The organism is Nonomuraea sp. AD125B (genome assembly GCF_041402765.1).
Lineage (GTDB): Bacteria > Actinomycetota > Actinomycetes > Streptosporangiales > Streptosporangiaceae > Nonomuraea > Nonomuraea bangladeshensis.
Map to the genome: position 1 here is coordinate 827,640 of NZ_JBGLOU010000001.1, position 54,947 is coordinate 882,586.

Sequence of the window (54,947 nt, forward strand, 5' to 3'; positions counted from 1 at the left end):
CGACGCGCACGCCATCGCCGAAGCTCGCGGGCGAAGTGGTTGGGCTCGGCCGACACTGTCATGAACCCATTCATACTGGACGGCGTCCGTCGCGCGATTCCCTGCAAGGAATCGCGCCACCGCACTCGCCCGGCACAGACTGCCGGTCATGAGCAACCCCATCGAGATCAAGGAATGGGCCGGCCGCTACGTCGCCCAGTGGAACGAACCCGACCCGGACCGGCGTGCCGCCCTCATCCGGGAGCTGTGGGCGCCCGACGGCGTCCAGGTGCTGGTCGACCCACCGCAGGCGATCCGAGAGGAGGCGGCGAGCCTGGCATTCCCGGTGCCGCCGCTGGAGGCGCGCGGTCACGACGGCCTGGACGCCAGGGTCCGGCGGGCCTACGAGATGTTCGTCGCACCGGGGGAGCATGTCTTCAAGGCAGACGGTGAGCCGTTCGCACTGCTGCCTGACCTGATCGCCGTGCGCTGGTCGATGGTGTCGACCAGCACCGGCGAGACCGTCGGCGGCGGCCTGGACCTCCTGGCCCTGAACGACGACGGCCGCATCCGCACCGACCACCAGTTCATCGGCACACCAAGCTGACAGCGCCGCCGCCACACCGCGTCAGCCGAGACGAGAAGGCACGACGGCACCGCCCGCCTGCCTCGGCGCCTAGGCAAGCCGGTTGGCGGCGACACCACCCCCACCCCAGGACAACACCACACGCCAGCCCCCTGGCCCGTACCGCGCTCCTGTACCAGGGCGGCGGCGGGCACTTGCCTCGAAGCGGTGCTGAGCCGCTTGCCAAGCCTGCGCCACCCATGTGCCGTGCATCTGCGCCATCACAGAAACAAAAACAACAGCAACTTAATTAAGTTCCTTATATACTCCTCCGGTGCCGCCCAAACCGCAGCCCGGCGAGCTCGATGTCGCCCACCTGACCTCCGTGCTGGAGGAGTTCACCCGGATGTTCATCCGCCTGCCCGCCGTGCAGCGGCTGAGCTTCACCACGCTGTCAGTGCTCCACACACTGGCCGGACAGGGCCCCAAACGTCTCACCGAGCTGGCCGCGAGTGAGCAGGTCACCCAGTCCGCGATCACCCAGATGGTCGCCAAACTGGAACGCGACGGCCTGGTGGAGCGGCGGCCGGACCCGTCGGACCGCCGCGCCGTGCTTGTCGACGTCACCGCGGCCGGCGCCGCGATCGTGCACGGGCGGCGCGCCGACCGCAGGGCGCATCTCGCCGAGCTCACCGGCGAGCTCACCCCCGCCGAGCGGGCGACGATCGCGGCCGCCTTGCCCGCCCTGGCCCGCATGAGCGAGGTGAACCGGCGGCTCGCCGGCGAAGCCGACGCCCCGGACAGGAGGAAATGACCATGCCCACCACAGAGCCCACCGCGCAGGGGAACCGCCCGTTTCCCCTGGAACCGACGCCGATCCACGTGCCCGACGACGTCCTGGACGACCTGCGCCGCCGCTTGGAGCTCACCCGCTGGCCCGCCGACGCCGGCAACGAGGATTGGTACTACGGCGTCAACGCCGACTACCTGCGTGAACTCGTCGACTACTGGCGTAAGGGCTACGGCTGGCGCAAGACCGAGGCGGCGATCAACGCCTATGAGCACTACAAGGTAAACGTCGACGGCGTGCCCGTGCACTTCATGCGCCGCCCGGGCGTGGGCCCCAGCCCGACGCCGCTGATCCTGACCCACGGCTGGCCCTGGACGTTCTGGCACTGGTCCAAGGTCGTGGACCCGCTCGCCGACCCGGGCGCCCACGGCGGCGACCCGGCCGAGGCGTTCGACGTGATCGTGCCCTCCTTCCCAGGGTTCGGATTCTCCAGCCCGCTGCCCGGCCGCCCGGACATGAACTTCTGGAAGGTCGCCGACGTCTGGCACACCCTCATGACCGACGTCCTCGGCCACGACCGTTACGCCGCCGCCGGCTGCGACGTCGGCGCGCTGGTGTGCGGGCAGCTCGGCCACAAGTACGCCGCCGAGCTGTACGGCATCCACATCGGCTCGGGCCAGATGCTGACGATGTTCAACGGCGACCGGGCCTGGGACCTCAGCGGTGGCCGGCCCATCCCCGAAGGCCTGCCGGCCGACGTCCATGCCCAGGTCGTGGCGCTGGACAGGCGTTTCGCCGTGCACCTGGCCGCGCACGTGCTGGCCCCGAGCACGTTGGCGTACGGGCTGTCGGACTCGCCCGCCGGGCTGCTCGCCTGGATTCTCGAACGCTGGATCAAGTGGAGCGACAACGGCGGTGACGTCGAGACCGTCTTCACCAAGGACGACCTCCTCACCCACGCCATGATCTACTGGGTCACGAACTCGATCGGCACGTCCATCCGCACGTACGCCAACAACAACCGTTACCCGTGGACCCCGTCCCACGAACGGTGGCCGCCCGTGGAGGCGCCGACCGGCATCACGTTCGTCGGCTACGAGAACCCGCCCGGCGTCACCACCGACCAGCGCGTCCAGCACTTCCTCGACAGCGGCCGGGCCGCCTGGTACAACCACGTCAACCTCACCGTCCATGATCACGGCGGCCACTTCATCCCCTGGGAGATTCCGGGGGAGTGGGTGGACGACCTGCGCCGGACCTTCCGGGGCCGCCGCTGACCACACAGTTCTTTCTTGTGCCGCAAATCGCATGATCCCCCCATGCCTCTGCGGCCATGGACCGTCTCCACACCCGCCTGAGCCTCCCCTGTCCTTCGGGAACGGTGCCCGGCTTGCCGTTCCTCGGCTCTTACGACCCGGCTTGGGCTTCCTCCGCCCAGATCCGAGGCTCAGGTGGCCGGGTCCGTTCATAGGCGTGGAACGCGCCCCAGCAGACGCACAACGCCAGCGCGAACACCGGTAACCAGGCCAGCCTGGCCAGCACCCAGGACGGTTCGCCGGGCACGGTGTGCAGGCCGTGCAGAGGGCGGCCGGCGAGCAGCCCGAGTGTGGTGACCGCGATCATCGCCGTCTGGTGCCAGAGAAAGATCGTCATCGCGGACAGGTTCGCCAGTGCCACGAACGCCCACACGGTGGGCCGCACCAGCAGTCGCCGCAGCGGATCGCGAAGGAGGAGCGCGGCTCCGCACTGGGCCAGCCCGAACGCGACCGCCGCGAGCGTGGGCGGGGACTGGTTCGAGATCGGGGCACCCGGCACGCCCACCATGGAAGCCGGATAACCGGCCCACACGATCAGCACGGCCGCGACGGCCGCGCCGCCGGCCAGTAACGCCCATCCGGTCGTCCGCTCGTTCAGCAGGTCACGGGCCCAGGTTGCCCCCAAGCAGTACGGCACCAGCCACCCCGCCGCCAGGTTCACCCATCCCACCCACTCGGGCCCGCCCCACCCGAACCGCACCAGGTCGACGAGAGCGACCACGGCGAGCGGCCACGCCGGATGCAACTGGGCGACCAGCGGTGTCAACGCCGTCAGCCCTGCGTACACCAGCAGGAACCACAGCGGGGACCACACCAGCTTGGCCAGCGCCTGCACACTCTTGAAGTCGGCACCCGAGGCGAGCATCACCAAGGCCACCAGGGTCCACACCACCGCCACGGCCGCGACCGGCCGCAGCAGCCGTGCCGCACGCGCCCGCAGCCACCGCCCGTAGCCGACACCGCGAGCGTGCGCGGAGGCGTGGCTCCTGGCGGTCATCTGGCCGCCCACCAGGAAGAAGAGCGCCATGGTCTGCAGGACCCACGACACCGGGGCGAGGTACGGCATGTCACGCAGCGGGCTGGCGACCCGAACGCTGCCGCTCTCGACGACCAGCGCGCTCACCAGCCAGTGGCCGAGCACCACACCGCCGATGGCCAGGGCGCGCAGGGCATCCACGCTGCGGTCACGCCCGGCCGGCGTCGTCTCCTCGACCTTCCGCACGAGATCACGCACGCCCGGCCACCTCCAGCGGCATCGGCGCGTGCCCGCCCCCGCTCGGCGGCATCCCTGTGTGCCCGCCCCCGCTCGGCGACAGGCGTACATGCCCGCCCCCGTGCCCCATCGGCGACATGCGCGCGTGTCCGCCCAGGTCCTGTCCCGCGCCCTGCCCCACGCCCTGTCCCGCGTCCGAACGCGCCTGCGGTGTGACATGGGCGTCCGATTCCGTGATCGGTCCCTGATTCCTCGTGCTGCTGGCGAGCAGTTTCGTGGCCGCGTCCGCTGGTCGTGCCGCGGCTTCGTCCGGTGCTCGCAGGAGTGGCTCTGGTGTTGTGAGGGGCGGTCTCTGGTCTGTTCGAACGGCTGCGGTGTCTGGTCGGGAGCGGCCGGGGTCGGCCTGGAGAGGATCCCGGCCTGTGATGATCCGCACGATGTTGTGCAGGGACAGGGAGCCGTCCGTCAGGTAGCCGCTGTGGCCGCCATCGCCCGCCGCGAAGACGTGCGCGCCGAAATCGGGGGAGACCGGGTCGGTGCCCAGGCCGAGGGTGACGAAGGGGAGGTGCAGACGGGTGTGCGGCACCAGGCTGATCCAGTCGCTGCTGGTGCGCCCCGCCCAGACCGCCGCAGAGGTCCGGAGCTCGCGGACGTTGTCCGCGCCGACGCCTGGGCTGCCGGTCAGGATGATGCGGGCGACGTCCAGTCCAGGTGCGGCGCGTGCGCACACCACTCCGCCGTACGAGTGGCACAGCAGTGACAAGCTGCCGCCGCCCTTGGTATCCGTCAGCCGTCGGACGAAGCCGTGCAGTTCGGCGGCACCCTTGTCCGCCAGGTCGGACGTGAGCGTGTCCAGACTGATCGTCGCGGGCGTCCGATAACCGAGCCAGGCGACGACGGCGTGCCCCTCGCCGAGCGCTTGGTGCAGGCGGAGCGCGCCGCCGCGCAGCAGCCCGTACTTGTCGAGATTGGTGTCGGCGCCGGGAACCAGGACGGCGACGTGCTCCGCCGTCGCCAGGTCGCCGAAGACCTCCACGACGCGCCCGCCGTCACGGCCGTCAAAGGACAGGAACCTGCGGCCGGGATCGGCCATGACTCGCAGCGCCGCGGCCCGCCGCAGGTCTCCATGACGGATGGCCGCGTCGGCGGCGGCCAGGACATCGCTCCGGCTGGTGGCGTATCTGTCTGCCAGGGCCTGTGCGGTCAGCTCTGACAGAGGGGTCGCGCTCGCGGGGACGGGCGCGGGCACCGCCGCTGGGTGCGCCGTGCCGATCACCGGCGCCGCCACCGATGCGGCGACGGACAGGGACAGCAGGGCACGGCGTAGCCGGAGAAGGTTCGACTGGATCACGCGTTCGAGAGTGCCGTGACGGGCCGCCGCGCCGCATCGGACCGTCGTCTGTTCTTTTCGCGGCTCAGGCAGACCACGGTTGTACGACCTGGGTCCGATGCGCGAGCAGGCCGTTCACGCATACGATCCGGGCATGCACGCTGCGTATCGGGGGATGGACGCGCCCCGCCCACGTGAGGTTCAGTCCTGGCCCTCGACGTCGTCCAGCAGGTCGAGCACGCGCCACAGGGCCGGATTGGCCGATCCGCGGTTCCAGATGGCATGGAGTTCCACCGGGTGCCCGCCGCTGTCGTTCTCGACCGTGAGCTCGTCGCCTTCGTCCCCGGTCATCGGATTGCCGCTGCGGCTTGCGGAAGTGGGGTTGCCGCCGCCGTGGACGAGGTCCCTGAACACCACGCCCTCGATGCCGAGGGAGCGTGCGCTTGCGGGCACGAGTGCCACGCCCCGCCCCGCGGCCACGAGCAGCACCGCGGTGAGGATCTGGTGCACCTGCTGCTCGTCCCTGGGTCGCACCGTGGACAGGAAACGGACGGTGAGCTCGTGGAAGTAGCGCGACTGTACGGGGTGATAGCTGACCATGGGCAGGCCGGCGAAGTCTTCGGGCGCGAGCGGCCTGTCGAGCGCGGCCAGCGCGTGGCCGGTGGGCACCGCCGCGCACAGCGGCTCGCGGAAGATCACTCGCGAATCGATTCCGGCCAGGTCGGACGTCGACCGGGCACGATTCACGTCGGTCAGCGGGCGGGCCGACGCCAGGTCAGACACCGGGCGAGCCGGATTCATAGGGGGACGGGCCAGATCCAGCGGGGAGGGGGAGTCGGCAACGGTCGGGGCGGGCGATGGGCGGGCTGGATCGGACGGTGGCTGGGCCAAGTCCAGGCGGGACGTTGGGTGGGGTGAGTCGACCGGCGGGCGGAACGGGCCAACACCGGACGGTGGGCGGGACGGGTCCAAGGGTGGGCGGGCCGAGCCAACGCCGGAGGCTGGGTGGGACGGGTCGATGAGTGGGCGGGATGGCCTGACGCTGGACGATGGGCGGGGCAGGTCGAAGGGTGGGCGGGCCAGGCCCAGGTCGAGTTCGCCGCGCAGGATGCCGTCCATCTGCCTGGCGGTCACCTGCTCGTGCAGGATGACGTCGACCTCCGGCAGACGCTCGGCGAGCAGGCGCAGGAGTCGGCCCAGCACGCTGATCGCCGAGACGGCGGTGAAGCCGAGCCGCAGCGTGCCGCTGGCGCCGCCGGCGATTCGGCGGGCGCGGTCGCCGGCGGTATCGACCAGCGTGAGCATCTGACGGGCGTCCTCCAGGAAGCCGCGCCCGGCCTCGGTGAGGATCACCCGCCGGTTGTCGCGTTCGAGGAGGGTCACGCCGATCGCGCGTTCGAGCTTCTGGATGTGGCGGCTCAGCGGCGGCTGCGTCATGCGGAGGCGTTCGGCGGCGCGGCCGAAGTGCAGCTCCTCCGCGACCGCCACGAACGCCCGGATCTGGTCAAGTGTCAGCATCGTCCGGCCTCAGCGTTCTGCTCGGAGTTCGGCGGCGACGGCCCGCTCGCGCAGTTGCGCCGCTTCCGCCCGAGCCGCCTCCAGCTCCGCCCGCAGTTCCTCGATCCGCGCCCGTTCCATGCGCAACTCGATCCGCGTACGGTCGAGCTCCTTGGCGACCGCTTCCGCCCGCGCCTTCTCCTCGGCCGCCGCTGCCTTGGCCGCCTGGACGGAGGCAAGGTCCCGGCCCGCCTCGGTGGCCGCCCGCTCGGCCATCAGGGCCCGTTCCAGGGCTCTTTCCCGTTCCTGTGCTGCGGCTTCCTCTCGTGCGCGGGCTGCGATCAGCTCGCGCTCGGCCCGCTCCTGCTTCTGGAGGGCGGCTTTCGCTTCCTTGCGCGCCTGTTCCTTGTCCGCCCGGTCGCGTCCGGCTTCCTTGCGGACGCGCTCGATCTCGGCTCTCGCCTCCTCCTGGGCGCGGGTCACCTCCGCGCGCGCCTCCTCGGCCCGCCGCTCGGCCAGCTCGGCCTGCCGTGCCGCCTCCTCGGCCCGCCGCTCGGCGAGCTTTGCCCGCCGCCCCGCCTCCTCTGCGGTCTGCAGCGCCTGCCGTTCGGTGCTGGCCGCCTCGCGCAGCGCGGCGAGCGCCTGCTCCCTGGCCCGTTCGGCGTCGTTGAGCGCGGTCTCCTTCTCGCTCTCCGCCTCCTCAAGGCGGACGCGCATCTCGGCCGTCTGCCGACGGGCGTGCTCGGTCGCCTCCCTCGCCAGCCGTACCTGCTCGAACGCCTGCTCACGTTCTGTACGTGCGATCGCCACCCGTGCGTGTGCCTCGGCCTGCACCGCGCTGAGTTTCGCCTCCACGCCGGCGGGGCTGAGCTCCTCGGCCAACGCCCGCGCCAGGGGCTCGATCGCCGCCGCCAGGCCGCTCTCCATCCGGTCGTACAGCTGCTCGGCCCTGGCCAGGGCGCCCTCCAGGCCAGGAGTCGCCCGGCGCAGCTCCCGGTCCCGCTTGGCCGCCGCCTGGCAGTTCTTCTCCGGACAGTAGGACTTGGGGCGTCCCCGGCCTCGACGTTGCTCGATCGGTGCTCCGCAGTGCTTGCAAGGTGTCACGACAGCTGTCTCCGAAGCCACACGCAGACCCTAGCATTTTTATTTTCCAGAAATTTAAATTCGAAAAAGGGGAGGATGGCGTGGCGGGACGGGACGGGACGGGATGACGTCGTGCTGGTGCGGCTCCGTTCAAGCTTGGGTGGCTGATGCCGACGGGGCTCGGCTGTTTGAGCAGCGTTTCTTGGGCCGCCGAGAGGGGCATCGGGTTCCCGGCCCGAGCGAAGGGCGTCGCTCCAGCTCCAGCTCCAGCTCAAGAGGCCGCGACACGGTTGAGCAGGTCACTGTTGCCCATGTCGATCTGCTGCCCGGCCAGGGTGTCGGTTGTCGGTGAGGTAGGCAGGCACGACCGGCAGGTTCGTGTTGTGGGGGTGGTGGCTGCTGTCGCTCGTCGTCTTACAGGTTGTGTCCGACTGTGACTGCTAAGTCTCCTGTAGCAGACAGCCAACGGCTTGCCGGTGTTCATAGCGCGGCTGCGAGCGTGCGAGACGGTGCTCACTGGCGAGGGCTGCGCCGGCCTGAAGCGGCGCGGAAGGCTGGGTGGGGCGCTGGGCGGGGCGAGCTGATGTTGCGCCGGCCTGCGGCCCAGCGGGATGAGTAGCCCGCCCCGCTTCTTCGCGGCGTCCGGCGTACCAGGAGGCCGCGACGAGGCGATCGCGGAGCCGGGCCGCTTGTCACGCCGAAGGTCGGCTCGCTTCACGTGGTGCTGTAACGGGCTGCCGGGGCCTGCCTGGGCCGGGTGATCTGGATCTGGATCTGGAGGGGTGGGAGCTGGCGTTGGTGGGCAGCAGATGCCGCTCGCGCGTCGGCGGACGGCTCCAGGAGCGGCGTGTCTGCCTGAGGCTTCTTCCTTGATGTCGCCGGACTCGCTGGGGAGTGAGTCAAGGTGAGGTGTTCGCGGGTGGCTTGGTGAGAGGCCGAGGAAGGGCGGGGCGGTCGTCGCATCGGTCGGCTGGTTGACGGGGTCGCCGTCGAGAGCGACCTCGTCGGCAGGGTCATCGGTGGGGTCGTCGGCAGCGACCTCGTCGGTGGGGTCGCTGTCGACGGAGGAGGGCGACGGTCTGGGCCGGCGGTGGGGGTCGGCCCTGGGTCAGGTCAGGTCGTGTCGATCGCGGAGGATTTTGACGCCGTCGCCCGTGAGTTCGTCGCAGTACGCCGTGCGCCCGGTCATCGCCATGATGAGGGCCAGCGTGCTGCCGGACACCAGCGGCCCGGAGCCGGTGGTGAAAGGGCCGTCGTCGGCGACGAGCCGCAGGCCGGCGATGCGTTTCTTGGCGGGGAGGACGAGGTCGGAGCCCTGGTAGTACTCGGCTGTGCGGGTGAGGGTTTCGATGGGGTAGTCGTGGCGGATGCCCAGCGGCCGCCGGATGTCCTCGGCGTGCACGATCGTTTCGCCCAGCATCGCCACGACCGGGAGAGGCGGTTTGGTGGTGCTCGTGATGACGCGCCGGAACCTGTCGTGCGTCTCGGCGGCGTTCGCGCCCAACTGTTCGGCCAGCCGCATGGCGACCTGCTTGTCGAAGTCGAACCGGTAGCGGATCACGCCCGCCATCCATCGCACGCTGTTGAGGCTCGCCCCCGCGATGAGGTGCGCCAGCACCTCGCGCACGGTCAGCCCGGCGCACAGCGACGGCGTGGCCCACTGCTCGTCGGTCAACTCCGCGAGGTCGGCGGCCAGGGCGGCACGCTCGGCGTGCACCAGGGGCCAGAGGTCGGCCGCGCGGCTGTTCCTGGCATTCGGCTGCGGATTCGGCGTGCCGGACGGCTTCTCGTGGTTGGTCACAACTGTCCTTGCGTGGAGTCGATAAGGGTATTCGAAGGTGAAGACTCCCGGAGTGGGGTGAAATCGTCGCTCCGCAGTGAAGCCAGTTGTCGGCAGGCGTTCCGGGGCTTCCCGAGATGTATGCGTTTCGCATAGAGTTCGAAGGATGGAATCGGTACTCGAGGCGACCATCAACGAGTGGCACGCGAGCGTGAACGACGCCGACCTGCGGCGTTCCGCGCAAGTGGTCGGCGACCCCATCGTCGTCCTGGGTCCGAAGGGCGCCGGGCCGATCACGCCGGGACAGTTCGCGGAATGGGTGGAGCGTTCGGGCATCACCCTGCGCCCGAGGTCGTGGCATCCCGTCAGCGAGCGGCTCATGGTCGTGGAGGAGGACGCCACCTGGCCGGGCAGCGGGACCGCGACCCGCGTGGCGACGGTGTTCCGGGTGGCGGACGGGAAGGTGACGGCCGCGCTGCGGCTGCCGGACCTCCGGCAGGCGCTGGAGCTGGCCTACATCTGCCGCGAGATGGCGGCCACCGAATGAGCGACCCGGGGCCGGGGCAGGTTCTGTTCGCGTTCGTACGGTACTGGTCACGCAGGCCCCAGACCGGCGATCCCGAGGTGGCCGAGCAGGGGCGGCTCGTGCTCGTCGCCGAGGCCGTCCACGCGCTGACCGGGCGCGGGGTCCCGGCCACGGTCAACGCGGTCGCCCACGAGATCGGCATCGACCAGAGCGGCGCGTCGCGGCTGGTCAGGAGCGCGAGAGAGGCCGGCTACCTGACCATGGAGGCCTCGGACACCGACGGCCGCCAGCGCAGGGCCGCGCTCACCCCGTCCGGTTTGGCCCTGCTGGATCACGCCCACGACTGGCAGGAGCAGGTCTTCGACCGGCTGACCGAGGGCTGGAGCGAACGACGCCGCCGCGACTTCCGGCAGGCTATGACGGAGCTGATGGAGCGCTCCTGCGTCCTGGACGAGTGACCCCCGCCGCTCAGGGCGGGCATTCCGGCCGCGTCCTGCGTACGGAGAACTCCAGGCGCAGCGACCCGTCGGCGGGCAGGGCTATCGCGCGCGCCCACGGATCGCTCGCCCAGCAGGCGGGCAGGAGAAAATACCGCTGGTTGGAGTGGATCAGCAGGCGCAGGCCGGTGTAGCGGTAGCGGTACATGGCCTCGGGGTCCGGCAGCGCCGTCTCCTTGATCCCCGGGCCCTCCAGGTGCAGCCGCCTGGCCGCGTACACCACCGTGCTGGGCATCCCCGCGGAGTCCACCCGGTACTGCAGGGCGGCCTCGGCGCCCCGCCGCTGCGCGTACAGGGTGACCGCCCACAGCAGCAGGACCAGCAGGAGCGCCGCGCAGGCCGTGCGGCGGACGAGCTGGTCGGCGGGGGAGCTCGCCGGCCGCGGACGGATCCGCCGGCGCAGGGAGTCGCCGTAGACGAGGGCGAACACGCCCAGCCCCAGGCAGAAGGGCACGACGTAGAACCGCGTTCTCCACCAGCCGGCCAGGGCCACGATCCCCACCGCGACGCTCACGACCCCGAGCACGGCCATGACCGTGATCACCCGCGTCGTCGCCGTACGGTGCCTGTCCGCCGACCGGACCAGCCACCGGTGCGCCGTGGGCGCGATCAGAGCCAGCACCAGGAGCAGGATCAGCGGCTCTGTCGCCGGCGCGACGCTGCGCAGCACGTATTCCTGGAACGACAGGCCCAGCATGCTCTGCTCGATGCCGAGACCGGCGTACATGGTGTTGGCGCGGACGGCCCCGACGTACATCATGACGGCCGCGACGAAAGTGGTGGGCGTCACGACGTGGGCGAGGACGCTCCAGACGCGGCTGAGGTCCTGGGCCGGCCCGATGTCGTCACCTTCGGAGGCGTCTTCGGGCGGCGCTCCGGTCACGACTCGTCCGGCGCCGGGCCGTGGTCGGTGTCCGGCTGTGTGGGGCCGCCGTCGCCGGGAGGCTGGACCGGTTCCTCGGGGGACGGCGCGGAGGGACCTCCCGTGCCGGGCTCGGGCCCGTTCGAGGAGGACGACGACGAGGGGGCGGAGGACGGCGACGAGGACGACGACCGCGTGCCGGTGGGCGGCAGCGTCGCACAGTCCGGGAGGGTGGCGGGATCGGCGGCCACCGAGCACGCGTCCCTGAGGAATTCCGGCGGCAGCCCGCCGAGGCGTTCGAGGGCGGCGCGGGCCCGCAGGGCGGTGGCGCGGTCGCCCTCGGCGGTGGCGGCCACCAGCAGTGTGTGGTTGAGCATCCGCAGGCCAGGCCGGAGCATCTGGGGGTGCAGGTCGGAGCTCTGCTGCTCCGCCTGAAGGGCGTCGTGGTACGCCTCGCCCATCAGTCCCTGGTTCGCCTTGGCCGCCGCCCCGCAGACCTTGGCGATCGCCTTCGTCTCGGGTGAGCTGTCGCCGGAGGACGCCGCGCGGCCCATCCTCTCCGCCGTGCCCGCGAAGTCGCGGCTCTGACCCATCCGCTGGCAGTCGAGCCCTACCTGGACGGTCGCTTCTGGGAGATCGCCGCTGTCCTCCTCGGGGACGAGCTCCTCGTCGGGGGTGATGACCGGCCGGGCCCGCAGCGGGGCGCCAGGTCCGGCCTCTCCCGCGCCGCCCGCCCCGGACCCGCCGTCGCCGCAGCCGCCCGTCAGCGCCAGCGCGGCCGCGAACGCCGCCACCGCGGCAGGCAAGGTCCTCCGCACCGTTTCCTCCGATGGCTCGCCGGTGTCAGAACCAGCTCGTACCTCGCGGGAGCGGGCGCCACTCCGGGCAGGGTGCACCGATCACCGTACGCTGCCGATTTCTTGCCGCCGGGCGTCGCCCGGCTCGACCAGGCGGGTGAGCAGGTCGATCAGGTGCTCGCGGTCGGCCGGGGGCAGCGGGGCGAGGAACTCCTCCTGGGCGGCGGCGATCAGCCGGTCGAGCTCGACGAGCTGCCCGCGGCCGGCCGGGGTGATGGTGATGATGTTGCGCCGCCGGTCCTCGGGGTCGGGCGCGCGCTCGAGGCAGTCCCGTCCGGCGAGGTCGTTGACGACCGCGACCATGTCGCTGCGGTCGATGCCGGTACGGCGGACGAGACCGGCCTGACTGGCCGGGCCGTACTCCTCCAGCGTGGCGAGCAGCGCGTAGTGGTAGCGCCGCACGCCGGCCTGGGCGAGCGCCCGGTCCACGATCCGGTTGGCCGTCAGCGCCGCCTGGTTCGCCAGCCTGCTCGGCAGGCCGCGCAGCCGCCGTGGCGGCGCTTCCTCGGGGATGTTCACGGGCGCCAATCTAGCAATCGTTGGACAGACCCACGATTATCTGCGATCGTTGGTCCAACCAATGTTGGACCTACCAACAGATTGACGAGGGATCAACGACATGACCGACACCGCCGAACGCCGCGACCCCGGGTGCGTGAACCTGGGCGCGCGCGTCCGTGGCCGCACGCTCTATCCGGGCGACGAGGGCTTCGAGGAGACCTGTTCGGGCTGGCTGCTGACGGTCGAGCACCGGCCCGCGGTGGTCGTGGAGGCCGCCGACGCGGGCGACGTGGCCGCCGCCGTACGGTTCGCCGCCGACACCGGACGCCCGGTCGCCGTCCAGTCGACCGGCCACGGCGTGTCCGTCCCCGCGGACGGCGCCGTCTTCATCGCCACCGGGCGGCTGCGCGAGCTGTCGGTGGACCCGGACGCGGGAACCGCGCGGATCGGCGCCGGCCTGCGCTGGGGCGAGGTGCTCGCCGCGACGGCCGAGCACGGCCTGGTGCCGCTCTGCGGCTCCTCCGAGCAGGTCGGCGTGATGGGATACCTGACCGGCGGCGGGCTCCCGCTGGCCTGCCGCACGTACGGCTTCGCCGCCGGCCACGTCCGCTCGCTCGACGTCGTCACCGCCGACGGCCGGCTCCGCACCGTCTCGCCGGCGCGCGAACCCGACCTGTTCTGGGCGGTACGCGGCGGCAAGAGCAACTTCGGCGTCGTGGTCGCCGCCGAGATCGAGCTGCTGCCGCTGCGCACCGTCTACGGCGGCGGGCTCCGCTACCCGGTCGAGGACGCCGGGCGGGCCGCCCACGTGCTCCGCTCCTACCTGGCGTGGGCCAAGGAGCAGCCGGAGGAGATGTCGTCCTCGGTGACGCTGATGCGCTTCCCCGACGCGCCGCAGGTGCCCGCGGAGTTCCGCGGCCGTTCGCTCGTCCTGGTGCGGGTGGTCTGCACGGGGGACGAGGGGCGGGCGGAGCGGCTGGTGGAGCCCCTGCGCGCGCTCGGGCCCGACGAGGACACCTGCCGCGCGATGCCGTACCAGGAGATCACCGGCATCTACCAGGACCCCAGGAACCCGGTCATGGCGCACCTGCGCAGCGCTCTGACGGACGAGCTGGACGAGGAGGCCGTGGCGGAGCTGGTGTCGTTCATCGACCCGGCGGCGCCCGGCGGGCCGTTCCCCGGCATCGAGCTGCGCCACCTGGGCGGGGCGCTCGACCGGCCGCCCGCCCGGCCGCACGCGGTCAGCACCCAGGGCGCGGCCTTCCATCTGTGGCTGCGGATGCCCGCCCCGCCCGAGCGGGCCGACGAGGTACGCAGGACCGCCGACGAGGTGCTGCGCCGGCTGCGGCGATGGGACACCGGCGCCCAGCTCCCGGGGTTCCAGTTCGACCACGACGCCGACCCCGCCCGGGTCGGACGTGCCTACACCGAGGAGACCTACCGGCGGCTGGCCGCGCTGAAGGCGGCCTACGACCCGGACCACCTCTTCCGGATCAACCACACCATCGCGCCGCGGACCGCCGAGGGGATTGCGTGACGCCCACGGGGTAGCTGCCGTCCCGTGGAGGCAGTTGCCCGTACCGACGCCAAGGAGCAGCCCATGCGACAGCCGTGGACCTCACTCACGAGGTCAGGACTGGCCGCGGCCTTCGGCACGGCGGCCCGCCTCCGGCGCGGGAGGCCGCTCCACACGTCCGGCCTCGTCCTCGACGCCCACCTGCGCCTGCACGGGGCGCCGGAGCCGTGGGGGGTGCCCTTCCTCGACCGGCGGATGGACCTTCCGGGCATCGCCCGGCTGTCCCGCTCGGTCGGCGTGCCGCCGCCGCTTCCCGACATCCTCGGCCTCGCGCTCCGCTGGGAGCAGGACGACACCACCGCCGACCTGCTGCTGGCCACCACCGGGCGCACCGCGCTCGGCAGGCGGCTGCTGCGGCCCGCGACCCGGTGGACGGGGCTCTACGGCTCCCTGTTCCCGTACCAGGCGGGGGAGCGGCGGGTGCTGCTGGGCGCGTTGCTGCACACACCGGTACGGCTGCCCGCCACGCTCGACGCGCTCGCCCAGGTCGTCGAGCACGGCCCGCTCACCGTGGCGCTCCTCGCCGCCGCCCCGTCGGGGCCGTGGCGGCCGTTCGGGCAGGTGCGCCTGTCCGCGCCGGCCCTTGAGGACGCGGAATATCCGACGCGCTTCAACCCGATCCGCCACCCGATCGCGGGGCTGCCCCCGGCGAGCTGGCTCAACGACGTCCGCGACGCCGCCTACGCCTCCGCGCAGCAGGTGCCCGACCTGCCGGAGAAGTCCCGCGACCTCAGCGGCGTCGCCTAGCGCCTCTCCTGACCGGCATCAAGCCTGTACAGCGTTCCTTATGATCCCTTAACATCTGGGATCCTAAAGTGCTAGCAGGCTAGATAAATGGAGAAGCCGGTGATCGAGTTCCACTTGGACGCCAGGTCGGGTGTCTCGCCGTACCTGCAGCTGGTCCAGCAAGTACGGCACGCGCTGCGCCTGGGCGTGCTGCGCGAGGGCGACCAGATGCCGACCGTCAAGGAGGTCGTGGCGCACCTGGCCATCAACGCGAACACCGTCCTGAAGGCCTACCGGGAACTCGAGCACGAGGGCCTGGTGGCGGCCCGGCCGGGGGTGGGGACGTTCGTGACGGCGACCCTCGCCGACGCCTCGCTGGCCGCGCACGGCCCGCTCCGGCAGGAGCTGCGGCGCTGGCTGGACAAGGCCCGCCGCGCCGGCCTCGACGACGAGAGCATCGAGGCCCTCTTCATGACCACCTTTCGGACCACCGCACAGGAGGACATAGCGTGAACGCCGTCCTGGAGGCCCACGGACTGGGCAGGAGATACGGCAGACGCTGGGCGCTGCGCGAGTGCACCCTCGACCTCCCGGCGGGCCGCGTCGTGGGGCTGGTGGGTCCCAACGGGGCCGGCAAGACGACCCTGCTGAAGCTGGCCAGCGGCCAGCTGGAGCCGACGGCGGGCACGATCACCGTGCTGGGCGGCCGTCCCGCCGGCGGCCCGCCGCAGCTCGCCAGGGTCGGGTTCGTCGCCCAGGACACCCCCGTCTACGCCGGGCTGAGCGTCGCCGACCACCTGCGATTAGGCGAGCGGCTCAACCTCCGCTGGGACGCCGCCCTGGCCCGCGACCGGATCACGGGGCTCGGCCTCGACCCCGCCCAGCGGGCGGGCAGACTTTCGGGCGGCCAGCGCGCCCAGCTCGCCCTCACCCTGGGCCTGGCCAAACGGCCCGAGCTGCTGATCCTGGACGAGCCGGTCGCCTCGCTCGACCCGCTGGCCCGCCGCGAGTTCCTGCAGGGGCTGATGGAGGCCACGGCCGAGCACGAGTTCAGCGTGCTGCTCTCCTCCCACCTGGTCTCCGACCTGGAACGGGTGTGCGACTTCCTCATCGTGCTCGTCGACTCCCGCGTCCAGGTCGCCGGGGAGGTCGACCGGTTGCTGGCGACCCACTACCGGCTCACCGGCGCGCGCCGCGACCCCGACCGGTTGCCTGCCGACCAGCACGTGGTCAGCGCGCGTCACACCGCCAGGCAGAGCACGTACGTGGTCCGCACCGACGGCCCCATCCACGACCCCTCCTGGACGGTCACCCGGCTCGGCCTGGAGGACCTCGTCCTCGCGTACATGGACAAGACCACCGTGGACCGGCGGGTCGCCCTGGAGGTGCGGCGATGATCTGGCTGACCTGGCGCCAGTTCCGCGGTTCGGCCGCGACGACGGCCGCCCTGCTCGTCCTGCTCGCCGTCGTCCTGGCCCTGACCGGCCCCGGCCTGGCCTCCGACTACTCGGCCGGGATCGCGGCCTGCGCCCAGGACGGCACCTGCGACCGCTTCTACGACCGTTTCTTCGGCGGGCACGAGACCGCGTTCGTGGCCCTGACCCTCGTCGTGCTGCTCCTGCCCGCCCTCGCCGGGCTCTTCTGGGGAGCGCCGCTGATCACCCGCGAGCTGGAGGCGGGCACGCACCTGATGGTGTGGAACCAGGGCATCACCCGCAGCCGCTGGCTGGCGGTCAAGCTCGGGCTCATGGGCCTGACCGCCGTGACCTTCGCCGGCCTGTGCGGCCTCATGGTGACCTGGTGGTCCGACCCGCTGGACAAGTCGGCCGCCGAGAACCTGGCCCTGATGGCTCCGCTGGTGTTCGGCGCGCGCGGCATCGCCCCGATGGGGTACGCGGCCTTCACCTTCGTCCTCGGCGTGACCGCCGGCATGCTGGTACGCCGCACGCTGCCCGCCATGGCCGTCACCCTGGCCGTCTTCGCCGCGTTCCAGATCGCCATGCCGCTGCTGGTCCGGCCCCACCTGATGCCCCCGATCACCTCGACCTTCGAGCTCGGCCCGACGAACGTGGACAACCTCGGCATCAGCCGGGACCAAGGCGGAGAAGTGCGGATCCAGCTGAAGTCGGCCGTCCCCGGCCACGCGGGCGCCTGGGTCCTGTCCGCCGACCTGGTCGACGCGTCCGGGCGTACGGTCGGCGCCGGCGGCGAAGGCGCCGCCAAGGTCTCCACCACGTCGGGCCCCTGCGCGCCGTCGGCGGCCGGCGGGGACGGCTGCATCGCCGAGATCAACCGGCTCGGCTACCGGCAGCAGGCCACCTACCAGCCCCTTGAGCGGTTCTGGCCCTTCCAGTGGATCGAGACCGGGATCTACGCCCTGCTCACCCTCGGCCTGTCGTGGCTCTGCTTCTGGTGGATCCGCAGGCGCCTGTCATGACCGCCGTCAGGATCACGGCCGCCGCGCTCGCCCTCGCGGCGACGGCGGCCTGCACGGCTCCGGCGCCGCCGCGCGCCCAGGTGAGCACGGCCGGCACGGTCTGCGCGGCCCCCCGGAGCGCCCCCGCCCCGGAGACGGCCACCACGATCGACGTCATCGAGCAGGCCTACTACTGCATCCTCGGCAACTACTACGGCGGCCCCACGCTGGACGCCCGCCCGCTGCTGAGCGCCGGGTTCGCCGCCCTGACCCAGGAGCTCAACCGCGCCGGCCGCGACCTGCCCGAGGCGGGCATGCCGGCGTTGACCGGCGACCGCGAGAGCGACTGGACCGCCTTCGAGGCCGCCTACCGCAGAGTCACCGACCAGGTGCCCGGCCTGCGCGACAGGCTGGCCGTCGTCACCCTCGAAGCCATGGTGGCCGCCCTCGGCGACAACCACGCCCGCTGGACGCACGACGTCGAGCGGCCGCCCGACGCCTACGACGGCGACGGCTACGGCCTCGGTCTCCTGGCGAACGTCAACGGCCCGCAGGTGGACGGCAACCCCGGCGTCGCCCTGCCCCCGCTGTTCGTCACCGCCGTGCAGGGCGGGGCGGCGCGGGCGGCCGGGCTGCGTCCGGGCGACATCATCGAATCCGTCGACGGCTCGGCGCCCTTCATCGACGGCAAGGCCACGCCCGCGATCGCCGCCCTCTATCCGGCGTACCCGGAGGCGCGCCCGGTCCGGCTGCGGCTCCTGCGGCAGAGCACCGGCCGCCGCTGGAGCGTGACGCTCGAACCCGGCCTCTACCAGCAGGACCTGGCCGCCCTGCAAGTGGTGCGGTCGAAGCTGCTCGACGACGACATCGCCTACGTACGGCTGCGCGGCTTCGCCCCCGACTCCGCCGACCGCGTCTTCAGGGCCGTCGCCCGATTGCGCGCCGGCCGGACCCTGTCCGGCGTCGTGCTGGACGTACGCGGCAACGGTGGCGGCAGCCCCGCGGAGGCGACCCGGCTGGTGAGCGCGTTCGGCCACGGCAAGGTCACCGCCTACCAGTGCGCCGCGGACGCCACGTGCGCGACCACGCGGACCGACGACACCGTCGAACTGCTCGGCCTGCCGCTGGTGGTGCTCACCGACCGCGGCTGCGCCTCGGCGTGCGAGCACTTCAGCTCCGCGGTCAAGGACCTGCGCCTCGGCCGGCTGGTCGGCACCAGGACGGCCGGGGTGATCTCGGGGCCGGCGGAGCCGTACCTGCTGGCGGACAACACCCTCCTGAGCTTCCCCGCCAGGCACCACCTGGGCCCGGACCGCGAGGTGATCGACCGGATCGGCGTGCCGCCCGACCACCACGTGCCCCTGACCCCGCAGGACGCGGCCGCCGGGCGCGACCCCGCGCTCGCCAAGGCCCTGACCCTGCTGCACGAGTGAACGGACCTCCCGATGAGACAGATCCTCGCAGCCGCCGCGGGACTGGTCGTCCTGGCCGCGTCCGCCTGCTCCGCGCCCACGCCGCCCCGGTCCGCCGTCCCGTCGGCCACGCCGGCCGGCCCCGCCACCCTGCCCGCCCCCACCGGCGCCCACCGGGTCGGCACCACCGCCCTGTACCTGAAGGACGCCTCCCGCCCCGACCCCTGGAACCTCGACGCCGACGCCAGGGAGCTCAAGGTCACGCTGTGGTACCCGACCGAGCAGCGGGACGGGCGGCGGGCGGCGTACATGACGCCGAAGGAGTCGGAGCTCACCCTGCGCGGGCTGGGCGTCGCGGGCGTGCCTGACGACACGCTCAGCAGGACGCGCACCAACGCCGTCGCGGACGCCGCACCCACGGGCGGGAAACGGCCGCTCGTGGTGCTCTCCCCGGGCTTCACCAAGCCGATGAGCACGCTCACCTCCCTGGCCGAGGACCTGGCCAGCCGCGGGTACGTCGTGGCCGGCATCGACCACACCTACGAGAGCCACGCCACCACCCTCCCCGGCGGGCGGGTCGCGGAATGCCTCGCCTGCGACAGCGACAGCGACCCGGGCTTCGGCGCGGGGCTGGTCGCGGTACGGGCGGCCGACGTCTCCTTCGTGCTCGACCAGTTGCCGGCGAAATGGGATGGCGCCGACCGGATCGACCGGTCCCGGGTCGCCATGGTCGGGCAGTCGATCGGCGGGGCCGGCGCCCTGGCGACCATGGTGAAGGACTCCCGCGTACGCGCCGGGATCGACATGGACGGCACCACCTACGCCCGCATCCCCAAGGGCGGGCTCTCCCGGCCGTTCCTGTTCCTGGGCTCGCCGCAGCACGTCCCGGGCGGCCGCGACACCTCGTGGGAACGCGACTGGAAGCTGCTGACCGGGTGGAAACGCTGGCTCGTGCTGGCGGGCGCGGAGCACCAGTCCTTCACCGACGGCCCGCTGCTGTCCGGCGCTCTCGGTGTCACGCCCGCCTCCGGCGTCCTGCCCGCGGCGCGCGCCGCCGAGCTCACCCGCACCTACGTGGCGGCCTTCCTCGACCGGCACCTGAAGGGCGAGCGGCAGCCCCTCCTGGACCAGCCGTCCGCGCGCTACCCCGAGGTCACGTTCTGCCCCACGACCTGCTGACGGCGCGGACGCGGATTGTCGGAGATCATCTCTAGGGTGCTGCCATGACGTGCCCCCCTTCTTGCGCGCGGATTCGCGAGCGCGCCGTCGCCCGCGACGCGCGCGGCCTGGCCGACCTCGTGATCGCCCTGTCCGACGCCGAGCGGGCCGAGACCGCCCGGCACCTGCCCGACCTGCGCGACGAGCTGCGCGGCTTCGGCGGCTACGGGGAGCTGCTGCGGATCGTGGGAGCCGGCGTGCTGTCCGGCCCCGCCGCGACGGCCGCCTGGCTGACCCGGCGCGAGTTCGCCGACCCGTGGCCGAGGCTGGATGAGCTGGCCCGGGTGCTCGCCACGCGCCCGGCCGGCTGGCAGGCCGACGTGGCCGCCCGTCTCGCGAGGAAGATCCGCACGCCGGACGACCGCGACGTCCCGCTGGCGCTGGCCGTGCTACGGGCCACCGGAGCCACGCCGCCCGAGCACGACCCGCTCGTGACCGCCTGGCTGCGCACCCGCCCGGCCGACGACGACCCGCTGCTCGGCCCGCTGCTGCCGCGGATCTTCGAGGCCGAGGGCGTGGGCCGCGAGCTGCGCGAGGAGCGCCTCACCCCCGCCCCCACCCCCTGGCTGTCCCTGATCGGGCGGCTGCTCGCGGCCGGCCGGGTGTCGCGGGCGGAGCTGCTGGACGGCTGCCTGCGCCGCTTCCTGCGCGGCGGCGACGGCATCAGCCTGCGCTTCTTCGTCCGGCTGCACGAAATGCTCGACCCTACGCCGCAGGAGGCCGCCGCCCGCACCCGTGACTACCTGCGGCTGCTGCCCGTCGCGCCCGGCCCGGTCGCCGAGCTGGCCCTCGCCCAGCTCCGCCGCGGCGGCCCGCTGGAGCCGGCCGACACGGCCGAGGCGGCCGGCGCGCTCACCTTCCGCGCGGAGTCCAAGCTCGCCCTGGGCGGCCTGCGCCTCGTCGAGGGGGAGACCGACGGCGCGACCGGGCATCCGTACGCAGCCGAGCTGGCCGCCGCCCTGGCCACGGCGTTCGGGCACGCCTCCTACGAGGTGCAGGGACGGGCCGCCAGGATCGCGCTCAAGCGTGCCGCCGCCCTCGCCCCGGCCGGCCAGATTCTCGCCGAGGCGGTGCCACTGCTTCCCGAGGCGCTGGGGGTGCGGGTGGCCGGCCGGTTCGGCGGCGAGGCGGCGCGGGAGAAGCAGCCCGAGGCGTTCACGCCGCCGCCGCTGCCCGCGCCCGCCGCGCCCGGGCCGTTTCCTGAGCCGACGCTGGACGTGTGGGAGAGCGTGCACACGTGGGTGGACGGGGAGCGGTGGCTGGCGGCGTTCGTCCGGCGGGCCGCCACCGATCGGGAGGAGCTGCGGCGCACGCTGGCCGGGCAGTTCGGCGGCGGCCACCCGCAGGTGCACTCCCAGGAGTCCTGGGTCGAAGTCAGCGACTGGATCGGCGCCCTGGCCGCGCAGGTGACGGACCCGGAGCCGGAGCCGGAGCCGACGTCCGCCTCCGCCGGTCCGGAGCCGACGTCCGCCTCCGCCGGTCCGGAGCCGACGTCCGTCTTCGCCAGGCCGGAGCGGGCCGTCGGCGCGCCGGAGCAGGCCGCCGGCGGGCTGGAGCAGACCATCGGGGAGCTGCTGGAAGCGGCGTGGAGCGGCGCCGTGCGGCTGCTCGGCCTCCACCCGTCGGCCGGACGAATGGACGGATCGAGGGGCGGACCGGCGGTTGGATGGATCCTCGAACCGCTGGCCGGACCGCTGGGCGGGCCGCTGACCGGAGCGCTGGGCGGGTCGATGGCCGGGCCGATGAGCGGGCCGTCGGCTGGGCTGGGGGCCAGGAGTCAGCCGAGCCTGCCCCCGGCGGACGAGGTCGCGCCGCCCCACCTGTTCCTGCTGCGCCGGCTCGACGAGATCCACCGCGCGCTGCGGGCCGGCACGCTGCCGCCCGTGCTGCTGGCCACCCCCACCCTGACCACCGGCCACCTGGACCCCGCCGTCCTGGTGGAGCGGCTGGCGGAGTGCGCCGCCGTGGGCGCCGCGCCGCTGCCCGCCGACCTGGCGCAGGCGCTGCTGCGGCTGCCCCGCGGCCGCCACCCCGAGGCGGCCGGGCAGGCCGCGCGGATCGGCTCGCCGGCCGCCGCGACCGCCGCGCGCTGGCTGGCCGAGGGCGGGCTGCGCGACCCGGAGACGCACGTACGGTGGTCCTACCTCGACGGCGCCACCGACCGTTTGTTCGACGAGCACGAGCCGGCCGAGCGGCCCTACCAGATCCGGCTGCGGCCGGTGCTGCGCGCCGAGCCGACCGGCCTCGAAGCGCTCGACGAGCTGCTGACCACCCGGACCCGCTGGAGCTGGTTCCGGTCCCGCGGCCTTCTCCGCTGGTGGCCGTCGCTCCTGCCCTCGCATCGCGAGATCGTCGCCGCCGACTACCTGCCCGACATCCTCCATCCCGGGGTGGCCGCGCGGTGGGTGCGGAACCTGGCCGACGCGGACGGGCCCGCAGGGGAGGCGATGGCGCTGGTCCTGGCCTGCCAGGTCGCCAGGGCGGAGCCCGAGGCGGCGGCGCTGCTGGTGCGCATGGCCGCCAGGGGCGACCTGCCGGCCGAGGAGGTGGGCGCGCAGGTGGCGCTGCTGCTCCGACGCACACCGCACTACCAGCAGCGGCCGATCGTGGGCGTGCTCGCCGACGCCGCGCGGCAGGGCGCGTACGAAGCCGTCTGGCGGCTGCTCACCCGTCTGCTGCCCGCGCTGCTGCCCGCCCCCGGTGAACGGGCGCGGGTCGAGCACACCGAGGCCGTGACCCTGGCGGCGGACGTCGCGGCCTGGGCGGGGGCACGCGGCCCGATCCCGGAGGTGTCGGCGTACGCGACGGCGGGCGGCAGGAGCCGGTTCGCCCGCGCCTGCGCCCGCCTGCACGACCAGCTCCGCCACGGCGGTCCGGCCGCTCGCGGCCGGGTTCACGAGGGCGAGGAGGAACCGGTCGCCGGTGCTCGTTAAATGCGTTGCCGGAGAAGCGGCGGCTGCGGAATACTGCGGGCGAAGCTGATCGCCTGTCGAAGGGAGGGTGAGACCGTGACGACGACTGTTCGCGTGCCGTTTTCCGCGTCCCCACACCTTCCCGCCGGGCGTCCGCCGCTGACCTGACTCGATCGGCACCCCGGTGGGCCTCACATCTGGAGCATTCCCACCGTGCCGAAGCACTCGCAACACCGCCGCCGTGGCAAGCACGCCCTCGACGCCGACGACATCGCCTGGCTGGAGAGCACGCCCGAGACGGCGTCCGACGACGGCCCTCCCGAGGGTGATCGCTGGTCCACCTGGGACCAGAGCACGCCCACGGAGAAGGGGCCGCGCCCGTACCCCGGCTGGCTGGTCACCGAGCTGGCCGCCGTCGACACCGAGCACGGCATCCTGAAGACCGGCAAGGAGGCCGACGTCCACCTGATCTCGCGGGGCGTGCCGGGCACCGACCGGGTCTGCCTGCTGGCGGCCAAGCGCTACCGGTCGGCCGAGCACCGCCTGTTCCACCGCGACTCCGGCTATCTGGAGGGCCGCACGACCCGCGAGAGCCGGACGAACCGCGCCATGGCCAACCGCACCGCGTTCGGCAAGCAGATGATCGCGACGCAGTGGGCGGTGGCGGAGTTCGGGGCGTTGTGCCGGCTGTGGGAGCTGGGGGTGCCGGTGCCGTACCCGGTGCAGATCCTCGGCACGGAGATCCTGCAGGAGTTCGTCGGGACGCCCGACGGCTACGCGGCGCCGCGCCTGGCCCAGGTCTCCGAGGGCCTCGACGACCTGTGGAAGCAGCTCGTCGAGGCGATGGTGACGCTGGCGGGGGAGGGGCTGGCGCACGGCGACCTGTCCCCGTACAACGTGCTGGTCCGCGACGGCAGGCTGGTCATCATCGACCTGCCCCAGATCGTGGACGTGGTCGCGCATCCGGCCGGGCCGTCGTTCCTGGACCGCGACGCGCGCAACATGGCCACCTGGTTCGCGGCCAAGGGCGTCGCCGGGGCCGACCCGGAGACGCTGGCGGCGCTGCTGCGCCGCGAGGCCCGCATGTGACCGCTATTTGCCCAGGTCCTTCCCCGTACGGGAGTTTGCCGATGAAAGACTGGAAGGGACGGAAGGAGGCATCATGATCGAGGTCAAGAGCATCGAGAAGCCCGACGAGCGCCGCGACTTCCCGAAGGGACATCTGGAATTGTGCAGTCTGTCCGGGCTGAGCTTCGCCGTGGCCACGTTCGAGCCCGGCTGGCGCTGGTCGGAGTCGGTCAAGCAGATCGTGGGGACCAGCTCCTGCCAGGTCCGTCACCAAGGGTTCGTCGTCCAGGGCCGGATGCGGTGGCACATGGACGACGGCGCGGAGGCAGAGGCGGGACCGGGCGACATCTTCGTCTGCTCACCTGGGCATGACGTCTGGGTGGTGGGCGACGAACCGGTCATCCTCTACGAATTCGCCGGAGGAATGGCCGACTACGCCCGCGCGGCCGGCGACTGCTGAGATCAGCCGCGCGGCCGGCGACCGCTCCAGCGGGAGTCAGCCGCGCGACCTGCGGCCCAGCGCGCGGCGCATCCTCCTGGACAGGACGGCGCGCATGCCGCGCTGCTGGTCGAGCCGGCGGTCGCGCTGCGCCGCGTGCACCTCGCGGCGCAGCGCGCCCACCTCACGGCGCAGTTCCACCGTGCTCCTGCGCCAGCGCGCCGCCTCGTCACGCCACTTGGCGACCTGGCCGCGCAGCCGTTCGGCCTCGCCGGCCAGCCGCGCCGCCTCCGCCTCGGCCCGCACCCTGGCCTGGTACGCCGCCCGCCGCCCCAGCGGCTCGACCGGCCCCTCGGTGAACCCGTACGCCTCGCCCGTCACCCACCGCACGCCGGAGACGTCCGCCACGGCGTCGTCCAGGTCCTCGCCGGGCCGGACCACGAGCCGGGCGCGGGCGAAGGCGGACACCCGTTCCAGCCGGGCCGCGACCACGCCCTCGGGTGACTCCCGCAGCAGCACCTGGACCAGGCCCAGCCCTTCGGCGCGGGCCAGGTCGAGCAGCTTGGCCACGCCGTCCTCGCCCGGCGCCCAACCGGCGGGCAGGCGCAGCACGAACGGGACCGACGGGTCCACCTCGGCGGCGGTCGCCAGGCGCACCCGGGGTTCGTGCTCGTAGTGGCCGTGCACCAGGACCAGGTCCAGGTCGGGGTCCTTGAGCGGGGCGCGGCGGTCACGGTCGAGCCGGTCCCAGGGGCCGACCAGCACCACCGACAGGTCCGCGACCGTGGAGGCGAGCAGGGCGTCCACGGCGGTGCGGACGGCCTCGTAGCCGGCCGTGCCGTCCAGGACCGCGGTCACGTACGGCACCTTCCACCGTCGCGCCGGATGCGTACGCAGCCACTGGTAGGCGGGGATGCGGTCGGCGACGAAGGCGTGGCTGACCCGGTCGACGCGCTGCTGCTCGCGCATCCGCATGGTCGGGCCGAGGTGGTAGGCGCGGGCCCGCGGCTCGGGCACGAACACCGCCCCCGCCTGCGCCAGCCGGTAGCCCATCTCGGTGTCCTGGCCGACGACCAGGTCCTCGTCCATGGGGCCGGCCGCCTCGATCAGACGGGCGCTGACCGACGTGGCCCCGCCGACGTGCAGGCTGAACGGCCGCACCGGGTTGGCGGTGAGGCCGTCGGTGCGCTCGACCAGCCCGACCAGCCAGGCGTGCGGCAGGGCCGGCTCGAACGCCGCCTCCAGGTCCTCCGGCAGCGTGTCGGGCAGCGGGACGGAGGTGAAGCGGATGTACCCGGTGACCGAGAGGTAGGGGGCGGCGTGGTGCCAGCGCATGTGCGCCTCGATCGCGCCCGGCGTGAGCACCACGTCGGAGTCGAGCCAGTGGATGACGTCGCCGGTGGCCTCGGCGAGGCCGGCGTTGCGGGCGGCGGCCCGGCCCGGCCGGTCGCAGCGGATGAGGCGGGCGGCCGAGTCCCCGGGCAGGCGCAGCGGCGGCGAGCTGCCGTTGTCCACGACGATGATCTCCGTCAGCTCCGCCGGGTACGTCTGCCGCGCCAGCCCCCGCAGCACCAGATCCAGCTTGTGCTGCGCGCCGTACGCCGGGATGATCACGCTCACCCGCAGCTCGGGCACGAAGTCCTCGGGCGGCTGGAGGACCCGGTAGTCGTTGCCGCGCACCCGTCGCACGTCGTCGCCGACGGTGGTTTCGAGAGAAGAGACGGACATGCGCGCGAATGCTCCTTGATCGTCAGGCCGGATGGACGGGCCTCACCCTAGGACGCCTACCTGGGAGAGAACCCGGCCCGGCGATCCGTGCGCATCACGTCTTCGCAGGTCAGAGCTGCCAGAATGCGCACAGGAAACGCGCAGGTCGCCGCTCAGGACCGGAGTGTCGCGGCGACGGCCAGCGTGGTGAAGGCCGTGGTGAAGCCGCCTCCGGCCGCGTCCACGGCGGCTCCGACGTCCTCCAGCACCCGGGTCAGGTCGTCCGGCCGGAGCCGGGTGAGACCGCCGGTGGTGGGCAGCAGGTCGAGCCATTCGGCGCGGGTGTAGTGGCGTTCTCCGTCGAACCGCCACAGCTCGGGCTCGGCGAACGCGCCCGCCTGCCGGATGCCGTCGGCGAACCTCTCGAACATCTGCCGGTAGACGTCCTGGGCGTCCTTCGGCGGGCCGGCGACGGCCGGTGCGCCGGGCAGCACGCGGCGCAGCGCGCCGGCGAGCGCCTCCGCGATCGGCGGCGGCGCGTCGTACACGTGGGCGAACGCGGCGAGCAGGCCGCCGGGGCGCAGCACCCGCGCGGCCTTGGCGGGGCCCGCGACCGGATCCACCCAGTGCCAGGACTGGCCGGCCACGACCGCGTCGAACGTCCGCCCGGCGGCGTCCCATTCCTCGAACGTCGCCACCTCGACCTCGACGCCGGTGCGGCGGGCGAACGCGGCCATCCGCGCGTCCGGTTCGACGCCGAGCACCGTGCGGCCGGCCGCGAGGAACTGCCGGGCCTCGATGCCGGTGCCGCAGCCGACGTCGAGGAGGTCGGGGCCGGGGCTCGCGGCTATGATCCGCTGGATCAGGGCGTCCGGATAGGCGGGGCGGGCGCGGTCGTAACGTTCGGCGTCCACCCCGAACGATTCGGCCGTCTGCCGGGCCTCATGAGGCTCCTGCGGGGTTCCCTGAGTTAAAGTGGGCATGCGCCCACCATAGTGGGCGCTCGCCCACTTGTCGAGCGTGCGAGAGGGAGAACGGGCGATGCCGACGGGAGTGGCGCTCCGCGATGTGCGGCAGCAGTTGTTCGACGCCGCGGAGCGGGTCCTGCTCAGGGACGGCGCGACCGGGCTGACCAGCCGGGCCGTCACCGACGAGGCCGGCGTCGCCAAGGGCGTCCTGCACCGGCACTTCGCCGACTTCGACGCCTTCCTCGCCGACCTGGTGCGCGAGCGCGTGCGCCGGCTCGCCGCCGAGGCCGCCGACCTGCGCGCGGCCGCCGGGCGCGGCACCGTCGCCGGCAACCTCACCGCCGCGCTGATCCAGCTGTTCGACCCGGTCGCGGTGTCGATCGTCGGCCTCGTCATCTTCCGCGACGAGCTGCGCGCCCGGCTGCGCCAGGACCGTCCGGAGGCCGGTGTCCCGGTCCTCGCCGAGGCCGCCGCCATGATCGGCGGCTACCTCGCAGAGGAGCGCGCCATGGGGCGGATCGCCGCCGACGCCGAGGTGGACGCGCTCGCGCTCTCCCTCGTCGGCGCGGGGCACCTGCTCTTCGCCGACCGCGACGGCGCCGCGCCGGATCCGGAGGGCGTCGAGAAGGTCGTACGGGCCGTCATCGCCGACGTGGTCCAGCGCCGCCTGCTGTGACGCCGCCCCGGGCCTCCAGGTTGGCGGCCATCCGCTGGAGCATGCGTACGGTGCCGGCGTACTCCTCCTCGGTGAGACCCGTGAGGAACGCCGAGCGGATGCCGTGCACCTTCTCCTGTACGGTGGCGTGCCCGGTCAGGCCCTCCGGCGTGAGGGCGTGGCGGCCCTCTGCGTCCTCGGTGAGCCAGCCGCGCCGGGTCAGCTCGCCGGTGACGTCCTCCAGGGTGATCGCGCCGGGCTGCCAGAAGGGGCGCAGTGTCTCCCGGAGGCCGCTCGCGGTCTGCGGGGCCTGGCGGAGCACGTTCAGCACCTGCCAGTGCCGGCGCGTGAGACGCTCCTCGTCGAGGACCCGTTCGGCCTCGGCCTCGATGAGCCGGTCGAGGTGCTTGAGCCAGTAGCCGATGGGGCGATCCATGGCGTATGCCTTTCTGCATAAACATGTCTTATTACAAGTATATGCTCAAGTGCTACGCCAGAGCGCCCAACCCTGGCGGCCCGCCAAGTCAAGGAGCGACGGGGGCGGTGGCGAGACGGCGGGCGGCGGCGATCACCGCTTCGCGGCGGCGGGCCAGCGCCGCCTGGTCGCTCTCCTCGCCCAGCATCATCCGGCACATCCCGGGCACCGCGAAGTTCCAGGAGATGAGCCCCATGATGGTGAAGAGCAGGTCCTGCGCGGCCCGTACGCGTTCCTGCTCGGGCAGGTGAGGGGCCACGCTGTCGGCGAGGCCGCACACCTTCTCCCGGAACGCGACGCGCCGCTCCGTCTCGCTCGCGCCGAGCCCACCGTCGCGCGTCTCCAGCGCCTCCCACAGCAGCAGCCGGATCAGCTCGGGATGTTGCTGGTGCCAGTCGAAGATCTGCCCGACGGAGTCGGCCACCGCGTCGGGATCGATGGACATCGCGACGTGGACCTCCTCCAGCTTCGCCCGCAGGACGGCGGCGAACAGCTTCTCCTTGCCGCCGTAGTAGAGGTAGATGGCCTGCTTGTTGGCCTTGGCGGCGGCGGCGATCCGGTCGACCCTGGCCCCCGCCAGCCCGTGCTCGGCGAACTCGGCGGTGGCGGCCGCGAAGATGCGCCGCTTGGTGTCCTCCGCGTCATAGGCCATGGACGAATTAAACCATCGGGTTGACTCACTCCCTCGCAAGCGGCAGGATCGGGACCGGAAATAAAACAACCAGATGGTTTATTTCTCGCCATCCAGGAAGGCATCCCATGTCCACTGGCACCACCGCACCCGCCCCCGTACGCTCACCGCTGCCCACCGGCCTCGCCGGCGCCACCGCCGTCCTCATCGGCGCGAGCTCGGGCATCGGCCTCGCGGCCGGCGTCCTGCTGCGTTCCGTCGGCGCGCGTGTCGTCCTCGTCGGACGCGACCCCGGCCGGCTGAAGGCCGCCGTCGCCCGGGTACGCGAGGCGGGCCGGGACGAGGACCCCGACGACGCCGTGGTGGCCGTCGCCGGCGACGGCGGCGACGAGCGCACCCTCGACGAGGCCTTCGACCGGGCCGGGCGCACCGACCACGTCCTCGTCACCGCGGGCGGCATGGCCGGCGCGGGCCCCGTGAGCGGGGTGTCGCGCGACGGCCTCGGCGCGCTCCTCGACACCCGCCTCTGGCCCGTGTTCGCCGCCGCCCGCGCGGCCGCGGCCCACCTGCCCGCCGGAGGCTCGCTCACGTTCAGCTCGGGAACGCTCGTCGTCCGCCCCAGGCCCGGGATGAGCGCGCCGCTGTCGCTCGCCGGCGCCGTCGAGACCCTGACCAGAGCCCTCGCCGTGGAGCTCGCCCCGGCCCGTCAGCGCGTGAACGCCGTACGCTTCGGCATGATCGACACCCCGCTCCTGCGCTCGATCCCGGGCATGGACTCCGACGAGGGAGTCGCCGCCGCCGGGGCGGGCATGCCGCTGGGCCGCGTCGGCACCGCGGAGGAGGCCGCCGCCTCCGCCCTGTTCCTCATGGCGAACACCTACGTCACCGGCCAGGTCATCACCGTCGACGGCGGCGCCACCCTGGCCTGAGCCCTCATCGGCTGACCGGGGTCTCCCGCTCGACGTGCGACAGCTTCTCGGGGTTGCGCACGGCGTAGAGGCCGGTGATGAGGCCGTCGTCGATCCGTACCGTGAGAACGGTGCTGATCGCGCCGTCGATCCGGAAGATCAGCGCCGGATGGCCGTTGATCTGCGCCTGCTCCAGCACGGCCGGCGCGTCGGGCGTGCGCAGCCTGGCCACCAGCGCCGCCACCTGGTCGGGCCCGACCAAGGGGGTCAGCGCGGCCTTGGCGACCCCGCCGCCGTCGCCGAGCATGACCACGTCCGGGGCGAGGATGCCGAGCAGCCCTCGCAGGTCGCCGGTCTCGACCGCCCCCTGGAAGGCCGCCAGCGCATTCCTGATCTCTTCGGGGGACGCGCTGCCGCGCGGCCGCCGCGCGGCGACGTGGGCCCGCGCCCGGTGCGCGATCTGCCGGACCGCGGCCGGGGTCTTGCCGACGGTCTCGGCGATCTCGTCGTAGTCCACGGCGAACACCTCGCGCAGCACGAACACCGCCCGCTCGGCCGGCTGCAGCGTCTCCAGCACCAGCAGCATCGCGGTCGAGACGCTGTCGGCCAGCTCGACGTCCTCGGCCACGTCCGGCGAGGTCAGCAGCGGCTCGGGCAGCCAGGGGCCGATGTAGGACTCCCTGCGCCGGCCGAGCGTGCGCAGCCGGCCGAGCGCCTGCCTGGTGGCGATCCGCACCAGATAGGCGCGCCGGTCCCGTACGGTGCCGAGGTCCACGCCCGCCCACCGCATCCAGGTCTCCTGCAGGACGTCCTCGGCGTCGGCCGCCGAGCCGAGCAGCTCGTAGGCGACGGTGAACAGCAGGTTCCGGTGCGTGACGAACGCCTCGGTCGCCGCGTCCAGCCGGTGCTCGCCGCCTGTGCTCATGGTCGCTCCTGCCCGCTCGCCGTCGAAAAGTGCCACGCATGTGACACCGCCCGCGGCCCCGCTGTGACACCACGGCGTTGTGACCTGTGTCACAGTGCCGTGGTGTCGTGGGATCAGGAGCTGGTCAGGACGGCGAGCCGCTGGGTCGCGCGGGTCATCGCGACGTAGCGGTCCACCGCCCCTTCGACGCCCTCGCCGAACCGCTCAGGATCGACCAGCACCACCAGGTCGAACTCCAGCCCCTTCGCGAGCTGCGGCGTCAGCGACCGGACCCGGGGCCGCGCCTCGAACGCCGGGTCGCCGATCACGCAGGCGACCCCCTCGGGGTGCTCGGCGAGCCACCCGTCCACGATCGTGTCCAGCTCCGCCACCGACCCGTGCCGCACGGGCACGCCGCCGGCGCGGATGGACGTCGGCACGTTGGCGTCGGGGAGCGCGGCCCGGATGACCGGCTCGGCCTCCGCCATGATCTCCTCCGGCGTCCGGTAGTTGACGGTGAGCGAGGCGAGGGTGATCCGGTCCAGCCCGACCCGTTCCAGCCGCTCCCGCCACGACTCGGTGAAGCCGTGCCTGGCCTGGGCGCGGTCCCCGACCACGGTGAAGCTCCGCGACGGGCAGCGCAGCAGCAGCATCTGCCACTCCGCGTCGGTCAGCTCCTGGGCCTCGTCCACCACGATGTGCGCGAACGGGCCGGCCAGCCGGTCGGGTTCGGCGGCGGGCAGCGCGCCCTCGTCCACCAGGGCCTCCCGCAGGTCCGCGCCGTGCAGCATCGTCACCGCCGCCTCGCCGTCGTCGTCGGCTTGGAGCAGGTTGTCGACCACGCCGGCCATGCGCTCGCGCTCCGCCGCGGCGGCGGCCTCCTGCCTGCGCCTGCGCCGCGACGACTCCGGGTCGCCGAGCCGCTGCCTGGCCGCGTCCAGCAGCGGCAGGTCCGACACGGTCCACGCCTGCGGGTCGGCACGCTGCAACCGCCTGATCTCCTCCTTGGCCAGCCAGGGAGCGCACAGCCGCAGGTACGCGGGCACCGACCACAGGTCGCCGACGAGGTCGGCCGGCTCGATCACCGGCCAGGCGCGGTTGAAGGCCGTCAGCAGCTCCCGGTCGCGCAGCAGCGACCTGCGGACCAGGTCGGCGGGGACGTCCTCGTCGTCGTGCTTGCCGACGATGATCTCGACCAGTTCCTCCCAGATGCGGTCGCGCGCCTCGTTGTGCGGGGTGCCGGGCTCCGGCGCCGCGAACGCCTCGGCCCAGTCGTCGGGGCCGAGCCGGACGTCGGACCACTCGGTGGTGACCGTCATGCCCTTCGCGGGCGGGTTCTCGTAGAACCTGACGGCCGGCTCGATCGCCTTCACCAAATCCGCGGACGCCTTCAGCCGGGCCACCTCGGGGTCGCTCTCGGCCGCCGCCGTCGCGCCCTCGGGCACGAGGTCGCGCAGGGTGCAGGTCTGCACGCCCTCCTCGCCGAGACTGGGCAGGACGTCGGCGACGTACGCGAGGTACGGCTGGTGCGGCCCGACGAACAGCACGCCGCCCCGGTTGTGGCCGAGCCGCGGGTCGGCGTAGAGCAGGTACGCCGAGCGGTGCAGGGCGACGACGGTCTTACCGGTGCCCGGACCGCCGTCCACGACCAGCGCGCCGCGCGAGCTCGCCCGGATGACGGCGTCCTGGTCGGCCTGGATGGTGGCGAGCACGTCCCGCATCCGCGGCGAGCGGCTGCCGCCCAGGCCGGCGATGAAGGCCGACTGGTCGTCCAGCGCGGCGTGCCCGTCGAGCCCGTCCGCGGTGAACACCTCGTCCCAGTAGTCGCTGATCCGGCCACGGGTCCAGCGGTAGCGGCGGCGGCTGGCCAGGCCCATCGGGTTGGCGTGGGTGGCGCCGAAGAACGGCTCGGCCGCAGGGGACCGCCAGTCCAGCAGCAGCCGGCGACCCTCCCGGTCGGTCAGGCCCAGCCGCCCGACATAGACAGGTTCGGCCCCGTCCGCCCCGACCATGCGGCCGAGACACAGGTCGAGCCCGAAGCGGCGCAGCGTACGCAGGCGGGCGCTCAGCCGGTGAACCTCCAGGTCCCGGTCCAGCGCCGCCCGGCCCGCGCCGCCCGGGGCCCTGCGCATGGCGTCGAGACGGTCCGACAACTCGGCGACCGTCTGCTCCAGGGCCCCGGCGACGGCCGCGAAGTGCTGCTCGTCGCGGCCGATCAGCGCCGGGTCGGCCTTGGCCGACAGCCTTTCCGGCAGGTCGAACACGCTGATGGTCGATGGGTGATTCACGTAATGCGCTCCGGCGTTTTCGCAGGTTCTCGGCCTCGGCCGCCGATTGTCCTGCACGACCGGGGTCTTGCCGCAAGCCCCCGGGTGCGCTATAGGTTGAAAGTGGAAAGGAGCGGATTCTCCCCTTTCCCGTCCTCGGTCTCCTCCTCAGAGCGCCTGCCGGTGCCGGCGCTCTTCTTCGTCGTGCCGGTCGTCGCCGCGCTCCCGCTCCCGCGCACGCCGCGCCCAGCCGCACGAGACTGATCCGCAAGGCCGCGCACGTACGGGGAAGAGGGGGTCCCATGGCTGAAACGGATGTGACCATGGGAGTCGAGGAGGGGTTCATTCTTCTGGACCCGGCCACCGCGAAGGTGACGCCGGTCGCCGGCGACGTGCGCGAGCGCGTCGGCGGCACCGTACGGGACCAGGTGACGGCGCGGACCGGATTCCAGATCGAGACCCGCAGCGGCGCGCACACCGAGCTGGCGGGCCTGCGGGAGGAGTTGCTGCGGCTGCGCGCCGTCGTGGTGGCCGCCGCCGACGGCGCGGGCGCCGGGGTGGCGGCCACGGGCACGGCGTTGTCGGGCGACCTGCCGGGCGACGCCGGTTGTCTCGTGTGGCTCGGCGTTGACGACCGGGAGGAGGCCGTCCAGGTGGTCGACCATCTGCGGCCCTGGCTGCCCGTGCTGCAGGCGCTGACCGTGAACTCGCCGATCGGCGGCGACACGGACACCAGCTGCGCGAGCGGGCGCGCGATGGCCAGGAGCCGTCATCCCGCCGCCGGGCCGCCGCCCTGGTTCCGGTCAGCCGAGCACCACGACTGGCTGGTCGAAGGGCTGCACGCCACCGGAGTGGTCCCCGAGTGGCAGGCCAGGCTCTCCTCCGAGAGGCCGGCGATCGAGGTCAGGGTGGCCGACACCTGCCAGACCGTGGCCGAGGTGGTGCTCCTCACGGGGCTGGTCAGGGCGCTGGCCGCCACGGCGCTCGGCGACGTACGGGCGGGCCGGCCCGCGCCGAACGTGGACCACACCCTGCTCGCCGCCGCGAGCTGGCGGGCCGCCCGCGACGGGCTGGAGGGGGAGAACGTCGACCAGCTCACCGGCCGCACGCTGCCCGTCTGGCGGCTGGTGGACACGCTGATCGACCACATCGGGCCCGCGCTGCGCGCCCTCGGCGACCTGCCCCTCATGGACGAGGGGCTGGACGTGCTGCACCGGCACGGCTCGGGCGCGGCGCGGCAGCGGGCCGCGTACGAGCGGCGGGGGCTGGTGTCCGACGTCGCCCGCATGCTGGCCGACCAGGCGCGGCAGGACCTGCCGCGCCTGGCGGGCTGAGCCGGTCAGCTCGTCTCGATCCGCCCGAGCGGGCCCGGCTCCGCCGCCAGGGCCGCGCACGCGGCGGGCCAGGCGGGGTCGTCCGGGTCGAGGGCGGTGCGGAGGTAGGCGGTGGTGAGCCGCTGGATCAGGGCGACGCGGGCCGGGCTCTCGTCCGTGGTCTCGGCGGCGCCGGGGCCGACGATCCCGCCGAGCGAGTGCTCCGCCCCGAACAGGGTGAGCAGGCTCTTGCCCCCGGGGCTCAGCCGGTACGGGTCGGTGAACCAGTCCGGGCCCCGTACCGACAGCGCCGACCGGTCCTGGTCGCCCGCGACCACGAGCGCCGGCGTGGTCATCCGGGTGAAGTCCGGGTTCATGAAAGGAAAGTGCTCGGCCGCGAACGGCGTCAGGTCGGCCCCGCCCGATCCCGGCGTGGCGAGCAGCACGCCCGCCCTGACCCGCGGGTCGGACAGATCCTCTCCGGGCCGGCCCGCGGCGTCGAGGACGCGCGCGCCGAGCAGCATGCTCGCCGTCTGCCCGCCCCAGGAGTGCCCGGCCACGGCGATCCGGTCGCGGTCGAGGCGCCCGTCGAGGCCGGGAACGGCGGCCTCGACGGCGTCCAGCCGGTCCAGTACGTGCGTCAGGTCCGTCACCCGCCACCGCCAGATGAGCGGGGTACGGGGATCGTCGGGCGGCAGGGCGAGCGTCCGCGAGTCGAGGTGGGTGGGCTGGACGACCACGAACCCGTGCGCCGCCCAGTGGTCGGCCAGCGGCCCGTAGCCGTCCATCGACCAGCCGAAGCCGTGCGAGAGGACGACGACCGGCAGATCCCTTCCGGTAGCGGGGGCGGAAACCCGCACCCGCAGGTCCTCGCCACGGCCGGGGGCGGGCAGCACCACCGGTTTCACCGAGACGACCCGGGCGGCGATGGTCGTCGTGTCCGTCATGCTCATGAGAGCGGTCTTCCTTCGCGTCAGTCGGTCAGTGGGTGGGGATGAGCTCGTCGGCGACCCATCGGGCGACGCCGTCGGGGTAGGGGGCGGGCAGTCCGAGCACGACGTGCCGGAAGCCGGCCTCGACCGCCGCGCCGATCGCGTCCCTGGTGGGGCCGGGACGGTCGTAGGAGACCGGCAGGTGGATCGAGCGGGTGATCGCGGCCGGGTCGCGGCCGATCTCGGCGCAGTAGCGGTCCAGCAGGGCCGAGCGGCCCGCGAGGTCGGCGATGTCGCCGCCGCCGGGGATGTTCCACAGGTCGGCGTGCTCGGCGGCCACGCGCAGCGTCGCCGACGAGCGCCCGCCGACGAGGATGGGCGGGTGGGGGCGCTGCACCGGCTTGGGGTTGCCGAACGCGCCCTTCAGCCGGTGGTGTACGCCGTCGAAGTCGAACAGCTCGTCCTCGGTCCACAGCCGCCGGATCACCGTGCACGCCTCGGCCAGGCTGCCCACGGCGTGGGCGGTGTCGTGGAAGGGCAGGCCGTGGGCCTCGTACTCGCGCCGGGCCAGGGGGTGGTCGGGGCGCGAGCCGACGCCGATGCCGAAGTCGAGGCGTCCGCCGGAGACGATGTCGACGGTCGTGGCGATCTTGGCGAGCAGCGCGGGCGGGCGGAACCGGTTGCTGGTCACCATCAGGCCGAGCCGCAGCCGCCGGGTCTGCGCGGCGAGGGCGGCGAGCAGGGTCCAGCCCTCGTGGACGGGGCCGGTCAGGTCGCCCGCGATCGGCAGGAGGTGGTCGAACAGCCAGGCGTGTCCGATCGCCGGGATCGTGTCCGCCTCGCGCCAGACCCGCAGGACGTCGTGGTAGCCGACCTGCATCGGCGCGGTCATGATCCCGAAGCTGGGCGGGGAGTCGTAGGGCATGGGTGTGCTCCTTCCGGCCGGGTGGCCGGGGGTTCGCGGAGGGAGGATGCGGGCGCGCGCTCTGGCATCATGGGAGAGAGAACAAGTGGGACTGTGTCCCGTTTAGAACATATGGGACAGTGTCCCGTTTAGCAAGCCGGGCGGCGGCGCCGGCGGAAGGAGCGGCGCGGTGAGCGACAGCGAAAAGAGCGCGCAGGCCGCGCAGGGCGGGCAGGCCGCGCAGGGCGCGCAGGGCGCGCAGGGCGCGCAGGGCGCGCAGGGCGCGCAGGGCGCGCAGGGCGCGCAGGGCGGCACGCGCAAGCGGGCCGACGCCCGGCGCAACGAGAAGACCCTGCTCGACGCCGCCGCGGCGGTCTTCGTCACCTCGGGCGTCGAGGCGCCCATCCGGGACATCGCGGCCGAGGCGGGCGTCGGCACGGCCACGATCTACCGCCACTTCCCGACCCGGGCCGACCTCATCATCGCCGTCTACCGGCACCAGATCGAGGCCCTGGCCGAGGCCGGCCCGGCCCTGCTGGCGGCCGGGCCGACCCCCTACGCCGCCCTGGGCAGGTGGATCAACCTGTTCATCGACTTCCTGGTCACCAAGCACGGCCTGGCCGCCGTGCTGCGCTCCGACGAGGCCGGGTTCGAGGCGCTGCACGCGTACTTCCTCGACCGGCTCGTGCCGGTGTGCGGGCGGCTGCTCGACGCCGCGGCGGCGGCCGGCGAGATCCGCTCGGACGTCGCCGCCCTGCAGCTCATGCGCGGCGTCGGCAACCTGTGCATCGGCGCGGAGAACGACTCACGCTACGACGCCCGCCCCCTGGTCGAGCTGCTCATCGCGGGGCTGCGCCGGGTGTAGCCGGACGTCAGCGGGGGCGGACGTTGTGGTTGCGGGCGAACAGGTTCTCCGGGTCGTGGCGGCGCTTGACGGCGGCGAGCCGCTCGTACGTCGCCGCCGGGTACACCGCTGCGACGTCCTCCTCGCCGGCCGAGGCCAGGAAGTTGGCGTAGGCGCCGTCCACGTGCGGCGCGAGGTCGCGCCAGAGGGCGTCGAACGCCGGTCGGCCCGCCGCGAGCACCGGCTCGGGGCCCGCGCTCGTGGTCACGACCATCAGCGCGGCGTCGCGGTGCGCGTACGCGGTGGCGTCGGCCGGCACCCGGGCCACCGCGCCGCCGACCGCGCGTACGGAGATGAGCGGCGCCCCCTCCGCCGCCCCCGCCGCCACGAGCACGCGCAGCACCCCGGGCACCGCCGCCGCCCCGGCGAACCCGCTGCGCGTCACCAGCCGGATGCCGGGCGGCGGCACCAGACCCTCCACGAGCGTCTCCGCGTACGGCTTCAGCGTGACGCCGTCGCCGGTCACCGTGCCGAGCCGGCGGAGCGGGTCGATCGCCCGCGCCGCGAGCCGCGCGTCGTCCCCGTCGAAGGCGACGTGGACCTGCACCGGCGCCTGCGGGCCGCCCGCGAAGGGGTTGGCGAAGTCGGCGACGGAGGTCAGCTCCTCGGGCGCGGTACGCAGGTGCTCGGCCCACCCCTGGAGCACCGTGGCCGCCTCCGCCGCCGGGAAGGCGATCGTGCCGTGGAAGACGTCCGTCGTCGGGTGGGCCGCGAACACGAACGCGGTCACGACCCCGAAGTTGCCGCCGCCGCCGCGAAGCGCCCAGAACAGCTCGGGATTCTCCTCGGCGCTCGCCCGCACGACCTCCCCGGCGGCCGTGACCACCTCGGCCGCGACCAGGCTGTCCAGGGCCAGGCCGTGCTTGCGGACCTTCCAGCCGATGCCGCCGCTCAGCGTCAGCCCGCCGACGCCGACGCTCCTGGTGTCGCCCGAGGAGATCGCCAGGCCGTGCGGGGCGAGGGCGTCGGCGACCTGGCCCCAGGTGGCGCCGCCGCCGATCCGTACGAGGTGACGCCGCTCGTCCACGAGCTCGACCTGCGCCAGATGGGCCAGGTCGAGCACCACGCCGCCGTTGTTCGTGGCGAAGCCGGCGAAGCCGTGCCCGCCGCCGCGCACCGACAACGGCAGCCCCGTGCCGGCGGCGTAGCGCACGCCCGCCCGTACGTCGGCGACGGTCTTGGGCCGCAGGACGAGGGCGGGACTGCCCGGCACCAGCAGCGATCGGGCGGCGGCGGCGTAGCCGGCGTCGTCCGGGCCGATCACGTCGCCGCCGAAGTCGCGGCGCAGGGTGTCCAGTGCTGCGTTCATGATGATTCCTCCACATCGCTCATTGGGCGAACACGAGATGCCGCCCGCCCCGGGCGTGTGACAGTGACCTGCGCCACACCGTCCGCCCCACGGGTCAGGAATCGAGAAGCGGCCGCCCTCGCCCTCCGGCTACCGTGACCGGGCGCCCCGGGGCAGCGCCGAGGTAGGTAAGGTGCACTGACCCGAGCCGGGCGACGACCCAACGGAGACACGATGAGCATGGACACCCGTACGGAAGCCGCGTCGCACCTCGCCGACGGCCACGACCTGATCCGGGTGCACGGCGCCCGCGAGAACAACCTCAAGGACGTGAGCGTCGAGATCCCCAAACGCCGGCTGACGGTGTTCACCGGCGTGTCGGGCTCGGGCAAGAGCTCCCTGGTGTTCGACACGATCGCGGCCGAGTCGCAGCGGCTGATCAACGAGACCTACAGCGCCTTCGTGCAGGGTTTCATGCCGACGCTGGCCCGGCCCGAGGTCGACGTGCTCGACGGGCTGACCACGGCCATCATCGTCGACCAGCAGCGCATGGGCGCCGACCCGCGCTCCACGGTCGGCACGGCCACCGACGCCAACGCGATGCTGCGCATCCTGTTCAGCCGGCTCGGGAAGCCGCACGTCGGCTCGCCGCAGGCGTTCTCCTTCAACGTCCCGTCCGTACGGGCCAGCGGCGCGATCACCGTCGAACGCGGCGGCGGCAAGACCGTGAAGCAGAACTTCACCCTCACCGGCGGCATGTGCCCGCGCTGCGAAGGCCGGGGCACGGTCTCCGACATCGACCTCACCCAGCTCTACGACGACTCCAAGTCGCTCGCCGAGGGCGCGTTCACCATCCCCGGCTGGAAGTCCGACAGCTTCTTCACCGTCCGGGTCTACGCCGAGTCGGGGCTGTTCGACCCGAACAAGCCGATCCGCGAGTTCACCGAGAAGGAGCTGCGGGACTTCCTCTACCGCGAGCCGACCAAGGTGAAGGTCGAGGGCGTCAACCTCACGCTCGAAGGTCTGATCCCGAAGATCCAGAAGTCGTTCCTGTCCAAGGACCGCGAGGCGATGCAGCCGCACATCCGGGCGTTCGTGGACCGGGCGGTCACCTTCACGACCTGCCCCGAGTGCGACGGCAGCCGGCTGAGCGAGGCCGCGCGCTCCTCGAAGATCCACGGCGTGAACATCGCCGACCTCTGCGCCATGCAGATCAGCGACCTGGCCGAATGGGTGAGCGGGCTGGACGAGCCGTCCGTCGCGCCGCTGCTGGCCGCGCTGCGGCACACGCTGGACTCGTTCGTGGAGATCGGGCTCGGCTACCTCAGCCTGGACCGTCCCTCCGGCACGCTGTCCGGCGGCGAGGCGCAGCGGGTCAAGATGATCAGGCATCTGGGCTCGTCGCTCACCGACGTCACGTACGTCTTCGACGAGCCGTCGATCGGCCTGCACCCACACGACATCGAGCGCATGAACACGCTGCTGCGGCGGCTGCGCGACAAGGGCAACACCGTCCTGGTCGTCGAGCACAAGCCCGAGATGATCGCCATCGCCGACCACGTCGTCGACCTCGGCCCCGGCGCGGGCACCGGCGGCGGCGAGGTCGTGTACGAGGGCGGCGTGGACGGGCTGCGCGCCGCCGGCACGCTGACCGGCCGGCACCTGGACGACCGGGCCGCGCTCAAGGCGTCGGTGCGCGAGCCGTCGGGAGCGCTGGAGGTGCGCGGCGCCCGCCTGCACAACCTGCGGGACGTGAACGTCGACATCCCGCTCGGCGTGCTGGTCGTGGTGACCGGCGTCGCCGGATCGGGCAAGAGCTCGCTCATCCACGGCTCGGTCGCGCGCAGGGACGGCGTGGTGGCCGTCGACCAGACGCCGATCCGCGGCTCGCGGCGGAGCAACCCGGCCACCTACACCGGGCTGCTCGAACCGATCCGCAAGGCGTTCGCGAAGGCCAACGGCGTGAAGCCGGCGCTGTTCAGCGCCAACTCCGAGGGCGCCTGCCCCGCCTGCAACGGCGCCGGCGTCGTCTACACCGACCTCGGGATGATGGCCGGCGTCAGCACCACCTGCGAGGAGTGCGAAGGCAGGCGCTTCCAGGCCGCGGTGCTGGAGCACCGCCTCGGCGGCCGGGACATCAGCGAGGTGCTGGCCATGCCGGTGAGCGAGGCCGGGGAGTTCTTCGCGGCGGGCGAGACCCGCATCCCGGCCGCGCACGCCATCCTGCGCAGGCTCGCCGACGTCGGGCTCGGCTACCTCAGCCTCGGCCAGCCGCTCACCACGCTGTCCGGCGGCGAGCGGCAGCGGCTCAAGCTGGCCACCCACATGGGGGAGAAGGGCGGCGTCTACGTCCTCGACGAGCCCACCACGGGCCTGCACCTCGCCGACGTCGAGCACCTGCTCGGCCTGCTCGACCGGCTCGTCGACAGCGGCAAGTCGGTCATCGTCATCGAGCACCACCAGGCGGTGATGGCGCACGCCGACTGGATCATCGACCTCGGCCCCGGCGCCGGCCACGACGGCGGCCGGATCGTCTTCGAGGGCACCCCGGCCGACCTCGTCGCCGCCCGCTCGACGCTCACCGGCGAGCACCTGGCGGCGTACGTCGGCGCCTGATCACTGCCCTGGCCGCCGGGGGCCAGGTGGACGAGCCGGAGACCGGCTCGGGAAGATGGCATCGTGCGACCGAACCAATCAGGGCCCGAGGACGCCGCGCAGCAGCAGCGGCTGCGCCTGCTCGCGCTGCTGCGCCGCGTCCGCGACCGCATCGACCGCGAGTACGCCCAGCCGCTCGACGTCGAGGCGCTCGCCCGCGGCGTGAACATGTCGTCAGGGCACCTCAGCCGCGAGTTCCGGCGCGCCTACGGGGAGTCCCCCTACTCGTACCTGATGACGCGGCGCATCGAGCGCGCGATGGCGCTGCTGCGCCGCGGCGACCTCACCGTCACCGAGGTCTGCTTCGAGGTCGGCTGCTCCTCGCTCGGCACCTTCAGCACCCGCTTCGCCGAGCTCGTCGGCGTGCCGCCGAGCACCTACCGGCGGCAGGCGGCGGAGGCGACGGAGGGCATGCCGTCGTGCGTGGCCAAACAGGTCACCAGGCCGGTCAGGAATCGAGAAGCACCGGCCGCGGGGCCGCCGTTAGCGTGACGGACATGGACATCACCATCAACGCGAGCTTCCTGCCGCACGACGATCCCGAGGCCGCCCTCGCCTTCTACCGCGACACCCTCGGCTTCGAGATCCGCAAGGATGTCGGCCACGGCGGCATGCGCTGGATCACCGTCGGCCCGCCCGGACAGCCCGAGACCTCCATCGTGCTCTACCCGCCCGGCGCCGACCCCGGCGTCACCGAGGAGGAGCAGCGCGTGATCACCGAGATGATGGCCAAGGGGACCTACGGCGGCATCCTGCTGGCCGCCGACGACGTCGACGCCGTCTTCGACAAGCTGCAGGCCACCGGCGCCGAGGTGATGCAGGAGCCGACCGACCAGCCGTACGGGGTGCGCGACTGCGCCTTCCGCGACCCCGCGGGCAACATGATCCGCATCAGCAAGCGCGATTGAGCCCGGCGGGCGGCGCCCGGCTACGATGTCGCAGGTGACCGCCTACGACGATCTCGACGCGTTCGAGCACCTGAACGCCTCGGCCCTGCCGCCGCGCCAGCAGCGGATCCTGGCGGCGATCCGCGACCACGTGGTCCGGCACGGCTATCCGCCGAGCACCCGCGAGCTCGGCCGGGCGGCCGGGCTGCGCTCGCCGTCGTCGGTCTCGAAGCATCTGAGGAGCCTGGAGGAGAAGGGGTTCCTCCGCCGGGCCGGCACGATGACCCGGCCGATCGACGTACGCCTGTTCCTGCGCGAGCCCGCGCCGGAGACGGCGAGCGAGCTGGTGAGCGTGCCCGTGGTGGGCGACATCGCCGCGGGCACGCCCATCCTCGCCGAGCAGCACGTGGACGACCTGCTCACCCTGCCGCGCGACCTGACGGGCCGGGGCACCGTGTTCGCGCTGCGGGTGCGCGGCGACTCGATGATCGACGCCGCGATCTGCGACGGCGACCTCGTCGTGGTGCGCCGGCAGCCCGAGGCGCACTCCGGCCAGATCGTCGCCGCCATGATCGACGGGGAGGCCACCGTCAAGGTGTTCCGCCGCCGCGGCGGCCACGTCCTGCTCGAGGCGCGCAACCCGGCCTACGCCGACATCGACGGCGACGAGGCCGTGGTGCTGGGCGTCGTGGTGTCGGTCCTGCGCAACGTTTAGGCCGCCGGGCCGCTGATGATCAAGCCCGGCGCGGGCGGTAGTTTGAGCGGGAGCACCTGCCCGCCTCAGGCGGGAGCACCTGCCCGCCTCAACGCCTGGGAGACGCGATGAGCAGCGCCGACACGGCCATCGCCGCACTGCGGACCGGACATGACGAGCTGTCCGGGCTGGTGTCCGGACTCACCGACGAGGACCTGGCCAGGCCCTCGGCCGCCGCGGAATGGGACATCTCCCAGGTCGTCAGCCACCTGGGCAGCGGCGCCGAGATCGCGCTGACCGTCCTGCGGGCCGCGCTCGACGGCGCTCCCGGCCCCGGCCACGACTTCAACCAGAGCGTCTGGGACAGATGGGACGCCATGACGCGACGGGAGCGCGCCGACGGCTTCCTCCAGGCCGACGAGGCCCTGACCGCGCTCTACGAGTCCCTGGACGCCTCCACCCGCGACGAGCTCCGCGTCGACCTGGGCTTCATGCCCGCCCCGGTCGACGTCGCCACCCTGAGCCGGATGCGGCTCAACGAGCTCGCCCTGCACTCCTGGGACGTCCGCGTCGCCTTCGACGAGCACGCCACGCTCGCCCCCGACGCGACGGCCGCCCTGCTGCACCAGGGGCCCGACCTGTTCGCCTGGATCGGCAAGGTCGACCGGCTCGACGGCCGCACCCTGGACCTCCAGGTCACCACGACCGCCCCCGAGTCCGTCTTCGTGCTGCGGCTGAGGCCGCCGATCGGCGTCGACTTCGACGTGCCCGAGCAGCCGGACGGCACCCTCGCCCTGCCCGCCGAGTCCTGGCTGCGCCTGATCTCCGGCCGCCTCGCGCCGCGGCACACCCCGGACGGCGTGACCACGACGGGCGCCGCCGACCTCGACCTGCTCCGCCGGGTGTTCCCCGGCTACTGACCCCGGCGGCGCGGTCGTGGCATGATCGTCCGTCATGATGAAGAAAACGATCACCGCGTTAGCGATGTGCGGCGTGTTCCTGGTGACCGCCGCACCCGCGCAGGCGGCGCCCAAGGACCCCGTACGGGCGCTGAAGGCCAAGCTGGTCCCCGGCCACGGCGTGCGGTTCACCGAGACGGCCGAGTGGTCCGACGGCACCGACACGCTCCACGCGTACGAGAACAAGGGCGTGCTGCAGTTCGCCAGGAAGGGGCTGAACTACGACCTCACCATCACCGCCTGGGACGACACCGAGGAGCGGGTGATCTCCACCGGCGGGAGGACGTACTACAAGGGCGGCCTGCTCGCCGAGCTCCTGCCCAAGGGCAAGAGCTGGCTCGGCGTCAAGGGCGGCGGCGCGATGCCCGGCGTCTACCTGCAGGTGCTCAACCCCGCCGAGCCGACGACGCTGTCGGCGCTGCTGAAGAAGGGCAAGAGGGAGGGGAGCAAGGTCACCGGCACGATCACGTTCGCCGCGCTGACCAAGGTCTCCCCGTGGTTCGCCGGCTCCGGCCTGAGCGCCTGGGCCGCCGCGACGCCGATCTCGTACACGCTGACGCTGGCCCCGTCCGGGCTGCCGACCAGGCTGTACAGCTCGTTCCGCGCCAAGGGCGTGGACCGTCTCTACTCCGACTTCGAGGGCAGCATCATCAACGTCGAGACCCGCTACACCGGCTGGGGCGGCAAGGTCTCGATCAAGGCGCCGAGCCCCAAGACCGTGACGGACAGGTACGCGAGCTGAGTCCGTTAATCGTTTGAACGCACGCGCCGGGCGCTGCCACCATCCACGCATGGACGATGAGGAGCTCCGGACGATCCAGCGGAACGTCGACCTCGCGATCGAGCAGCTCGGCCCGATCAGCGGCATCGACTTCGGCCTCGACGAGGAGTCCGTCCGGTGGGTGGAAGGCTTCATCGAGCGCCGGCGGGCCCAGCCCGGCTTCGACCCGGACCAGGCGGAGGGCCTGGTGAACGTGCTCGGGTCCTACCTGGGCGCGTGCGTCGCGGCGGGCGCGGGCGGGCACTGGCACTGGCGGGACGACGGCGGGTGGGGCGTGGCCCTGCCCGACGGCAGCACGGCCTTCCCCTTCACGAAGGTCCGCAAGCAGCTCCGTGACGGCCTGGAGGGCGGCGAGTCGATCGCGAGCTTCTACCGGGTCGCCGTCGAGTTCATCGCCACCGGCAGGATGCGCGACGACGGTTAGTCCCCGCCCGGCCCGCCGAGCAGCTCGCCGAGGAAGTCGTCGAGACCGCGGGCGAGCGCGCGCACGGTGACCTCACCGCCGGGGGCGGCCTCATCGAGGCACCGTGCCACGCTGCCGGCCGCGCCCGGCGCCGCGATCACCTTGACGTGCCACCGGTCCCGCTCCCCGCGCCGGTCGGGGCCGGTGGGCGTCACCTCGGCCAGCAGCGCCCAGCCGCGCCCCAGCAGCGCGTTGGCCAGGGAGGCCGCCCGGCGGTAGCCCGCCACCGTGGTCTCGCACTCCATCAGCTCCGGCACGAACTCGTCCATGTGCCCTCCAGGCCCGCGTCCACCTTCGCTCTTTCCGCACGCCGCCCGGCGAATCCTCCCAGGGACGGCGGTAGGGCTGGCCCTACCTGAGGAAGGGGTGACAGCGGGGGTCCGCGTACCCTCTGGTTCTCGCGATGCTGGCAAGCGATCATCATTGGGACGATTTCGCCGGCATCGGAGGCAGATGTGAGTGTTGTAGACCTCGACCGACCGCAACGGGGCAGCGACTTCGCCCGGCTGTCGCGCCGCATAGCCGAGGCCGGCTTACTGGAGCGGCGGCCCGGTTACTACGCCGTCCGGATAGGGCTGGTCGCCGCGCTGTTCGCGGGCAGCTGGGCGGTGTTCGCCGTCGTGGGCGACACCTGGTGGCAGCTCCCGGTGGCGGTGCTGCTGGCCGTGGCCTTCGCCCAGGTCACGCTGCTGGCCCACGACCTCGCGCACGGCCAGATCTCCCGCTCGCGGCGGACCAGCAGGATCGCGGGGCTGCTGGTCGGCAACCTGGCCGTGGGGCTGAGCTACGGCTGGTGGATGGACAAGCACACCCGCCACCACGCCAACCCCAACCACGAGGACCACGACCCCGACGTCGCGCCCGACGTGCTCATCTGGTCACGCGGGCAGGCCGAGGCGGCGCGCGGGCTGGCCCGGTTCGTCGGGCGGTGGCAGGCGTGGCTGTTCTTCCCGCTGCTCACCCTCGAAGGGTTCAACCTGAAGGTGTCGAGCTTCCGCGCGCTGCGCCGGCCGACGCTGAAGAACCGCCCGGCCGAAGGGCTGCTGCTGGTCGCGCACGTCGTGGCCTACGTGGGCGCGCTGTTCCTGGTCCTGCCGCCCGCCAAGGCGCTGGTGTTCCTGCTCGTCCACCAGGCGTGCTACGGCGTCTACCTGGGGTGCACGTTCGCCCCCAACCACAAGGGCATGCCGGTGCTGACGGCGCAGGACGAGCTGGACTTCCTCCGCCGCCAGGTCCTGACCTCCAGGAACGTCACCGGCGGCCGTCTCCTGGACATCGCGCTCGGCGGCTTGAACCACCAGATCGAGCACCACCTGTTCCCGGGCATGCCGTCCCCGAACCTGCGCCTGGCCCGGCCCATCGTCCGCGAGTACTGCCGCGAGCTGGGCGTCGAGTACGCCGAATGCGGCCTGATCGCCTCCTGGAGCCAGGCCCTGCGCCACCTCCACGACGTCGGCCGTCCCCTCCGGGCATGATGACGCCATGCCCCGCTTCGTAGACCCGGCCGCCACGTTCCGTACCTCGTTCCTGGCCGCGCTGGCCGAGTTCCGGGCCGACACCGACTACCCGCTGTCGTGGTTCGTGTCGGACGTGGACACGCCGACGCCGGCCGAGCCGGACGCCTTCGAGGCGTACGTCGCCCGCGTGCTCGCCGAGCGCACCCAGGCCGGGGTGCGGCCCGGGTTCGTGCCGATGACCACGCTGTGGTGGGTGGACGGCGACCGCTTTCTGGGCCGGCTCGCCATCCGCCACCGGCTGACGCCCGCGCTGACGGAGCTCGGCGGCCACATCGGCTACGACGTACGGCCCGGCGCCCGCCGGAGGGGGCACGCGACGGCGATGCTCGGCGCGGCGCTGCCGATCGCGCGGGCGCTGGGCATCGGCGAGGCGCTGGTGATGTGCGACCTGTCGAACGTCGCCTCCCGGCGGGTCATCGAGGCCAACGGCGGTCGGCTGATCGACGTGACCGAGCGGAAGCGCCGCTACTGGGTGCCCACCGGCACGACCTGACTTCCGTGGGACGGCTTCGTCCTGCCGCCGGTCTTCGCACCGCTCAGGTCCGCACCGCTCAGCTTCGCGTTCGTCAGGTCCGCGCCCTTCAGGTCCGCGTCGCGCAGGATCGCCGTACGCAGGTCGGCGCCGCGCAGGTCCGCGCCGTTGAGGCTCGCGCCGGTCAGGTCCGCGCCGCGTAGGTCGGCCCCGCGCAGGTTCGCCTGGAACAGGTCCACCCCGCGCAGGTCTGCCCGGCGCAGGGAGGATTCGCCCAGGTCCGTCTGGAACAGGTCCGCGCCGTGCAGATCGGCGCCGTGCAGGTCCGCGCCGCCGAGGTCCGCCATGAACAGGACCGCGTACGGCAGGTCCGCCCCGTCCAGCAGCGCTCCCCGCAGGTCGGCGCGGGTCAGGTCGGCGTGGTCCAGGTTCGCCCCGCTCAGCCTGGCCCCGCGCAGGTCCGCCGAGATCAGGACGGCGACGCCCAGGTTCAGGCCGCTCAGCTCCGCGCCCGGCACCCTGACGCGCGCCAGGTCGCAGCCGCACACCCAGTCGCGCCCGGCGTCCGGGACGTCGTGGACGCTGCCGAGCACGGTCAGGGCCGTCTGCACGTCGGCGGCCGGCCGCCCGACCTGCCCCGCCGAGCCGTGCTCGCGCACGTACGCGGCCATGACGTCGGCGGTCGTCACGCGGTCCCGCTCCGACTCCCGTGCCAGGCGCCGGAGCGTGTGGATCGCGGCCAGCCGGACCTCGGCCTCCCCTGAGCCGAGCCGCCGCACGGCCTCCGCGTAGCCGTCGGCGCCGCGCCGCGCCGGCGCGGCCTCGATGGACCGGGCGTCGGCATAGACCAGGCTGCCCGAGGCCAGCAGCAGCCCGAGAACGACCCCCCAGGCGCTCACCCGCCGCAGCAGCGTGTCGACGGACTCCGGCGCGGCGCGGCGGCGCAGCCGGCACCCGGCCCCGAACAGGAAGCAGGCCACCGCGAGGACGGCCATCGCCAGCGGCGGAAGGTCCTCCGGCGCGTACGGCGGCACCAGGTGAGCCGGCAGCCGTTCCAGGACAGGCCGCCACCAGCCGGGGCCGCCCGCCCAGGCGAGCGCGGCCCCCACGAGCCCGACGCCGGCGAGCAGGGCCAGGCCGAGAAGGGCCGCGGTGAGCAGAGCCGCGACGGGCGGGGCCAGTTCGGCGGCCACACCGGCCGGCCCGGCCAGAGCCCGCCGAAGCCGCGCTCGCCACGAGGTCACACCACCCATTCGACCCGAAACCGCGCGCGGAAGGTAGCCCTGCCGGAGGATCTGTCAGTCCGCGTGGAGGGCGGCGGCGGTGGCCGTGCCCTTGAGGCCGGTGACCGGGCCCTGGTAGAGGATGCGGCCTCCGTGCCGGCCCGGGCCGGGGCCGAGGTCGATGATCCAGTCGGCGTGCCGGATGACGTCCAGGTTGTGCTCGATGACGACCACCGTGTGCGCCTGCTCCACGAGCTGGTCGAGGACGCCGAGCAGGGCGGCGATGTCGCGCAGGTGCAGGCCCGTGGTGGGCTCGTCCAGGACGTAGAGCGCCGGCTCGGTGGCCTCGCGCAGCTCCCGCGCCATCTTCACCCGCTGGCACTCGCCCCCGGACAGCGTGGTGAGCGGCTGGCCGAGGCGCAGGTAGCCGAGGCCGGCCCGGTCGAGGTGGCGCAGCCCGTCGCGGATGTGCCGGTCGGGCAGCCGGTCGAGGGCGTCGGCGATGGTCAGGTCGTCGAGGTCGGCGATGGACAGGCCGTTCACCCGGTGCCGGAGCACCTCGTCGGTGAAGCGCCGGCCGTGGCAGGTCTCGCAGACGTTCTCCTGGCCGTCCATGAAGGCGAGGTCCGTGTAGATCACGCCGAGGCCCTTGCAGTCGGGGCAGGCGCCGGCCGAGTTCGCGCTGAACATCCCGGCGGGCAGGCCGCTGTGCCGGGCGAACAGTTTGCGTACGGCCCCGGCGATCCCGGTGTAGGTGACGGGGGTGGAGCGGCGGTTGACGCTGACCGGCCGCTGGTCGAGGACGATCGCGTCGTGCTGGGCGACCAGTTCGGCGGCGAGGCTGGACTTGCCCGAGCCGGCGACCCCGGTCAGCACGGTGAGCACCTGGGCCGGGACGTCCACGGTCAGGTTCTGGAGGTTGTTGCGGGTGGCGCCGGTCACCGTGATGACGCCCTGGGGCGGGCGCGGCGCGGTGTTGAGCGGCGTACGGGCCGCGAGGGCCGCCGAGGTGGCGGTGCCGGCCGACCGGAGCCCGTCGAAGGAGCCCTGGAACACCAGCCGCCCGCCGCCGGCGCCCGCGTCCGGGCCGATCTCGACGATCTCGTCGGCGATCGCCATGACGGCGGGGTCGTGCTCGACGACCAGGACGGTGTTGCCCTTGTCGCGCAGCCGCTGCAGCAGGGCGGTCATGGAGGCGATGTCGTGCGGGTGCAGCCCGACGGTGGGCTCGTCGAAGACGTACAGCATCTCGACCAGGCTGCTGCCCAGGTGCTTGACGGTCTTGACGCGCTGCGACTCCCCGCCGGACAGCGTGGGGGTGGCGCGGCCGAGGTGCAGGTAGCCGAGCCCGATGGTGATCATGGCGCGCAGTTTGTCGCCGAGCGCCGCCACGACCGGCGCGACGGCGGGGTCGCTCACCTCTTCCACCAGGTCGGCGAGCTCGGTGATCTCCATGCGGGCCATCTCGCCGATCGTGCGGCCGAGGACGGTCGCGGTGCGGGCGGCCTCGTTGAGGCGGTCGCCGTGGCAGTCGGGGCAGGTCTGCGACCGGGTGAAGCGCTCGATGGTCTCCCGCTTGCGGTCGGACAGGTCGTCGGAGGTGTGCAGGTAGATGCGTTCGAAGCGCTCGACCACGCCCTCGTAGTCCTTCGGCGGCCGGACGCCGAGCCGGGCGGCGTGCTCGCCGCCGTACAGCAGCGCCGCGCGCTCGTCGGGCGTCCAGTCGCGCAGCGGGGTGGCGGGGTCGAAGGCGCCGATGTCGGCGTACTGGCTGTACCAGTAGCCGCCGTGGCCGAACCCCGGCAGCAGGATCGCCCCGTCTGCGAGCGATTTGTCCAGGTCCAGGAACCGTTCGACGGCGCTCACGACGATCTCGCCGAGCCCGGAGCAGGACGGGCACATCCCGGCGGGGTCGTTGAAGGAGAACCGGTTGGACTCGCCCACGTACGGCGTGCCGACCCGGGAGAACAGCAGCCGCAGGTACGTCCAGGCGTCGGTGATCGTGCCGACCGTGGAACGGGCGTTCCCGCCGATCCGACGCTGGTCGATCAGCACGACGGGGGAGAGCCCGGCGATCTCGTCGGTCTCGGGACGGGTCCACCGGGGCAGCCGGTTGCGGGTGAACGGCGGGAACGTCTCGTTGAGCTGGTGCCCCGCCTCGGCGGCGATCGTGTCGAACACCAGCGACGACTTGCCCGACCCCGACACCCCGGCGAACACGGTCAGCCGGCCGCGCTGGAGGTCCACGTCCAGGTTCTTCAGGTTGTTGGTCCGGGCGCCCCGGATGCGGATGAACTTCGGCATGCGTACGACGCTACGAACAGATGTGGCCACTTCCTGGCCGCGTCCCGGGAGAGACTGGAGGCATGGCGGACGTCACCCAGCGCATCCTCGCCCTGCTCGCCACGTTGCAGACCGGCCGGGCGTTCACCGCCGACGAGCTCGTGGCCCGGCTCGGGGTCAGCCCCCGCACCCTGCGCCGCGACGTCGACCGCCTGCGCGCCTACGGTTACCCGGTGCGGACGCGCCCCGGCCCCGGCGGCCACTACCGGCTGGTGGCCGGCAGCGCGCTGCCGCCGCTGGTGCTCGACGACGACGAGGCGATCGCCACCCTCCTCGGCCTCGCCACCCTGGCCGCGACCGGCCGCGCCGCCGAGGGCAGCGTGGACGAGGCCGCCACCCGCGCCTACGGCAAGCTCGACCAGTTCCTGCCGAAGCGGCTGCGGCACCGGGCCGCCCAGCTCAGGGCGAGCCTGGAGACCAGCACCGCGCGGGCCCCGAGCGTCAGCGCCGACGTCCTGGCCGAGCTGGCCGAGGCGATCCAGCGCCGGCTCGTCGTCACCTTCGACTACACCGGCAGGGACGGCGCGGTAACCTCCCGGCGGGCCGAGCCCTACCGGCACGTGCACCACAACCTGCGCTGGTACCTGCTGGCCCGCGACACCGCCAAGGACGACTGGCGGGTCTTCCGCCTCGACCGCGTCACCGGCCTGCGCACCTCGACCAGCACGTACGAGCCCCGCCCCCTGCCCGCCGAGACCGCGCTCGACTACCTGCGCCAGGGGCTCGGCAAGGACCGCGAGCGGGTCGTCCTCACCGTCGAGGCGTCATTGGCCGACGTCGCCGACGCGTTCGCCTACGAGGACGCCGACCTGGAGGCCCTGGGGGAGCGGCGGACCAGGGCCGTGCTGGCGCTCGACACCTGGCAGTGGCTGCTGCTCCGCCTCGCCTTCCTGGACGTCCCCTTCACCGTCGAGGAGCCGGAGCGTTTCCGCGCCGCCCTCCGGTCGTTCGGGGCGCGCCTAAGCGGCGGGGGCGGTCCGGCGCAGCCGGTCGCGTAGCCGGGCGAGCACCGGCGGGCCGCCCGCGAGGCACCACAGCGCGATGACCGGGTCGCAGACGGCGCAGCCGAAGGAGGAGTCGCCGGCGAAGGCGAGGATGGGGCTGGCGTTCAGGTGGTGGAGGACGTCCCAGGCCGTGTGGAGCAGCCAGCCGGCGCCGATCCACGTCCAGCTGTCGAGGCCGCGGAAGGCGACGTAGGTCATGACGACCGGCAGGACGAACTCGGCGTACCCGAGCCCGCCGCCGCTCAGGTACGCGGCGCCCGCGCCGGCGACCAGCACGGCGTTGGCGCGGCGGCGGTGCGGGTCGGGGATCAGGGAGAGCAGGCAGACGCAGACGATCCCGATGAGGATCGGCATGAGGACGGACATGAGGTTGGACACGGGGGAACGCTAGGGCTGGCCCGCCGCCCGGCCCCAGTGGCTGGAACGCCAATTTCCCACGGGTTCCCGCCACCGCCTACGGTGTCCCGCATGCACACGGTGGCGGTTCTGGCGCTGGACCAGGTGGTGGCGGCCGACCTGGCGACGCCGGTCGAGGTGTTCGGGCGGGTCCGGGTGGACGGGCGGCGGGCGTACCGCGTGCTGGTCTGCGCGGTGACGCCGCAGGTCGCGAGCGACGCCTTCACCATCGTCGCCCCGCACGGCCTGGAGGCGCTGCGCGAGGCGGACACGATCGTCGTGCCCGGCTGCTCCGAGGGGGCCGCCCCGCCCGACCCGGCCGCGCTGGAGGCGTTGCGCGCCGCGGCCGCGGGCGGCGTCAGGATCGCCTCCATCTGCGTGGGGGCGTTCACCCTGGCCGCCGCCGGGCTGCTCGACGGGCTCAGCGCCACCACGCACTGGGCCGCGGCGGAGCGGCTGGCGGAGGCGTACCCGCTGGTGGACGTGCGGCCGGACGTCCTCTACGTGGACAACGGCCAGATCCTCACCTCCGCGGGCGCCGCCGCGGGGCTCGACCTGTGCCTGCACCTGATCCGGCGCGACCTCGGCTCGGCGGTCGCCGCCGACGCGGCCCGCCTGGCGGTGACGCCGCTGGAACGCGAGGGCGGGCAGGCGCAGTTCGTCACGCACGCCCGGCCGCCGGCGCCGCGCGGCTCACTGCTGGAGCCGGTGCTGTCCTGGATCGAGGACAACCTCGCCGGCGAGCTGACGCCGGCCGGCATGGCCGCGCGGGCCGGGATGAGCGAGCGCACCTTCGGCCGCCGCTTCCGCGAGCAGACCGGCACCACGCCGCTGCAGTGGCTGCTGCGCGCCCGGGTGCGGCGGGCCCAACTCCTGCTGGAGACCACGGACCACGGCGTCGAGCGGGTCGCGGCGCAGGCCGGGTTCACCTCGGCGACGGCGTTCCGTGAGCGGTTCAAGCGGGTCGTCGGCGTCACCCCGCAGTCCTACCGCGCCTCCTTCCGCACGCGCGGTCCCGCGGTCTGACCGGCTCATGCGGCTCTCGCGGCCACCTTGTCCAGGAAGGCGTACAGGTTCGTCCGGGTGCGGGCGAGCTTGTCCTCCAGGGTGAGGGACTCGTCGATGACGCCGCCGCCCGCGGCCTCCTTCGTGCCGCGCAGGTAGAGGGAGCAGGCGAGGTCGGCGCACATGTACTGGCCGACGGAGTTGCCCTGGCGGCCCGCCTCGCCGGTGCGGCGGGCGCTCATGAGCGCGACGCCGCCGTTGGTGTGCGTGGTCAGGCAGAGCGAGCACATGCTGCGCGCGGTGAAGCCGCGGGCCGCGCCCGAGGTCACGCGGAGCGCCACCCCGACGAGGGCGCCGTCGCGCTCGGCCACCAGGTACGCGCGTTCCGGCGCGCCCGGATCCCGCCAGCCGAGGAAGTCGAGGTCGTCCCAGGGCTGGTCGGGCAGGTCCTTCGGCACGCCGGCGCGCTTGGCCTCACCCTTCGAGCAGTTGATGAGGGACGCGCGGATCTCGCGCTCGGTGAGAGGTCTCATGAGCGGCGAGGCTAGTTTCCTTAATGCTATTATGCAAATGCTTAAAGGCTTTAAGTGATGGAGGGCGCGTGGCACGAGCGGGACTGACCGCGGAACGCCTGACCCGGGCGGCGGCGGAGCTGGCCGACGAGCTCGGCTTCCACAACCTGACGGTCTCGGCGCTCGCCCGCCGGTTCGGCGTCAAGCCCGCCGCGCTCTACTCCCACGTCAGGGACGCCCAGGAGCTGCGGGTGCGGGTGGCGGTCCTCGCCCTCGCCGAGCTCGCCGAGCGGGCCGCCGCCGCCCTCGCCGGCCGCGCCGGCAAGGACGCGCTGGTGGCCTTCGCCGACGCCTACCGCGGCTACGCCAAGGAGCACCCCGGCCGGTACGCCGCCGGGCAGATCGAGCTCGACGACGAGACCGCCTACGCCAGCGCCGCCCGCCGGCACGCCGAGATGACCAGGGCCATCCTGCGCGGCTACGACCTGCCCGAGCCCGCCCAGACCGACGCCGTGCGCATGCTGCACAGCACCTTCCACGGTTTCGTCAGCCTGGAGACGCAGGGCGGCTTCGCCCGCACCCCGCGCGAGGTGGACGTGTCCTGGGCGCGGACCCTCGACGCTCTCGACGCGGTGCTCAGGAACTGGCCTCCGGAGGAGTGAGCGGGTCAGGCGGCGTAGTTCGGGTAGCCGTAGCCGACGACCTGGGAGGTCGGGCGGACCCGCTCCTCGACCTTGCCGTTGCCGGTGTTGCCCTCGATCGTGGAGATCGTGCCGTCGCCGTTGTCCTTGACGACGAAACCGACGTGGTTGATGGCGCTCAGGCTCTTGCTGCCGCTCCAGGAGAAGAACACCACGGCGCCGGGCTTGGCCTCGGTGCCCCAGCGGTCGTTGGCGGCGAACCACTTGGCGTGGGCGACGGTGTAGGCGTCCCAGCCGACCTGGGTACGGGCGCCGGTCTGCTCGCCGACCCAGGAGACGAACATCGAGCACCAGGGGGCGTTCAGGTAGGCGTTCCTGTTGCCGCCGTCGCGCTGGACGGTCTCGCCGGCGCGGGCCGAGTCGGCGTACCACTGCTGGAACTTGGTGCCGCCGCCGTCGGCGTTCTCGGACGTGCCGACCTGGGCGCGGGCGAGGTCGAGGACCTGCTGGGCGGTGACGTTGACGCGCGCGTCGCGGTTGCTGACGCCCTGCTGGGCGGCGGCGGCGGCCGCGGGCTGCGCGGGGGCGCTGTCGGCGGCCGCGGTCACGGCGGCGGTGGCGCCCAGGGCGGAGACGGCGAGGGCGCCGCTCAGCGCCAGCTTGGCGGCGTTCAGCTTCGGGGCACGGATGAAACGGCTGATGGCCATGAGGGGTTTGCTCCTTTGCGCTTCCATGCCGCTTACCGGGTTAGCTGACGGGTTCGGGCGTGCGGAAGCTGCCCTACGGCACATGGACGTGCCGATTCACCCCGGTCGAGAACGGGTCCCCGGTTCCGCCAGTGGCGGATTCAGCGGCCGCGGGCATCGGACGCCCGCGGTGGGAGTGGGATCGAACGTGGCGTCCGCGAGGCGGACGCGGGCGAGCGCGGCCCGGTGGTCACTCGCTCTGCGGCTGAGGTCGCGGCCACGCTCACTGG

Annotated in this window: 55 protein-coding genes and 1 riboswitch (1 of these 56 only partly in view); of the genes, 31 read left to right on the plus strand and 24 right to left on the minus strand. The window is 73.2% G+C overall.

Annotated elements, in window-relative coordinates; translation table 11 throughout:
* Positions 1–62: the 5' end (the start) of a helix-turn-helix domain-containing protein gene (locus tag ACBR40_RS03810; protein WP_371247394.1), read on the minus strand. Its footprint begins 730 nt before the window's first position; the window shows 62 of its 792 coding nt (coding positions 1–62); it begins with the start codon at positions 60–62; the stop codon falls past the left edge of the window.
* Between the two features lie 86 nt (positions 63–148).
* Here ACBR40_RS03810 and ACBR40_RS03815 point away from each other — a divergent pair, with 86 nt between their 5' ends.
* The 3 genes from ACBR40_RS03815 (at position 149) to ACBR40_RS03825 (ending at position 2,611) form a co-directional block, all read left to right on the plus strand.
* A complete protein-coding gene (locus ACBR40_RS03815) occupies positions 149–586 on the plus strand; it encodes a hypothetical protein (RefSeq protein ID WP_344216227.1) in 438 nt (145 codons plus the stop codon).
* Between the two features lie 292 nt (positions 587–878).
* Entirely contained in the window at positions 879–1,358 is a 480-nt protein-coding gene (locus ACBR40_RS03820) for a MarR family transcriptional regulator (RefSeq protein ID WP_364457939.1), read from the plus strand.
* Positions 1,359–1,360: 2 nt separating this feature from the next.
* Positions 1,361–2,611 (plus strand): epoxide hydrolase family protein, encoded by a 1,251-nt coding sequence (locus ACBR40_RS03825; RefSeq protein ID WP_371247395.1) that lies wholly within the window; start codon positions 1,361–1,363, stop codon positions 2,609–2,611.
* Between the two features lie 130 nt (positions 2,612–2,741).
* Here the strand turns inward: ACBR40_RS03825 and ACBR40_RS03830 are convergent, their stop codons facing one another.
* From ACBR40_RS03830 to ACBR40_RS03850, 5 genes are all read right to left on the minus strand, one after another.
* Positions 2,742–3,884, minus strand: a complete 1,143-nt coding sequence (locus ACBR40_RS03830; RefSeq protein ID WP_371247396.1) for an acyltransferase — start codon at positions 3,882–3,884, stop codon at positions 2,742–2,744.
* Complete coding sequence (locus tag ACBR40_RS03835) at positions 3,877–5,214, minus strand: alpha/beta hydrolase (RefSeq protein ID WP_371247397.1); 1,338 nt, start codon at positions 5,212–5,214, stop codon at positions 3,877–3,879. Before ACBR40_RS03835 ends, ACBR40_RS03830 begins: the two co-directional genes overlap by 8 nt.
* Before the next feature lie 180 nt (positions 5,215–5,394).
* On the minus strand, positions 5,395–6,711 hold the full coding sequence (locus tag ACBR40_RS03840; RefSeq protein ID WP_371247398.1) for a LysR substrate-binding domain-containing protein: 1,317 nt from the start codon (positions 6,709–6,711) through the stop codon (positions 5,395–5,397).
* A 9-nt stretch (positions 6,712–6,720) separates the two neighbouring features.
* Positions 6,721–7,794 (minus strand): hypothetical protein, encoded by a 1,074-nt coding sequence (locus tag ACBR40_RS03845; protein ID WP_371247399.1) that lies wholly within the window; start codon positions 7,792–7,794, stop codon positions 6,721–6,723.
* A gap of 1,087 nt (positions 7,795–8,881) precedes the next feature.
* The gene (locus ACBR40_RS03850; RefSeq protein ID WP_371247400.1) at positions 8,882–9,574 is read right to left on the minus strand and encodes a maleylpyruvate isomerase family mycothiol-dependent enzyme; all 693 of its coding nucleotides are present in this window, start codon (positions 9,572–9,574) and stop codon (positions 8,882–8,884) included.
* 145 nt (positions 9,575–9,719) lie between these two features.
* Here ACBR40_RS03850 and ACBR40_RS03855 point away from each other — a divergent pair, with 145 nt between their 5' ends.
* Positions 9,720–10,100, plus strand: coding sequence for a hypothetical protein (locus ACBR40_RS03855; protein WP_371247401.1), 381 nt, complete (start codon positions 9,720–9,722; stop codon positions 10,098–10,100).
* Complete coding sequence (locus tag ACBR40_RS03860; protein WP_371247402.1) at positions 10,097–10,537, plus strand: MarR family winged helix-turn-helix transcriptional regulator; 441 nt, start codon at positions 10,097–10,099, stop codon at positions 10,535–10,537. The genes ACBR40_RS03855 and ACBR40_RS03860 overlap by 4 nt, the downstream gene beginning before the upstream one ends.
* A gap of 10 nt (positions 10,538–10,547) precedes the next feature.
* Here ACBR40_RS03860 and ACBR40_RS03865 read toward each other — a convergent pair whose 3' ends face one another.
* From ACBR40_RS03865 to ACBR40_RS03875, 3 genes are all read right to left on the minus strand, one after another.
* On the minus strand, positions 10,548–11,459 hold the full coding sequence (locus ACBR40_RS03865) for a hypothetical protein (RefSeq protein WP_371247403.1): 912 nt from the start codon (positions 11,457–11,459) through the stop codon (positions 10,548–10,550).
* Complete coding sequence (locus ACBR40_RS03870; protein WP_371247404.1) at positions 11,456–12,256, minus strand: hypothetical protein; 801 nt, start codon at positions 12,254–12,256, stop codon at positions 11,456–11,458. Before ACBR40_RS03870 ends, ACBR40_RS03865 begins: the two co-directional genes overlap by 4 nt.
* Before the next feature lie 81 nt (positions 12,257–12,337).
* The gene (locus ACBR40_RS03875) at positions 12,338–12,814 is read right to left on the minus strand and encodes a MarR family winged helix-turn-helix transcriptional regulator (RefSeq protein WP_344216206.1); all 477 of its coding nucleotides are present in this window, start codon (positions 12,812–12,814) and stop codon (positions 12,338–12,340) included.
* Between the two features lie 100 nt (positions 12,815–12,914).
* Here ACBR40_RS03875 and ACBR40_RS03880 point away from each other — a divergent pair, with 100 nt between their 5' ends.
* The 10 genes from ACBR40_RS03880 (at position 12,915) to ACBR40_RS03925 (ending at position 24,584) form a co-directional block, all read left to right on the plus strand.
* On the plus strand, positions 12,915–14,333 hold the full coding sequence (locus ACBR40_RS03880) for an FAD-binding oxidoreductase (RefSeq protein ID WP_371247406.1): 1,419 nt from the start codon (positions 12,915–12,917) through the stop codon (positions 14,331–14,333).
* 63 nt (positions 14,334–14,396) lie between these two features.
* A complete protein-coding gene (locus tag ACBR40_RS03885; protein ID WP_371247407.1) occupies positions 14,397–15,119 on the plus strand; it encodes a hypothetical protein in 723 nt (240 codons plus the stop codon).
* A gap of 87 nt (positions 15,120–15,206) precedes the next feature.
* Positions 15,207–15,611, plus strand: coding sequence for a GntR family transcriptional regulator (locus tag ACBR40_RS03890; RefSeq protein WP_344216200.1), 405 nt, complete (start codon positions 15,207–15,209; stop codon positions 15,609–15,611).
* Complete coding sequence (locus ACBR40_RS03895; RefSeq protein WP_344216198.1) at positions 15,608–16,495, plus strand: ABC transporter ATP-binding protein; 888 nt, start codon at positions 15,608–15,610, stop codon at positions 16,493–16,495. The genes ACBR40_RS03890 and ACBR40_RS03895 overlap by 4 nt, the downstream gene beginning before the upstream one ends.
* Positions 16,492–17,535: an ABC transporter permease gene (locus tag ACBR40_RS03900; RefSeq protein WP_371247408.1), complete on the plus strand. Its 1,044-nt coding sequence runs from the start codon at positions 16,492–16,494 to the stop codon at positions 17,533–17,535. Before ACBR40_RS03895 ends, ACBR40_RS03900 begins: the two co-directional genes overlap by 4 nt.
* The gene (locus tag ACBR40_RS03905) at positions 17,532–18,947 is read left to right on the plus strand and encodes a S41 family peptidase (RefSeq protein ID WP_371247409.1); all 1,416 of its coding nucleotides are present in this window, start codon (positions 17,532–17,534) and stop codon (positions 18,945–18,947) included. Before ACBR40_RS03900 ends, ACBR40_RS03905 begins: the two co-directional genes overlap by 4 nt.
* Before the next feature lie 12 nt (positions 18,948–18,959).
* Complete coding sequence (locus ACBR40_RS03910) at positions 18,960–20,105, plus strand: alpha/beta hydrolase family protein (RefSeq protein ID WP_371247410.1); 1,146 nt, start codon at positions 18,960–18,962, stop codon at positions 20,103–20,105.
* A 44-nt stretch (positions 20,106–20,149) separates the two neighbouring features.
* Positions 20,150–23,077 carry a hypothetical protein gene (locus ACBR40_RS03915; protein ID WP_371247411.1) on the plus strand — a complete coding sequence of 976 codons (2,928 nt, stop codon included), beginning with the start codon at positions 20,150–20,152 and terminating at the stop codon, positions 23,075–23,077.
* Between the two features lie 192 nt (positions 23,078–23,269).
* Positions 23,270–24,145: an RIO1 family regulatory kinase/ATPase gene (locus tag ACBR40_RS03920; protein WP_344216186.1), complete on the plus strand. Its 876-nt coding sequence runs from the start codon at positions 23,270–23,272 to the stop codon at positions 24,143–24,145.
* A gap of 73 nt (positions 24,146–24,218) precedes the next feature.
* Positions 24,219–24,584 (plus strand): cupin domain-containing protein, encoded by a 366-nt coding sequence (locus ACBR40_RS03925; protein WP_329577080.1) that lies wholly within the window; start codon positions 24,219–24,221, stop codon positions 24,582–24,584.
* A gap of 36 nt (positions 24,585–24,620) precedes the next feature.
* On the opposite strand, the gene ACBR40_RS03930 is transcribed toward ACBR40_RS03925, so the two are convergent.
* Together ACBR40_RS03930 and ACBR40_RS03935 are read right to left on the minus strand one after the other, a co-directional pair.
* Entirely contained in the window at positions 24,621–26,291 is a 1,671-nt protein-coding gene (locus ACBR40_RS03930; protein WP_371247412.1) for a glycosyltransferase family 2 protein, read from the minus strand.
* Between the two features lie 152 nt (positions 26,292–26,443).
* Positions 26,444–27,253, minus strand: a complete 810-nt coding sequence (locus ACBR40_RS03935; RefSeq protein ID WP_371247413.1) for a class I SAM-dependent methyltransferase — start codon at positions 27,251–27,253, stop codon at positions 26,444–26,446.
* A 58-nt stretch (positions 27,254–27,311) separates the two neighbouring features.
* Here ACBR40_RS03935 and ACBR40_RS03940 point away from each other — a divergent pair, with 58 nt between their 5' ends.
* Positions 27,312–27,914: a TetR/AcrR family transcriptional regulator gene (locus tag ACBR40_RS03940; RefSeq protein WP_371247414.1), complete on the plus strand. Its 603-nt coding sequence runs from the start codon at positions 27,312–27,314 to the stop codon at positions 27,912–27,914.
* On the opposite strand, the gene ACBR40_RS03945 is transcribed toward ACBR40_RS03940, so the two are convergent.
* Positions 27,880–28,329 carry a MarR family winged helix-turn-helix transcriptional regulator gene (locus tag ACBR40_RS03945; RefSeq protein ID WP_371247415.1) on the minus strand — a complete coding sequence of 150 codons (450 nt, stop codon included), beginning with the start codon at positions 28,327–28,329 and terminating at the stop codon, positions 27,880–27,882. The genes ACBR40_RS03940 and ACBR40_RS03945 overlap by 35 nt on opposite strands.
* Before the next feature lie 88 nt (positions 28,330–28,417).
* Complete coding sequence (locus ACBR40_RS03950) at positions 28,418–29,020, minus strand: TetR family transcriptional regulator (RefSeq protein ID WP_371247416.1); 603 nt, start codon at positions 29,018–29,020, stop codon at positions 28,418–28,420.
* 107 nt (positions 29,021–29,127) lie between these two features.
* Between ACBR40_RS03950 and ACBR40_RS03955 the strand changes: the two genes are divergently transcribed.
* Positions 29,128–29,928 carry an SDR family NAD(P)-dependent oxidoreductase gene (locus tag ACBR40_RS03955; RefSeq protein ID WP_371247417.1) on the plus strand — a complete coding sequence of 267 codons (801 nt, stop codon included), beginning with the start codon at positions 29,128–29,130 and terminating at the stop codon, positions 29,926–29,928.
* Between the two features lie 4 nt (positions 29,929–29,932).
* On the opposite strand, the gene ACBR40_RS03960 is transcribed toward ACBR40_RS03955, so the two are convergent.
* Together ACBR40_RS03960 and helR are read right to left on the minus strand one after the other, a co-directional pair.
* Positions 29,933–30,832 (minus strand): RNA polymerase sigma-70 factor, encoded by a 900-nt coding sequence (locus ACBR40_RS03960; RefSeq protein ID WP_371247418.1) that lies wholly within the window; start codon positions 30,830–30,832, stop codon positions 29,933–29,935.
* Between the two features lie 113 nt (positions 30,833–30,945).
* Positions 30,946–33,099, minus strand: a complete 2,154-nt coding sequence (gene helR, locus ACBR40_RS03965) for an RNA polymerase recycling motor ATPase HelR (protein WP_371247419.1) — start codon at positions 33,097–33,099, stop codon at positions 30,946–30,948.
* A 281-nt stretch (positions 33,100–33,380) separates the two neighbouring features.
* Between helR and ACBR40_RS03970 the strand changes: the two genes are divergently transcribed.
* Complete coding sequence (locus ACBR40_RS03970) at positions 33,381–34,412, plus strand: glutamate-cysteine ligase family protein (protein ID WP_371247420.1); 1,032 nt, start codon at positions 33,381–33,383, stop codon at positions 34,410–34,412.
* A 5-nt stretch (positions 34,413–34,417) separates the two neighbouring features.
* Here ACBR40_RS03970 and ACBR40_RS03975 read toward each other — a convergent pair whose 3' ends face one another.
* Both ACBR40_RS03975 and ACBR40_RS03980 read right to left on the minus strand, forming a co-directional pair.
* Complete coding sequence (locus ACBR40_RS03975; protein WP_371247421.1) at positions 34,418–35,344, minus strand: alpha/beta hydrolase family protein; 927 nt, start codon at positions 35,342–35,344, stop codon at positions 34,418–34,420.
* A gap of 28 nt (positions 35,345–35,372) precedes the next feature.
* Positions 35,373–36,248, minus strand: a complete 876-nt coding sequence (locus ACBR40_RS03980; protein ID WP_371247422.1) for an LLM class flavin-dependent oxidoreductase — start codon at positions 36,246–36,248, stop codon at positions 35,373–35,375.
* A gap of 331 nt (positions 36,249–36,579) precedes the next feature.
* Between ACBR40_RS03980 and ACBR40_RS03985 the strand changes: the two genes are divergently transcribed.
* On the plus strand, positions 36,580–37,092 hold the full coding sequence (locus ACBR40_RS03985; RefSeq protein WP_371247584.1) for a TetR/AcrR family transcriptional regulator: 513 nt from the start codon (positions 36,580–36,582) through the stop codon (positions 37,090–37,092).
* A 7-nt stretch (positions 37,093–37,099) separates the two neighbouring features.
* On the opposite strand, the gene ACBR40_RS03990 is transcribed toward ACBR40_RS03985, so the two are convergent.
* Positions 37,100–38,440, minus strand: coding sequence for an FAD-binding oxidoreductase (locus ACBR40_RS03990; RefSeq protein ID WP_371247423.1), 1,341 nt, complete (start codon positions 38,438–38,440; stop codon positions 37,100–37,102).
* 213 nt (positions 38,441–38,653) lie between these two features.
* Between ACBR40_RS03990 and ACBR40_RS03995 the strand changes: the two genes are divergently transcribed.
* From ACBR40_RS03995 to ACBR40_RS04025, 7 genes are all read left to right on the plus strand, one after another.
* Complete coding sequence (locus tag ACBR40_RS03995) at positions 38,654–41,035, plus strand: ATP-binding cassette domain-containing protein (protein ID WP_371247424.1); 2,382 nt, start codon at positions 38,654–38,656, stop codon at positions 41,033–41,035.
* A 63-nt stretch (positions 41,036–41,098) separates the two neighbouring features.
* Positions 41,099–41,566, plus strand: a complete 468-nt coding sequence (locus ACBR40_RS04000; protein ID WP_344216155.1) for a helix-turn-helix transcriptional regulator — start codon at positions 41,099–41,101, stop codon at positions 41,564–41,566.
* A gap of 5 nt (positions 41,567–41,571) precedes the next feature.
* Entirely contained in the window at positions 41,572–41,982 is a 411-nt protein-coding gene (locus ACBR40_RS04005; RefSeq protein WP_344216153.1) for a VOC family protein, read from the plus strand.
* A 25-nt stretch (positions 41,983–42,007) separates the two neighbouring features.
* Positions 42,008–42,676: a transcriptional repressor LexA gene (lexA, locus tag ACBR40_RS04010; protein ID WP_371247425.1), complete on the plus strand. Its 669-nt coding sequence runs from the start codon at positions 42,008–42,010 to the stop codon at positions 42,674–42,676.
* A gap of 107 nt (positions 42,677–42,783) precedes the next feature.
* On the plus strand, positions 42,784–43,575 hold the full coding sequence (locus ACBR40_RS04015; RefSeq protein ID WP_371247426.1) for a maleylpyruvate isomerase family mycothiol-dependent enzyme: 792 nt from the start codon (positions 42,784–42,786) through the stop codon (positions 43,573–43,575).
* A gap of 34 nt (positions 43,576–43,609) precedes the next feature.
* Positions 43,610–44,356 carry a hypothetical protein gene (locus ACBR40_RS04020; RefSeq protein WP_371247427.1) on the plus strand — a complete coding sequence of 249 codons (747 nt, stop codon included), beginning with the start codon at positions 43,610–43,612 and terminating at the stop codon, positions 44,354–44,356.
* A gap of 49 nt (positions 44,357–44,405) precedes the next feature.
* Complete coding sequence (locus ACBR40_RS04025; protein ID WP_371247428.1) at positions 44,406–44,819, plus strand: hypothetical protein; 414 nt, start codon at positions 44,406–44,408, stop codon at positions 44,817–44,819.
* Here the strand turns inward: ACBR40_RS04025 and ACBR40_RS04030 are convergent.
* Complete coding sequence (locus tag ACBR40_RS04030; RefSeq protein WP_371247429.1) at positions 44,816–45,127, minus strand: hypothetical protein; 312 nt, start codon at positions 45,125–45,127, stop codon at positions 44,816–44,818. The two genes, ACBR40_RS04025 and ACBR40_RS04030, sit on opposite strands and share 4 nt — an antisense overlap.
* A gap of 186 nt (positions 45,128–45,313) precedes the next feature.
* Between ACBR40_RS04030 and ACBR40_RS04035 the strand changes: the two genes are divergently transcribed.
* On the plus strand, positions 45,314–46,333 hold the full coding sequence (locus ACBR40_RS04035) for a fatty acid desaturase (RefSeq protein ID WP_371247430.1): 1,020 nt from the start codon (positions 45,314–45,316) through the stop codon (positions 46,331–46,333).
* Between the two features lie 7 nt (positions 46,334–46,340).
* Entirely contained in the window at positions 46,341–46,868 is a 528-nt protein-coding gene (locus ACBR40_RS04040; RefSeq protein WP_371247431.1) for a GNAT family N-acetyltransferase, read from the plus strand.
* Here the strand turns inward: ACBR40_RS04040 and ACBR40_RS04045 are convergent.
* Positions 46,841–48,091 carry a pentapeptide repeat-containing protein gene (locus ACBR40_RS04045; protein ID WP_371247432.1) on the minus strand — a complete coding sequence of 417 codons (1,251 nt, stop codon included), beginning with the start codon at positions 48,089–48,091 and terminating at the stop codon, positions 46,841–46,843. The two genes, ACBR40_RS04040 and ACBR40_RS04045, sit on opposite strands and share 28 nt — an antisense overlap.
* A gap of 54 nt (positions 48,092–48,145) precedes the next feature.
* Positions 48,146–50,374 carry an ATP-binding cassette domain-containing protein gene (locus ACBR40_RS04050; protein ID WP_371247433.1) on the minus strand — a complete coding sequence of 743 codons (2,229 nt, stop codon included), beginning with the start codon at positions 50,372–50,374 and terminating at the stop codon, positions 48,146–48,148.
* 62 nt (positions 50,375–50,436) lie between these two features.
* Between ACBR40_RS04050 and ACBR40_RS04055 the strand changes: the two genes are divergently transcribed.
* Entirely contained in the window at positions 50,437–51,411 is a 975-nt protein-coding gene (locus ACBR40_RS04055; protein ID WP_364457835.1) for a YafY family protein, read from the plus strand.
* Here ACBR40_RS04055 and ACBR40_RS04060 read toward each other — a convergent pair.
* Complete coding sequence (locus ACBR40_RS04060; protein WP_344216131.1) at positions 51,373–51,795, minus strand: DUF6010 family protein; 423 nt, start codon at positions 51,793–51,795, stop codon at positions 51,373–51,375. The genes ACBR40_RS04055 and ACBR40_RS04060 overlap by 39 nt on opposite strands.
* A 90-nt stretch (positions 51,796–51,885) precedes the next feature.
* Between ACBR40_RS04060 and ACBR40_RS04065 the strand changes: the two genes are divergently transcribed.
* Entirely contained in the window at positions 51,886–52,839 is a 954-nt protein-coding gene (locus tag ACBR40_RS04065; protein ID WP_371247434.1) for a GlxA family transcriptional regulator, read from the plus strand.
* Positions 52,840–52,844: 5 nt separating this feature from the next.
* Here the strand turns inward: ACBR40_RS04065 and ACBR40_RS04070 are convergent, their stop codons facing one another.
* Positions 52,845–53,351 (minus strand): FBP domain-containing protein, encoded by a 507-nt coding sequence (locus ACBR40_RS04070; protein WP_344216127.1) that lies wholly within the window; start codon positions 53,349–53,351, stop codon positions 52,845–52,847.
* A 68-nt stretch (positions 53,352–53,419) separates the two neighbouring features.
* Here ACBR40_RS04070 and ACBR40_RS04075 point away from each other — a divergent pair, with 68 nt between their 5' ends.
* Positions 53,420–53,992, plus strand: a complete 573-nt coding sequence (locus ACBR40_RS04075) for a TetR/AcrR family transcriptional regulator (protein WP_344216125.1) — start codon at positions 53,420–53,422, stop codon at positions 53,990–53,992.
* A 5-nt stretch (positions 53,993–53,997) separates the two neighbouring features.
* Here the strand turns inward: ACBR40_RS04075 and ACBR40_RS04080 are convergent, their stop codons facing one another.
* Positions 53,998–54,678 (minus strand): CHAP domain-containing protein, encoded by a 681-nt coding sequence (locus tag ACBR40_RS04080; protein WP_371247435.1) that lies wholly within the window; start codon positions 54,676–54,678, stop codon positions 53,998–54,000.
* A 14-nt stretch (positions 54,679–54,692) separates the two neighbouring features.
* A riboswitch (cyclic di-AMP (ydaO/yuaA leader) is annotated at positions 54,693–54,834 on the minus strand.
* Positions 54,835–54,947: the final 113 nt, after the last annotated feature.

Coding starts and splice junctions, on each gene's coding strand:
- ACBR40_RS03815 (WP_344216227.1), top strand. CDS start 149: ATGAGCAACCCCATCGAGATCAAGGAATGGGCCGGCCGCTACGTCGCC.
- ACBR40_RS03825 (WP_371247395.1), top strand. CDS start 1,361: ATGCCCACCACAGAGCCCACCGCGCAGGGGAACCGCCCGTTTCCCCTG.
- ACBR40_RS03840 (WP_371247398.1), bottom strand. CDS start 6,711: ATGCTGACACTTGACCAGATCCGGGCGTTCGTGGCGGTCGCGGAGGAG.
- ACBR40_RS03855 (WP_371247401.1), top strand. CDS start 9,720: ATGGAATCGGTACTCGAGGCGACCATCAACGAGTGGCACGCGAGCGTG.
- ACBR40_RS03860 (WP_371247402.1), top strand. CDS start 10,097: ATGAGCGACCCGGGGCCGGGGCAGGTTCTGTTCGCGTTCGTACGGTAC.
- ACBR40_RS03880 (WP_371247406.1), top strand. CDS start 12,915: ATGACCGACACCGCCGAACGCCGCGACCCCGGGTGCGTGAACCTGGGC.
- ACBR40_RS03885 (WP_371247407.1), top strand. CDS start 14,397: ATGCGACAGCCGTGGACCTCACTCACGAGGTCAGGACTGGCCGCGGCC.
- ACBR40_RS03890 (WP_344216200.1), top strand. CDS start 15,207: ATGGAGAAGCCGGTGATCGAGTTCCACTTGGACGCCAGGTCGGGTGTC.
- ACBR40_RS03900 (WP_371247408.1), top strand. CDS start 16,492: ATGATCTGGCTGACCTGGCGCCAGTTCCGCGGTTCGGCCGCGACGACG.
- ACBR40_RS03905 (WP_371247409.1), top strand. CDS start 17,532: ATGACCGCCGTCAGGATCACGGCCGCCGCGCTCGCCCTCGCGGCGACG.
- ACBR40_RS03910 (WP_371247410.1), top strand. CDS start 18,960: ATGAGACAGATCCTCGCAGCCGCCGCGGGACTGGTCGTCCTGGCCGCG.
- ACBR40_RS03915 (WP_371247411.1), top strand. CDS start 20,150: ATGACGTGCCCCCCTTCTTGCGCGCGGATTCGCGAGCGCGCCGTCGCC.
- ACBR40_RS03925 (WP_329577080.1), top strand. CDS start 24,219: ATGATCGAGGTCAAGAGCATCGAGAAGCCCGACGAGCGCCGCGACTTC.
- ACBR40_RS03930 (WP_371247412.1), bottom strand. CDS start 26,291: ATGTCCGTCTCTTCTCTCGAAACCACCGTCGGCGACGACGTGCGACGG.
- ACBR40_RS03935 (WP_371247413.1), bottom strand. CDS start 27,253: ATGCCCACTTTAACTCAGGGAACCCCGCAGGAGCCTCATGAGGCCCGG.
- ACBR40_RS03940 (WP_371247414.1), top strand. CDS start 27,312: ATGCCGACGGGAGTGGCGCTCCGCGATGTGCGGCAGCAGTTGTTCGAC.
- ACBR40_RS03945 (WP_371247415.1), bottom strand. CDS start 28,329: ATGGATCGCCCCATCGGCTACTGGCTCAAGCACCTCGACCGGCTCATC.
- ACBR40_RS03950 (WP_371247416.1), bottom strand. CDS start 29,020: ATGGCCTATGACGCGGAGGACACCAAGCGGCGCATCTTCGCGGCCGCC.
- ACBR40_RS03955 (WP_371247417.1), top strand. CDS start 29,128: ATGTCCACTGGCACCACCGCACCCGCCCCCGTACGCTCACCGCTGCCC.
- ACBR40_RS03960 (WP_371247418.1), bottom strand. CDS start 30,832: ATGAGCACAGGCGGCGAGCACCGGCTGGACGCGGCGACCGAGGCGTTC.
- ACBR40_RS03970 (WP_371247420.1), top strand. CDS start 33,381: ATGGCTGAAACGGATGTGACCATGGGAGTCGAGGAGGGGTTCATTCTT.
- ACBR40_RS03975 (WP_371247421.1), bottom strand. CDS start 35,344: ATGAGCATGACGGACACGACGACCATCGCCGCCCGGGTCGTCTCGGTG.
- ACBR40_RS03980 (WP_371247422.1), bottom strand. CDS start 36,248: ATGCCCTACGACTCCCCGCCCAGCTTCGGGATCATGACCGCGCCGATG.
- ACBR40_RS03990 (WP_371247423.1), bottom strand. CDS start 38,440: ATGAACGCAGCACTGGACACCCTGCGCCGCGACTTCGGCGGCGACGTG.
- ACBR40_RS03995 (WP_371247424.1), top strand. CDS start 38,654: ATGAGCATGGACACCCGTACGGAAGCCGCGTCGCACCTCGCCGACGGC.
- ACBR40_RS04005 (WP_344216153.1), top strand. CDS start 41,572: ATGGACATCACCATCAACGCGAGCTTCCTGCCGCACGACGATCCCGAG.
- lexA (WP_371247425.1), top strand. CDS start 42,008: ATGTCGCAGGTGACCGCCTACGACGATCTCGACGCGTTCGAGCACCTG.
- ACBR40_RS04015 (WP_371247426.1), top strand. CDS start 42,784: ATGAGCAGCGCCGACACGGCCATCGCCGCACTGCGGACCGGACATGAC.
- ACBR40_RS04020 (WP_371247427.1), top strand. CDS start 43,610: ATGATGAAGAAAACGATCACCGCGTTAGCGATGTGCGGCGTGTTCCTG.
- ACBR40_RS04025 (WP_371247428.1), top strand. CDS start 44,406: ATGGACGATGAGGAGCTCCGGACGATCCAGCGGAACGTCGACCTCGCG.
- ACBR40_RS04030 (WP_371247429.1), bottom strand. CDS start 45,127: ATGGACGAGTTCGTGCCGGAGCTGATGGAGTGCGAGACCACGGTGGCG.
- ACBR40_RS04040 (WP_371247431.1), top strand. CDS start 46,341: ATGCCCCGCTTCGTAGACCCGGCCGCCACGTTCCGTACCTCGTTCCTG.
- ACBR40_RS04050 (WP_371247433.1), bottom strand. CDS start 50,374: ATGCCGAAGTTCATCCGCATCCGGGGCGCCCGGACCAACAACCTGAAG.
- ACBR40_RS04055 (WP_364457835.1), top strand. CDS start 50,437: ATGGCGGACGTCACCCAGCGCATCCTCGCCCTGCTCGCCACGTTGCAG.
- ACBR40_RS04065 (WP_371247434.1), top strand. CDS start 51,886: ATGCACACGGTGGCGGTTCTGGCGCTGGACCAGGTGGTGGCGGCCGAC.
- ACBR40_RS04070 (WP_344216127.1), bottom strand. CDS start 53,351: ATGAGACCTCTCACCGAGCGCGAGATCCGCGCGTCCCTCATCAACTGC.
- ACBR40_RS04080 (WP_371247435.1), bottom strand. CDS start 54,678: ATGGCCATCAGCCGTTTCATCCGTGCCCCGAAGCTGAACGCCGCCAAG.